Source organism: Blattabacterium sp. (Periplaneta americana) str. BPLAN, assembly GCF_000093165.1.
In the GTDB taxonomy this organism is placed as follows: domain Bacteria; phylum Bacteroidota; class Bacteroidia; order Flavobacteriales; family Blattabacteriaceae; genus Blattabacterium.
The window spans coordinates 346029-403699 of sequence record NC_013418.2; the positions used below are offsets into that span (position 1 = coordinate 346029).

Consider the following 57671-nt stretch of genomic DNA (forward strand, 5'->3'; position numbering starts at 1 on the left):
TTTGGATCTCCAGGACCATTAGAAAGGACCAAACCGTCATATTCTTCCTTCGTAAAATCATAATCCCATGGAACCCTGATGATAGTACAATCTCTCCGTAAAAGACAACGCAAAATATTATTCTTTAATCCAAAATCTACAAGTAATATTTTATATTTTCCTTTTCCATACAGAATTTTATTCTGTACAGATACTTTTTCAGAAAGATTTTCCTGGTTAGGATCATAAAAAGGAAGATCTTCTTTTTCCATTAAAATTTTACCTAACATGCTTCCCCCTTTTTTTCTAAGTTTTTGTGCAATAAATCTAGTATCTACTCCATATAATCCAGGTACACCATTTTCTTTCAACCAATCCGATAGAGAGAAACACATATTCCAATGATACGGACGATTGGAATAATAGGAAATAATAAGGCCGGATACTTGAACCTTATCGGATTCATAGAATTCATGGATCCCTTCCTTCCAAGAGGAAGAGGGAACTCCATAATTTCCTATTATAGGATAAGTATAAGTCAATATTTGACCTTTGTAAGAAGGATCAGTTAAACTTTCTGTGTAACCTACCATAGCTGTATTAAAAACTACTTCTCCAGAAGAAGATACTTTCGCCCCAAAATGATAAGCTGGATATTCTGTTCCATCTTCCAGTACGAGCATAGCCTTTTTTATATTATTTTTCATTTTTTAGATATGCTAAGGCATTTTTTAGTTTTGTTAGAAATAATTTAATATGATTTACGTTAATAATCAGTGGAGGGAGTAATCGTAAGACATATGAATTGTTAGATGTTCCTACAAATACTTTTTCTTTGTATATTAAAATATTTTTCAAATCCTGAATAGGAAAATCAAATTCTAACCCTAACATCAATCCTCTTCCTCTTATTTTTTTGATTTGAGGAATCATCCGCAATTCTTGCAACAGTATATTTCCCATTTTTTTAGCATTTTCAATTAAATTTTCTTTTTTCATAATCTCCAATACCGCAATACCAGCAGCACAAGCTAGATGATTTCCACCAAATGTGGTGCCTAACATTCCATAATAAGGGATAAATTTAGGATGTATAAGCAATCCTCCTATGGGAAATCCATTTCCCATTCCTTTAGCGATAGTAATTAAATCTGGCTTAACAGAATAAAACTGGTGAGAAAAAAAAGATCCAGTTCTTCCATATCCACTTTGAACTTCATCAATAATAAAAATTGTATCGTACTTTTTGCAAAGTTCCCAAACTTTACAAAAAAAATTTAAACCAGGATCTCTAATTCCAGATATTCCTTGTATTCCTTCCGTGATTAAAGCACAAATCTCTCCAGTTTTTAATTCCCTTTCTAAGAAATTAACATCCTTATAATCTATAAATATAGTTTCATGTTGGGCATTAAAAGGAGATACTATTTTGTAATTATCCGTCACGGATACACTTCCACTTGTTCTTCCATGAAAGGCTCCTTTAAAAGCAATAATTTTTTTCTTTCCTGTATGAAAAGAGGCTATTTTCAAAGCATTTTCATTGGATTCAGTTCCTGAATTGCAAAGAAATAACGAATAGTTTTCATATCCTGAAAGACGACCAAGTAAATTAGCCAATTTTTTCTTTTGAGAAATAAAAACACTATTCGAATAATAAGATATTTTATGAATTTGTTCTGTTAAGGCTCTCAAATAATATGGATGCGAATGACCAATGGAAATAACGGCATGTCCTCCATAAAAATCTAAATACATATGACCTTGTTTATCAAAAACATAAACTCCTTCTCCTTTGGTTAATTCTATATCTAAAATAGGATATACGTCAAATAGCTCCATTTTTTTTTCAATTAAAAACGAACGGATTTTAATTTCAAACCACAAGTTTCATCCAAATTAAACATAAGATTCATATTCTGGACAGCTTGACCGGAAGCTCCTTTTATAAGATTATCTATCACACTAAGAACAATCAATTGATTCTTTTCTTTCAAAAGATGTAAAATACACTTATTGGTATTTACTACTTGTTTTACATCTATATTTAGATCAGAAATTTCCACAAAAGGATGATTCTTATAATAATCTTTATAAATTTCCTTATTTTCTTCCAAAGAAAAACTAGAATGAGTATATAAAGTAGTTATAATTCCTCTAGAAAAATTTCCCCTATAAGGGATCAAATAGACTTCCGATGAAAAATTATTTTGTATTTGATGAATAGTTTGTTGGATTTCTTGTAAATGCTGATGATTAAATATTTTATAAGTAGAAATGTTATTGTTTCTCCAACTAAATTGGTTAGTCTCACTCATGGTCTTCCCCGAACCTGTAGAACCAGTTATAGCACTAATATGAATATTTCTTTTCAAGAGCTTTTTTTTAGCTAAGGGTAATACAGCTAAAAGAATAGCTGTAGCAAAACATCCTGGATTAGCAATATTACTAGATGTTTTTATAATCTCTTTTTGTAATTCTGGTAATCCATAGATAAATCTTCTTCCTAAAAAAATCGATTGATTGATTATTCTAAAATCTTGACTAAGATCAATAACTTTTATAGTTTCTAATAGATTTTTTAATTCTTTTCTAGATTGTCCATGTCCTGAACAAAGAAATACTGCATCAATATCCTTGTTTAAAGAATCGGTAAACTTCATATTATCTATTTCTCCTAATAGATCTTGATGAACTGAATGAATCAATTCTCCTGATTTACTCCTGCTTACCACACTCTTTATCCTGACTTTTGGATGATAAATCATCAATCTCATTAATTCTCCAGCAGTATATCCAGTTCCTCCTATAATGCCTATCTTAATCATTCTTCTTTTTTATTTAAATTATGATACATTTTCATTTGATTACTCAATATTTTTGTAAAACCTTTAACATCTTCTGCTGTCCAAGCATGATTTATTTCTCCATATTGAGCCATGTTAGAATCCATTAAATCAAATTTAGATTTAATTCCAACTAAATGAAATCTATAAGGATATAGAATGATATGCACTGTCCCAGTCAATCTTTCTTGTGTACTGCTTAAAAACATCTCTATATCACGCATGACAGGATCTAAATATTGTGCCTCATGAAGTAACATCCCATACCAATTAGATAATTGTTCTTTCCAATAAAGTTGCCATTTTGTAAGAATATGTTTTTCTAACAAATGATGAGCTTTAATAATAATAATAGCAGCTGAAGCTTCAAAAGCTACTCTTCCCTTAATACCTAAAATCGTATCCCCTATATGAATTCCCCTCCCTATAGCAAATTCTGAGGCAATTTTTTCAATTTTTATGATATTTTTTATGGCTTTTCCCTTTTCTCTGTTCACACTTACTAATTCTCCTTTTTCAAATTCCAATTCTAAATTTTCACTTTTTTTTCTCCTTAACTTTGTCGGATAAGCTTCATCTGGAAAATCGTTAGAAGAGGTAAGAGTTTCCTTTCCACCAATACTGGTTCCCCAAATTCCTTTATTAATAGAATATTTTGCTTGATCCCAACAAATATTATAAACTCCACTATTTCGCAAATACTCAATCTCTTCTTTTCTAGAAATTTTTAGATCTCTTATAGGAGATAAAGTTATTTTTTCTGGACAAATAATTTGAAAGGCTATATCGAATCTAATCTGATCATTTCCAGCACCTGTACTTCCATGAGCTATCGCTTTTGCCTTTATATTAGTTGCATATTGCGCAATTTTAATAGCTTGAAAAATTCTTTCTGAACTTACTGAAAGTGGATAAGTGTTATTTTTAAGAATGTTTCCAAATATAAGATATTTTATGCAATTTTGATAATATTCCTCTATGGCATCAATAGTTCTGTGTGATATAGCTCCAATATTTAAAGCTCTCTCTTGAATCTTTTTTAACTCCTCTTCTTTAAATCCTCCTGTGTTGATAATTACTGTATGAATTTCATATCCTTCTTGAAGGAGATATTTTAAACAATAAGATGTATCTAACCCTCCACTATAGGCCAAAACAATTTTATCTCCAGGAATTAAGTAATCTATATTTTTTTGTTTTTTAGAAATATTTTCCTTTTCATATGGATTATACAAAAGTCCTGTGCAAAGACACATTTTTCTTTTGTTCCTAGTTAATATATCGAAATTCGCACAACTTTGACATCCTTTCCAAAAATCTTCTGATTGGGTCAGTTCACTAAAAGCTACAGGTTTAAATCCCAATTCCGTATTAATTCTGATCACTGGATGACTTGTTGTAATACTAAATATTTTAGAATTTGGATACTTCTTTCTAGAAAGTTTAAATATTTCAATTTTTATAATTTTTGCCAATCCTTGTTTTCTAAATTCAGGAAAAACAATCAAACCAGAATTAACTACAAATTCTTTATTTTGATAAATATCTAGATAACTAAAACCTGCTAATTTTCCATCAAAAAATGCAATCACCGCATTACCACTAATCATTTTTGATTTAATATATTCTGGATCTTTTTTAGCAATACCAGTTCCTCTAATTTTTGCTGATTCTTGGATCTTTTGGCAAATTAAGGAAGCATATTTTGTATCCTGATCATGAGATACTCTAACTTTTATTTTCATCTTTGTAAAGAAACCAAAAACCTTAAAAATAAACGCGTTTTATTGAGATGTGATATGATGAATGATTCCTCATAATATTTCTTTAATGTACTGTCCTAATAAGTACAAAGTTAATCTTTTTAATAAATGTAAAGTTTTAATTTAAACAAAAATCCAAGCCTTTTATTTTTTCTAATTTTTTTAGAAAATCAGAGTTAATATTAATTCCATACTTTTTAGATTCTAAATTTAAAGAAATATGATCGTCCTTGTCATAAAGAAAAACATAAAGTTTTTTATTTCCTATTTGTTGAGAAAATAGCCGATCTATATTATCAATGATTACCTGGTCTAAATCATCTAGATCAATTTTTATTATCAATTTTTCGGATAATTTTTTTAGAACATTTTGTAAACTTTCCATATGAATAATATGGACTTTACAGCTATTATATTTCGATTTTTCAATCGAGATATATAAATGTAACAGGCTATTATTAAATAGTAAATGTTCATATTTTAAATATTGTTGTCCAGAAATACAAAATTCCTTAGAAGAATGATAATCTTCTAATAAAAAAATTCCATATTTTTTTCCACTTTTTATATAGATCTTTTTTTCTATTTTCGATAAAATACCACATATATAAATTTCTTTTCCTATAAGTTTTTGTTCATTCTTATTTAATTGATCTAAAGATAAATTAGTAAAATATTTTCTTTCATAAGAATAATCATCCAAAGGATGCGAAGAGGCATAAAGCCCCAATACTTCCTTTTCTTTGGATAATTTATATATATTATTCCATGGTTCACTTTTTATAATCATGGGTTTTTCTACTTCAATTTTTTTCTTCTTTTTTGGAAAATTCTTCTCTTGCATTTTCCTTTTTTGGAATTTCGATCCAAATCGAATGATTTTCTCTAGAGTACTTAATTTTTTTTCTTCTTCAAAATGAAAATATTGCTCTCTATGTATATGAAATTTATCCAAGGATCCGGATAAAACTAAACTTTCCAAAGTCTTCTTATTCACTATACGCAAATCAATCCGTTTTACCAAATCAAAAATAGATGTATATGGTCCGTGATTTTCTCTTTCCTGGATAATATTTTTTACTGCATTTTCTCCAACTCCTTTTATTCCCCTCATTCCAAATCTAATGCAATTAGAATCTGTGACTTTGAAAAATGCATCACTTTCATTGATATCCGGACCTATCACAGAAATTCCCATACGTTTGCACTCTTTTATAAAGTAAGTAAGCTGTTTAATATTATCCATATTGTGACTTAATACAGACGCCATATATTCAGAAGGAAAATGTGCCTTCAGATAAGCCGTTTGAAACGCTATATAGGCATAACAGGTTGCATGAGATTTGTTAAATGCATAACAAGAAAAATACTCCCAGTCCTTCCATATTTTTTCCAATATTTTTTTTGGATATCCTTTTCTAGAAGCTTGAATGATAAACTGATTTTTCATTTTATTTAATACCTCTTTTTGTTTTTTCCCCATAGCTTTTCTAAGAAAATCTGTTTCTCCTTTACTAAAACCAGCTATTTTTTGGGCTATTAACATGACTTGTTCTTGATAAATCGTTATCCCATAAGTCTCTTTTAAGAATTCTTCCATTTCTGGCAAATCATATGTGATGGCCTCTTTTCCATGTTTTCTGTATATAAAATTGGTAAGATATTGTAATGGGCCAGGTCTGTACAAGGCGTTCATGGCAATGAGATCATCAAATTTATCCGGTTTTAGCAACCGTAAATATTTCTGCATTCCTGGAGATTCATATTGAAAAACAGCTACAGTTTCTCCTTTCTGAAAAAGAGAATAAGTCTTTATATCTTCCAAAGGAAATGAAATTTTTTCAACATTAATACGTTTTTTGATAATATTTAAAACTTCCTTGATAATAGTAAGGGTTTTTAATCCTAGAAAGTCCATTTTTAACAATCCAGCTTGTTCCACTACATGGTTGTCAAATTGCGTTATCAATAAATCAGATTCTTTTGAAATAGAAACTGGAACATATTCTTTAATATCATATGAACTTATAATAATCCCACAGGCATGTATTCCTGTACTTCTTATAGAGCCTTCTAAAATTTTTGCCTGTTGTAAAACTTGTCCTTCCAGTGTATCTTTTTTCTCTGAAATACTTTTCAATTTTTTAACATTCTCCATATCTTCTTTACTCATCTTTTCTAGAAGATGATCTTTTTTTGACAAGAGAATTTTTAATGAAAGTAAATTGGGGACCATTTTTGCGAGATAATCTGTTTTCTTTAAAGATAAATCTAACACTCTTGCTGTATCACGAATAGCGGATTTTGCTCCCATAGTTGCATACGTGATAATTTGTGCAACTTGATTTTTTCCATATTTTTGAACTACCCATTCAATAATTTTTTCACGTCCTTTATCATCAAAATCAATGTCTATATCTGGTAGAGAAATCCTATCTGGATTGAGAAATCGTTCAAAAAGAAGATTGTATTTTATGGGATCTATATCGGTAATTCCTATACAATAAGCTACTACAGATCCAGCAACAGATCCTCTTCCTGGTCCTACGGATATATTCATTTTTTTAGCTTGAGAAATAAAATTTTGAACAATTAGAAAATAACCAGGATATCCAATTTTTTCAATTGTTTTTAATTCGAAATGAATTCTTTCTTGTATTTCAGGAGTCATATGTGGATAACGTTTTTTAGCCCCTTCATATGCGAGGCTTCTTAGAAAAGAATTTTCACCCCTGTGACCTCCATCTATTTTATCTAGAGAATTTTCAAAGGATTCTGGAATTTTGAATTTTGGAAGTAAGACTTTTTGTGAAAGATGATAAGATTCTACTTTATTAACTAATTCTTCTAAAAAATCAAAAGATTCCGGAAAATCAGAAAAAATTTCTTTCATCTCTTCTGGACTTTTAAAATAAAATTCATGATTTGGAAATCCGAATCTATAACCTCTTCCCCTACCTATAGGAGTGGATTTTTTTTCTCCATTTTTTACGCAAAGTAAAATATCATGAGCATAAGATTCTTTTGGATCTAAATAAAAAGTATTATTTTGCACAATATATTTTACATGATATTTTTCGGAAAACTTCAGTAAAACTTTGTTTACATAATCCTCTTCTTCCAATCCATGACGTAATAATTCTATATAAAAGTCTTCTTCAAAAAGTTCTTTCCACCACAAAAAAACTTTTTCTGCCTTTATTTTCCCTTTATTCAGGATCGTTTGTGGAATCTCTGCATATAAATCTCCCGTAAGAGCTATCAAATTTTTCTTATATTTTTCTATTAAATCTTTTCCCACTCTAGGAACACCCGCATAAAAACCTTCTATGAATCCATGAGAACATAGTTTTGACAAATTTTGATACCCCGCTTTATTTTTAGACAAAAAAACTTGATGATAACGTTTATCCGGCTGTTCTTTAGTAAACTTTTTCTGTGAATAAAAATCAGAAATAAACACTTCACATCCTACGATTCCTTTGATGTATTTTTTTAAGGAAGAATATTTTTTGTTGGCAGAATGAATAGCATTTAAAAAATGGAAAGCTCCCATCATATTTCCATAATCCGTTATTCCTACGGCAGGCATATCAAAATATATAGCTCTTTCAATCAAGGATTGAATATCTATGGTAGAATAAAGAATGGAAAAAGAAGTATGATTATGAATATGAGAATTATTTTTTTTTTTTAATTCTTCATGATTAATCTTCTTCTTTTTTTTTATTTTTTTTATAGATATATATGAGGAATAAGGTTTATTAAAAGAAACCATAGAAGAAGATATTGTAGACTGATGTAATTTTCTGAACTGTAAAATGAAATTTTCATCTATTTTAAGATTTTCGGATGAGATAATTCCTAAACGCAAAAGTTCTAAAAAACAACGAGCTGTTGCTTTTACATCATTTGCTGCATTATGTGAATGGGACAATTTTGTTCCAAATAACTTATAATATAATTCGGTTAATGTGGGCCATTTAAATTTTTTTCTTATTCCAGGTAATTGGCAATAAGAAACAGATACTTCTTTAGTATCTAAAATTTTCTTCCTCTTAAAAGAAATTTGTTCTTTTTTTCTAAAAAATTCACACTCAATAACTTTTATGTCAAATTCTAAATTGTGTCCAATTAAATATTTAGATTTTTCAAAAGATTTCTTAAATTCTTTAAGAACGAAAATTAAATCTTCTCCATTTTTTTCCGCTATTTCATTAGTTATTCCATGAATTTTAAAAGCATTGAATGGAATGTCATAATGATCCGGTTTTATAATAAAATTTTTAAATTCCACTAAATTCCCTGAAAAATCGTGTAGTTGCCATGCAATTTGAACAACTCTTGGCCAGTTCTCCGTATTGGATATAGGAAAATTATAATTTACAGGTAATCCCGTAGTTTCGGTATCAACAATAAGATACATGTTTTTTTAACGAATTACTTTTTATGAACACAATGATCAATTTACATCATCATGATGGATTTGCGGGAATTATTCACAATAAGTATGTGTAAAGATATTAGGAGATATAAAAACTTATGTGATGAAAAATTATTAGTTTTGTATTATCTGTTTTTTTATACAACTTATACAACAATAAACTTACTTCTAGTGGATAGATAGATACAATTCTTCTCTTCATTTCATATTTTGAATAAATAATTTAGATAGCAGTAGTAGCAAGTTTCGATATTCTTACAAAAATTAAAATATATGTCTAATCAAACCGAAGAAATTAAAAAAGATACCCCACATTCATCTGGAAATAATGAAAATATAGGATTAAAGGATCAAAGAAAAAGTTTCGATTGGACGAAATACGAAACTCATTTGAACAGTGAGCAACAAGAAGAAAGAAAGAAATTTGAAAAAATCTATGCAGAAACTTTGCCAAAAATACAAGAACTAGAAATATATCAGGGAACTATCACACATATCACGGAAAAAAATCTGATTGTAGATATAGGATTTAAAGCGGAAGGAGCTATTCCTATTAGTGAGTTTCGAGAGAATTTTAATTTTAAAGTAGGAGAAAAAATGGAAGTTATGGTGGTAAAAATGGATTATAAGGGACAATGTATTCTTTCATATCAAAAAGCAAAAATTATGAGAAATTGGGAAAGAATCAATGAAGCACATGAGAAAGGAGAAGTGATATTAGGTTATGTAGCGGCTAGAACTAAAGGAGGTTTAATCATAGAAATTTTTGATATTGAATGTTTTTTACCAGGATCTCATATTAATGTAAAACCTGTTAGAGATTATGACACATATGTCGGAAAAACAATGGAAGTAAAAGTGGTCAAAATAAATCAAAAAACTAAAAACGTTGTGGTATCTCATAAAATATTGATAGAGAGAGATATAGAAGAACAAAGAAAGGAAATGATCTCTAAACTTGATAAAGGTCAGGTTCTAGAGGGAAAAATTAAAAATATTCTTCCTTATGGGGCTTTCGTAGATTTAGGAGGAGTAGATGCTTTATTACATATTACTGATATGAGTTGGCCTCACATCAATCATCCCACAGAAGTGGTTCAATTAGAACAAGAATTAAAATTTGTAGTTTTAGGTGTAGATAAGGATAAAAATAGAGTTCAACTAGGATTAAAACAATTGCAACCTCATCCTTGGAACTCTTTAGACAATAATTTAAAAGTAGGAAACAAAGTAAAAGGAAAAGTAAGCGTTTTAGCTGATTATGGAGCTTTCGTGGAAATTATCCCTGGGGTGGAAGCTTTATTACATATTAGTGAAATGTCTTGGTCTTATGATTTATCTTCCACACAAGACTTTGTGCAAATAGGAGATGAAATAGAAGCCGTTATATTGACTATAGACAGACAAGAACGAAAAATGTCTTTGAGTGTTAAACAATTGACTCCAGATCCTTGGATAGATATTCAAAATAAATACCCTATAGGATCAAAACATGTGGGAATTGTTCGTAAGTTTACTAATTTTGGAATTTCTTTGGAATTAGAAAAAGGAATATCTGGAATCATTTATGCGAATGATCTTTCATGGGGAAAAAAAATAAAACATCCTTCTGAATTTTGCAATATCAATGATAAATTAGAAGTAATAATTTTAGCTTTAGATCCTCAAACTAGAAGATTAAATTTAGGTCACAAACAAATTACTGAAAATCCATGGGAAAAATATGAAAAAATCTATTATGTAGGAAGTATTCATAATGGATTTATTGTCAATTTATTTGATAAGGGAGCTTCTGTTAAATTATTAAATGATCAAATAGAAGATTTTCAAGAAATAGAAGCATTTTCTCCATTGCGTTTCTTAGAAAAAAAAGATGGAAGTACTCTGAAAAAGGAAGAAAAAAGCAATTTTAAAGTGATTGAATTTAATAAAGAAACAAAAAAAATTGTAGTTTCTCATACTTCTATTTATCGTGAAAAAGATCAAAAGAAAGAAAAAACACGTGTAAGAAACAGAAAATTCGAGAGATCTACGCTTGGAGATATTGCTGGATTAGCAAAATTGAAAGAAAAAATAGAAAAGGAAAAGAAATAAAAAAAATGGAAACACACCCTATTGCAGAAAAGAAAGGATGGAAAGTAGGAAAAGATTTTCCTATATGGGCAAATAATGAACTGTATCTGACTACAATTAAAGGTGGATATTTATTAGATGGAGAAACTCCTTTTGAAGCATATAAAAGATTGTCTGAAAATGCGGCAAAAATTCTTAAAAAACCAAAAATAGAAAAGAAATTTTTTAATATTTTATGGAAAGGATGGCTTATCCCCTCTACTCCAGTTATGGTGAATCTTGGAACGGAAAAAGGATTACCTATTAGCTGTTTTTCCGGTCGTGTTGGAGATAGTATGTATGAAATATATAGGAAAAATTTGGAAATGGCTATTTTGAGCAAACATGGAGGAGGAACCTCTTATGATTTTAGTCTTATCAGATCCGTGGGAAGTCCTATAAAAAATGGAACATTAGGAACTTCTGATGGAATTATTCCTTTTGTGAAATCATATGATAGTGCTATTATTGCTAGTAAACAAGGGAGTACACGAAGAGGCGCAGTAGCTATTTACTTAAATATAGAACATCAAGAATATCCAGAATTTTTAAAAATAAGAGAACCTAAAGGAGATATTAATCGTCAATGTCACAATGTTCATCAAGGGGTCATCCTTTCTAATTCTTTCATGGAAAAAGTATTGAAGAAAAATGGAAAAGAAAGAAGTTTGTGGATAAATACCCTCAAAGAACGTGTAAAAACGGGAGAACCTTATTTATTCTTTAAAGACAATGCAAATAGAAATCTTCCAGAAAATTGGAAAAAAAACGGATTGAAAATACATCACAGCAATCTTTGCTCAGAAATAATGTTACCAACAGATGAGAGCCATACACTTGTATGTTGTCTCTCTTCTTTAAATTTATATAAATATGTGGAATGGAAAGATACTCAAACTGTATTTTATGCCATTTTGTTTCTTGATGCAGTTTTGCAAGAATTCATTAATAAAGGAAAAAACATTAAAGGAATAGAAGATGCTGTTCGTTTTGCAGAGAAAAGTAGAGCTTTAGGTTTAGGAGCTTTGGGATGGCATTCTTATCTACAATCTGAAATGATTCCCTTTATTTCTGTAAAATCTGAAATATTAACTCATGACATCTTTGGAAAGATTCGATCAGAATCTCAAAAAGCAACTCAATATTTAGCTAAGGAATATGGAGAGTCAGAATGGAACATAGGCACAGGAAGAAGAAATTTAACCTTAATGGCTATGGCTCCCAATAGGAGTTCCGCAAAATTGGCTGGAGGTCTATCTCAAGGTGTTGAACCCTTAGCAGCTAATATATATGTAGATGATGACGCAAAAGGTATGCATATTCGAAAAAATCCTTACTTAGAAAAAATTCTTATAAAAAGTGGATATAATTTACCAGAAGTATGGGAACAGATAGCCAATGAAAAAGGATCTTGTCTAGGATTAACAGGTCTTAGTGAAAAAGAAAAAAATGTATTTCTATGTTTCAAAGAAATAAATCAATTGGAATTAATCAAACAAGCTAGTATACGACAAAAATATATTGATCAAGGCCAAAGTATTAATCTTGCATTTCACCAAAATACTCCAGCTAAATTTATCAACAAAGTTCATTTAGAAGCCTGGAAAATAGGATTAAAAAGTCTTTACTATTATAGAAGTGAAAGCATTCTCCGTGCAGAGAACACGAAAAGCAGAGATCTCTATTCAGAATGTCTGTTGTAAAATGTCTGTTGTAAAAAGAAAAAAGGGCGGCGACTTACTCTCCCGGAATAACCAGTACCATCAGCGCTAACGTGTTTAACTTCTCTGTTCGGAATGGAAAAGAGGTGGATCCACATTGCTATAACCGCCCAAATTAAAAAAAACATAACATACAACATACAACAAGGAAAAAAATAAAAGCCTATGGGTAATTAGTACTACTCAGCTATGACATTACTGTCTTTACACTTGTAGCCTATCTACGTTGTGATCTTCAACGACCCTTAAAAGAAGCCTCATCTTGTGGTGAGTTTCGCACTTATATGCTTTCAGTGCTTATCTCTTCCGAACGTAGCTACTCAGCGATGCATCTGGCGACACAACTGATACACCAGAGGTTCGTCCAATTCGGTCCTCTCGTACTAGAATCAGCTCCACTCAAGCTTCTAACGCTCGCAATAGATAGAGACCGAACTGTCTCACGACGTTCTGAACCCAGCTCGCGTGCCACTTTAATGGGCGAACAGCCCAACCCTTGGGACCTTCTCCAGCCCCAGGATGTGACGAGCCGACATCGAGGTGCCGAACCTCCCCGTCGATGTGAGCTCTTGGGGGAGACTAGCCTGTTATCCCCGGAGTACCTTTTATCCTTTGAGCGATGGCCCTTCCATGCGGAACCACCGGATCACTATGCCCTACTTTCGTACCTGATCGACTTGTATGTCTCACAGTCAAGCACCCTTATGCCATTACACTCTACACACGATTACCAAACGTGTTGAGGGTACCTTTGGGAGCCTCCGTTACTTTTTTGGAGGCGACCACCCCAGTCAAACTACCCACCACGCAATGTCCTCAATATATTTGATTGAGTTAGATTTCAAATAAAAAAAGGGTGGTATTTCAAGGTTGACTCCATATTGCCTGACGACAACATTTCTAAGTCTCCCACCTATCCTACACATTTTTTAATCAAAATCAATACGAAGCTATAGTAAAGGTTCACAGGGTCTTTTCGTCCCATTGCGAGTAATCGGCATCTTCACCGATATTACAATTTCACCGAGCTCACGGCTGAGACAGTTTCCAGATCGTTACACCATTCGTGCAGGTCGGAACTTACCCGACAAGGAATTTCGCTACCTTAGGACCGTTATAGTTACGGCCGCCGTTTACTGGGGCTTCAGTCAAAAGCTTTGCCTAAGCTAACCCTTTTCTTTAACCTTCCAGTACTGGGCAGGTGTCAGACCCTATACATCATTTTTCAATTTAGCAGAGTCCTATGTTTTTGATAAACAGTCGCCTGGATCTTTTCACTGCGGCCTTCTTTATTAGGAAGGCAACCTTTCTCCCGAAGTTACAGGTTCATTTTGCCTAGTTCCTTAGCCGTGAATCACTCGAGCACCTTAGGATTCTCTCCTTAACTACCTGTGTCGGTTTTGGTACGGATCACTTTTATCTGAAGCTTAGAGGCTTTTCTTGGAAGCTCTTACCTGTACTATCCACTCTCCCGAAGGTTTGTGGTACTATCATAGATCAGCAAAACATACGGATTTTCCTGTATATTTTAATACCTAACTATTTCAACGTACACTTCCGTCCGTACGCGACAGTTTCATTTCTCCGTCCCCCCTATCGCAATAAAAGCAAGTACCGGAATATTAACCGGTTTTCCATCGACTACACCTTTCGATTACGTCTTAGGATCCGACTAACCCTCAGTTGATTAACATAGCTGAGGAAACCTTAGTTTTTCGGTGTGCGGTTTTCTCTCCCGCATTATCGTTACTTATACCTACATTTTCTTTTGTAATCACTCCACTAAATCTTACGATTTAGCTTCATTGTCATTACAATGCTCCCCTACCGATTTTTCAATCCCATAGTTTCGGCGATATATTTATGCCCGATTATTATCCATGCTCAATTACTCGACTAGTGAGCTGTTACGCACTCTTTAAATGAATAGCTGCTTCCAAGCTAACATCCTAGCTGTCTGTGTAACTGAACTTCGTTTGTTCAACTTAATATATACTTTGGGGCCTTAACTGATGATCTGGGTTGTTTCCCTCTTGGACATGGACCTTAGCACCCACGCCCTCACTACCGTGAAACATAATGACAGCATTCGGAGTTTGTCAGGAATTAGTAGGTGATGAAACCCCTTCATCCAATCAGTAGCTCTACCTCTGTCTTATTTTTAACACGATGCTGCACCTAAATGCATTTCGGGGAGTACGAGCTATCTCCGAGTTTGATTAGCCTTTCACCCCTACCCACAAGTCATCCGAAGACTTTTCAACGTCAACCGGTTCGGTCCTCCACTATGTGTTACCACAGCTTCAACCTGCTCATGGGTAGATCACTCGGTTTCGCGTCTAATTCTTCCGACTAAATGCCCTATTTAAGACTCGCTTTCGCTACGGCTCCATAGCTGAACTACTTAACCTTGCCGGAAAAATTAACTCGTAGGTTCATTATGCAAAAGGCACGTCGTTACCTTACTGAAAGGCTCCGACAGCTTGTAAGCGTATGGTTTCAGGATCTATTTCACCCTTCTATTCGAAGTACTTTTCACCTTTCCCTCACGGTACTAGTTCACTATCGGTCTCTGAGTAGTATTTAGCCTTACCGGATGGTCCCGGTTGATTCAGACAAGATTTCCCGTGTCCCGTCCTAATCAGGTTACTACTAAGGTAATTCTTTTATTTCACATACAGGATTTTCACCTTCTATGATTGATTTTTCCAAACCATTCTGCTATAAAAAAATATTCCTAATATTATGTAGACCTACAACCCCACTATGGCCGTAACCATAATGGTTTGGGCTATTCCGATTTCGCTCGCCACTACTAACGGAATCACTTTTGTTTTCTTTTCCTCTAGATACTTAGATGTTTCAGTTCTCTAGGTTTGCCTTACTTTAAAAAAAGTAATATCATATGATTAATATGATAGGTTTCCCTATTCGGAAATCTGCGGATCAATTTGTATGTGCCAATTCCCGCAGCTTATCGCAGCTTATCACGTCCTTCATCGCCTCTCAGAGCCAAGGCATCCACCATACGCCCTTATTTAGCTTTTTTTTTCCTATCTATGTAGTATGTATGTTATGTTAAAGAACTTTAAATGGAGAATATCGGAGTCGAACCGATGACCTCCTGCGTGCAAAACAGGCGCTCTATCCAACTGAGCTAATCCCCCTCCCCTATATAGTCTCGCGCGGAATTGAACCGCGGACCTCTACATTATCAGTGTAGCGCTCTAACCATCTGAGCTACGAGACTGATATCAAAATCAATCTCTATATCAATATAAAAAACTTCTAGCCCAATTCTTCAAATTTTTTCAATAAACTCTAAAAAAAGAGATGTTCCAGCCGCACCTTCCGGTACGGCTACCTTGTTACGACTTAGCCCCAGTTATCGATTTTACCTTAAGCAGTTCCTTTTACGGTCACCGATTTCAGGTCCCCCCGACTTCCATGGCTTGACGGGCGGTGTGTACAAGGCCCGGGAACGTATTCACCGCATCATGGCTGATATGCGATTACTAGCGATTCCAACTTCATAGAGTCGAGTTGCAGACTCCAATCCGAACTGAGATCGGCTTTTAGAGATTAGCTTCTGATTACCCAGTAGCAAGACCCTTTGTACCGACCATTGTAGCACGTGTGTAGCCCAAGGCATAAGAGCCGTGATGATTTGACGTCATCCCCACCTTCCTCTCGACTTACGTCGGCAGTCTTGTTAGAGTCCCCGACTTTACTCGCTGGCAACTAACAACAAGGGTTGCGCTCGTTGAGGGACTTAACCCAACACCTCACGGCACGAGCTGACGACAACCATGCAGCATCTTGTACTCCGTCCGAAGACTAAACTATTTCTAGCTTATTCGCAGCACATTTAAACCTTGGTAAGGTTCCTCGCGTATCATCGAATTAAACCACATGCTCCACCGCTTGTGCGGGCCCCCGTCAATTCCTTTGAGTTTCAGCCTTGCGACCGTACTCCCCAGGTGGATCACTTATCACTTTCGCTTAGCCGCTGAATACAAAATCCAACAACTAGTGATCATCGTTTACGGCGTGGACTACCAGGGTATCTAATCCTGTTTGCTCCCCACGCTTTCGTGCCTCAGCGTCAGTATAGACTTAGTAACCTGCTTTCGCGATCGGTGTTCTGTGTGATATCTAAGCATTTCACCGCTACACCACACATTCCAGCTACTCCAATCTCACTCCAGCTTATCAGTATCAATAGCCATTTTAACAGTTAAGCTGCAACATTTCACTACTGACTTAATAAACCGCCTACGCACCCTTTAAACCCAATAAATCCGGATAACGCTTGTGTCCTCCGTATTACCGCGGCTGCTGGCACGGAGTTTGCCGACACTTATTCGTATAGTACCTTCATGATTCTTATCTCGTAAGAATTTTTATTCCTATACAAAAGCAGTTTACAACCCATAGGGCCTTCTTCCTGCACGCGGCGTGGCTGGTTCAGAGTTTCCTCCATTGACCAATATTCCTCACTGCTGCCTCCCGTAGGAGTCTGGTCCGTATCTCAGTACCAGTGTGGGGGATCACCCTCTCAGGCCCCCTACCGATCATTGTCTTTGTAGGCTTTTACCCTACCAACTAACTAATCAGACGCACGCCTATCTTTTGCCGCATATCTGCTTTAATAATATTATCATGCAATAATACTATGTTATAGAATATTAATCCAAGTTTCCTCAGGCTATTTTCTAGCAAAAGGTAAGTTACGTACGTGTTACGCACCCGTTCGCCGGTCGCCATCGAAATCTAAAAATATAGACCTCATGTTGCCCCTCGACTTGCATGTGTTAAGCCCGCCGCTAGCGTTCATCCTGAGCCAGGATCAAACTCTCCGTTGTAATAAAATAAATCAAAATACGCAAAAATTTCATTAAAAAATCCTTAGAATCAGGCTTAGAAGCTCCTTATTCTACATGACAAAGAACAACTTAAAAAGTTTATTAAAAAAACTTTTTAGTATACACAAATGTATATATATTTTTTTTGTTAAAAAAAAAATAATCTAACTTTTATCCAAAAAAATCTATAATATTAATTTTTCTAAACCAACTCTTTGCTAATCTAAATATATGAGAACTTCAGATTTCGATTTCGGTCTTCCATTAGACCTTTTAGCTAATCAACCTACTGAGGAAAGAGATGAATCTAGGTTAATGATTATAAATAGAAAAAGTAATGGTATTAAACATGAAATTTTTAAAGATTTGCATCAATATTTCGAAGAAGGTGATACTATCATTTTTAATAACACAAAAGTATTTCCTGCAAGACTATTCGGAAACAAAGAAAAAACAGAAGCAAAAATAGAAGTTTTTTTACTTAGAGAATTAGACCCAATAGATAGAACTTGGGACGTTTTAGTTGATCCAGCAAGAAAAGTTAGAGTAGGAAACAAATTAAACTTTGGATATGGATTGACAGGAGAAGTTATAGATAATACAACTTCTAGAGGAAGGATATTACAACTTCATTTCAGTGGAACACATAAAGAACTTATAAAAAAAATTAAAGAATTAGGAAAAACTCCTTTGCCGAAATACATTAAAAGATTGCCGGATAAAAATGATGAAGAAAGATATCAAACCATTTATGCAAAAGAAGAAGGATCCGTAGCCGCTCCTACAGCAGGATTGCATTTTTCAAAACATTTATTAAAAAAATTAGAAATAAAAGGAATAAACTTAGTAGAAATAACTTTACATCTTGGATTAGGAAGTTTCTTACCCGTGGAAGTAGAAGATATATCTAAACATAAAATGGATTCTGAAAAATGTTTCATAAAAAAAGAAACATGTGATATTGTTAATAAAAGTATTCAACAAAAAAAACGTATATGTGCTGTAGGAACTTCATCCATGCGTGCTATAGAAAGTTCTGTATCTCCCAACAAATATTTAAATCCTTTTTATGGATGGACCAATAAATTCATTTTTCCCCCTTACAATTTTAGCATAGCCAACTCTATGATTACAAATTTTCACATGCCAAAATCGACTTTATTAATGATGACAGTGGCATTTACTGGATATGATCTTCTTATGAAAGCATATAAGATAGCTACAAAAGAAAAATACAGATTTTATTCCTACGGAGATTCCATGTTGATTTTGTAAATATTATAATTTTTTACAAAAAAAGGTCAAAATATTATGAAGAAAATACTTGAGAAAGTTAAAGGATCTATAAATGAAGAAATGAAAATTTTTGAAAAACAATTTAATGCCATTATAAAAAGTGATGTACCTCTTATAAATAAAATAACACATTATATTGTTCATAGAAAAGGAAAACAAATTCGACCTATGTTTGTCTTTTTAATTGCAAAAATGCTAGGAACTATTCAAAAAAAAACCTATCATACAGCCTCTTTAATAGAATTGATACATACTGCTACTCTCGTTCATGATGATGTTATCGATAATAGTTATCTTCGTCGTGGTTCTTTTTCCATAAATGCTATATGGAAAAATAAAATAGCTGTTTTGGTAGGAGATTACCTACTTTCTAAAAGTCTTTTATTAGCTACAGAAAATAATTATCATGATCTTCTGAAAATTATTTGTAGAACAATTAAAGATATGAGTGAAGGGGAATTGTTACAAATGGAAAAATCTAAAAAACTTGATATCACTGAAAAAATTTATAATCAAATTATTTATCATAAGACTGCAAGTTTAATTGCAGCTTCTTGTGAAGGGGGAGCTCGTTCAGTAAATGCCAATGAAGATATCGCATTAAAAATGCGAAAATTTGGAGGATTAACGGGGATTGCTTTTCAAATAAAAGATGATTTATTTGATTATAATGAGTCTAATGAAAATTTAACAGGAAAACCTATTGGAATTGATTTTAGAGAAAAAAAAATGACCCTTCCACTTATTTATGCAATTCAAAAAGCATCCCAGAATGATCAAAAATGGATATTAAATTCTATAAAAAATTATGATGAAAAAAAAAGACATCAGATTATTGCTTATGTGAAAAAATATGGAGGCATAGAATATGCAATACAGAAAATGATAAGAATACGTAATAATGCATTAAAAATATTAGATTCTTATCCAGATAGTACAATCAAGAAGTCTTTAAAAACAATGGTAAATTTTATTGTTGAAAGAAATATCTAATAGAAAAAACATGAAAAAAAACTTAGTAATTGTTGAATCTCCTACTAAAGCTAATACCATACAACTATTTCTTGGAAAAGAATTTTATGTAGTTCCAAGTTACGGACACATAATAGATCTTCCAGAAAAAAAAATAGGAATCGATATAAATAAAGATTTTCAGCCAAATTATGCAATTCTTCCCAAGAAAAGAAAAATAGTTCAGAATTTAAAAACATTAATAAAAGATTTCAATCTAATTTGGTTAGCTTCCGATGAAGATCGTGAAGGAGAAGCCATTGCTTATCAAATCTATAGAATTCTAAACATTCCTTCTGAAAAATTTAGAAGAATAGTCTTTCATGAGATTACAAAAAAAGCTATTCTACATGCCATCAAAAATCCTAGATTAATTAATCATAATTTAGTTTATGCACAACAAGCAAGACGAATTTTAGATAGATTAGTGGGATTTCAATTATCTCCTATTTTATGGAAAAAAATTAACGCCGGACTTTCTGCGGGAAGGGTCCAATCCGCAGCACTTAGACTTATAGTAGAAAGAGAACAAAATATTCAAAATTTTATCCCAATTTCTGGGTATCAAATATTTGGAATTTTCACCAATAAAAATAAAATAACTCTGAATGCAAAGTTGGAAAAAAAAATAGAAGGGGAAAAAAAAATGAAAAACATTTTGCAAGCATGTGTTGATTCTTCTTTTTTCATTAAAAAAATTGTTACTAAACAAGAAAAAAAAACTCCACCACCTCCATTCACAACTTCTTCTTTGCAACAAGAAGCTTGTAAAAAATTAAATTTTTCTATATCAAAAACTATGTTTTTGGCACAGAAATTATATGAAAAAGGATACATTACATATATGCGTACAGATAGTACTAATTTATCTAAAGATGTTTTGTCAGAAATAAAAAACTATATTCTATCTTCATACGGAAAATCGTATTTATCTCCAAAAGAGTTTTCATCTAAAAAAAAATTTTCTCAAGAAGCTCATGAAGCTATTCACCCCACCAATATAGAAAAAAATTCTTTGGAAGATTTAGATACATCTCAAAAAATTCTTTATAAACTCATATGGGAAAGAACTCTAATAGGACAGATGACGGATGCAAATATTGAAAAAAAAATTTTTTATATTCAATCTTCAAACTTTGAGATTCCTTTTGTCTTTACCGAAAAAACTATCATATTTGATGGGTTTATGAAAATCCATGGAAAGGAGGATTTTAAAAAAAAAGAAACAAATTTATCAGAAATTAAAAAAGGAACTCTTTTACAAAAAAAAGTAATTACAGCAAAACAAGTTTTTACAAAACATTTACCTAGATACAATGAAGCTTCTTTAGTAAAAAATTTAGAAAAACTAGGAATAGGTAGGCCTTCTACTTATGTTCCCATCATTTCTACTATCCAAAAAAGAAACTATGTAAACCTGCAAAAATCTATTAATAAGAAAGAATATCGCGAGTCTTTCATTCTTAAAAAGAATATAATCATTGAAAAAAAAGATGAAATTACAGAGATAGAAAAAAATAAATTTATCCCAACCGAAATAGGTGTTTTAACTACTAATTTTTTGAAAAAGAATTTCCATGAAATTGTCGATTATGATTTCACAGCAAATTTAGAAAAAGAATTTGATAACATAGCTAAAGGAGAAGTTTCTTGGAAAAGAATTATAAAAAATTTTTATGATAGATTTCATGAAAAAATAGAACACGTTGAAAAAAACGTAAAAAAGTTCATAAAAAACGTTTTTTTGGGCATAGATCCAATATCTAAAAAAAAAATTTTTTCCCAAGTAGCCAGATTTGGACCTATTGTTCAAATGGGAGAATTTAAAGATAAAGAAAAACCTAAATTTTCTCCATTGCTCATCAATCAAAAAATTGATACAATCTCCTTAGAAACTGCATTAAAACTTCTAGAATTGCCCAAAATTTTAGGGATTTTCGAAGAAGAAGAAGTCTTATTAAAAGTAAATAAATATAATGTCTATATTAGACATAAAAATAAATCCATTCCAATTGAAGAAAAAATTTTTTTTAATTCCTTTCATTTAAAAGATGCTATTGATGTGATCAAAAAAAATAGAAAAAAATAAGAGTTTTTAACTATCAAAATATCTTTGATTTAAATATGTAGTAGGATATGCTTGATCATGTCCTGTTCTTTTCACGTGGTCTAAATACTTAGGAATATAGGACAAAGCTTTTATTCTATCAGATAAAGACATTCTATCCCACAAATTCTCCGCCATCTTTTTTTTTCCTACTTTATATTTATAATCTGTCCAAAAACGATTAAAAGATAAGTCTACAGGAATTTCTTCTATGGAAAACGCTGCTTTTGCATTTTTCATTTTATTTATAATAGATTCGTTATAAGGTAAATATTTTCCTATCCATACATAATGTGATAAAGAAAGTTTTTCTGGAAACACGACTTCTCTCAAAAAACCATTTAAATCATACTTAAATATGATCTCTCCAGATACCAAAGGACTTCTAAATATATATTGTTTACCTTTCATTCCTTTTTTTTATTTCACCATCATTGTATTAATTCTTAAAAATACCATGAACAACTATCATAAAAAAATTTTTATATACATAATGATAATGAAATATCAATCTGAAATATGCTTAAATACAATAATGATTTATTAAAAAAATATATAATAGAAAAACTATAAGGAAAGTTATAGATTTTTCCTAGATGAAAAATCTATCATTATAAGATCTTTTTTTCATATATTATGAAATAAAATGCTGTATATAATTCCTACTCCTATAGGAAATAGAGAAGATTTAACTTTTAGAAGTTTGCGTATATTAAATGAGGTAGATCTTATTTTAGCAGAAAATAAGAAAATTTCTAAAAGATTATTAAATTTTTATAACATTAAGACTCACATAAAAACTTATCATGCATATAACGAACATAAAATGATTCCTTCTATTTTGGAAAAAATAAAAAAAGGAAAAAAATTAGCATTAATTTCCAATGCAGGAACTCCAAGCATATCCGATCCAGGATTCCTACTTATTAAATCCTGTATTAAAGCTTCTATTTCCATAGAATGTTTACCTGGACCAACAGCCCTTATCCCAGCTGTAGTAATTTCTGGATTTCCTATTAATGAATTTACTTTTGTTGGTTTTTTACCCAAAAAAAAAAGGAAAATACAATTGAGTAATTTGTCAAAAGAAAATAGAACGATCATTTTATATGAATCTCCTCATAGATTATTACGAACATTAAACGACTTAAAAGATTTTTTTGGATTAAAAAGAAACATTGTTATCTGTAAAGAAATATCTAAGATGTTTCAGGAAACCTTAAGAGGAAATATTGAAGACCTAATTTTATATTATAAAAAGATAAAGAAAGTATTGGGAGAATATGTCATAATCATAGAGAGAGAGCTCTAAATATATTTTTTTTCAATTAAAGATTCCACTATTTGTATTGCATTTGTAGCTGCTCCTTTACGTAAATTATCTGCAACAATCCAAAAATTTAGAGAATTTGAACAAGAAAAATCTTTACGAATACGCCCAACAAATACTTCATCTTTTCCATGAGCCAACAATGGCATTGGATAAATATTTTTTTTCGGATTATCTTGAACTACAATTCCTTTTTTTTTAGAAAAAATTTCATAAATATGATTAATATTAGGCTCTCTTTTAAACGTTACATTTACACTTTCTGAATGTCCACCTATAACAGGAACACGTACGGCCGTAGCTGTTATAGCTATGTTCTGATCATTCATGATTTTTTTTGTTTCTCTCATTAGCTTGATTTCTTCTACGGTATAACCATTTTCTCCAAAGGAATCACAATGTGGTAATACATTTTGATAAATAGGATATGGATATATTTTTTCATAAGTCATTAATGATTTTTTTTCACTATTTAATTGATCTACAGCTTTTTTTCCTGTACCTGTCACGGATTGATAGGTAGAAACAATAACACGATTTATTCCATATTCCAAATGCAAAGGATGTAAAATCATAACTAGTTGTATTGTAGAACAATTTGGATTAGCTATGATCTTATCTTTTTTAGATAAAGAAGATATATTAATTTCAGGAACAATTAATTTTTTATCAGAATCCATTCTCCATGCAGAAGAATTATCTATTACGGTAGTGCCTATTTTGATAAACTTAGGAGCCCATTCTTTAGAAATAGAAGATCCAGCCGAAAATAAAACAACATCAGGATTCTTTAAAATCAAATCTTGAATTCCAATTATTTGATATTTTTTTTTTCGAAAAAAAAATTCTTTTCCTATTGATTTTTCGGAAGCGGATAGATACAATTCTTTTACTGGAAGATTTCTATTTTCTAAAACTTCCATCATTACACGTCCTACCATTCCTGTGACACCTACTATTCCTAATTTCATAACTTGTTAAATTTATTCTCCGAGTTTCTTTCTATACACTAATATTAATTTATTACTTAGGCCATATTAAGAAAAAATGATCAAAGTATGAACAAAGTTAGGAAATAATAACGAAGAAATGAAAATAAGTTATAATATTCTTATTTTTTAAATATCCTGATAGTTTATTAATGAAAAGATGAAAAAAGGAAAGATGATTATTTTATCAGGTCCTTCAGGATCTGGAAAAACGACTATTTCAAAGCATTTACTTTCAAAAATTACAGAATTAAAATTTTCTGTTTCATGCACTACGCGTCCTATAAGAAATAAAGAAAAACATGGAATAGACTATTATTTTATTTCTACGAAAAAATTTATTTCTAAAATAAAAAAATATCAGTTTGCAGAATGGGAAGAAGTTTATCCAAAACTATTTTATGGAACCTTAAAAAGCGAGATATCTAAAACATGGAACGAAAATAAACATATTTTATTTGATGTAGATGTGAAAGGAGGATTACATTTAAAAAAACTATATCCAGATAATTCTCTATCTATATTTGTTCTGGTTCATTCTATAGAAATCTTAAAAGAAAGATTATTGAAAAGAAATTACGAAAATTTTTCTAAGATAAAAACACGTTTAGAGAAAGCTAGCATAGAATGGAGATATGCAAATTTATTTGATGTAACATTACTAAACATAAATTTGTATCAAACAAAAAAAAAAGCTCTAAATCTAGTATCAGATTTTATTTATAATCGGGATGACTGGACTTGAACCAGAGATCACACGTCCCCTAGACGTGTACTCTATACCAAACGGAGTTAAATCCTTACACCCCAAAGAGCTCCTCAGGCTGGATTCGAACCAGCGACACCCTGATTAACAGTCAGGTGCTCTAACCAACTGAGCTACTGAGGATTTTCATTTTATTGGAATTTTTTCTATCCTTCTTTTATGTCTTCCACCTTCAAAGTCCGTTTTCAAAAACATTTCTACTATTTCCAAAACCTCTTTTTCATTTTTTACAAAACGCGCAGGCAAACTTAACACATTAGCATTATTGTGTTTCCTCGCTAAGAATGCTACTTCTTTATTCCACACTAATGCCGCACGTATTTTTTGATATTTATTAGCAGTCATAGCAGCTCCATTTCCGCTTCCACAAATAATAATTCCAAAATCCATCTCCCCTTTGTCTACTGATTCAACTGTAGGATGAATGAAATCTGGATAATCAACTTTTTTTCCATAGCTAGAAAAACCAAAATCCCTTATATGATAACCGTTTTTAACTAAAAACTTAATTATCAAATGTTTACAATCTATTCCTGTATGATCAGATCCTATTGCTATTTTCATTCATTTAATATGTAAGAAACATAAAAATACATTAAAATTTCATAATTAAAATCTATTTATTTTTGTATATTTCATAATTTTTAACATTTCAATGTTGTTATGATGGAGAATATAAAAACCGTAAGTGATTTCAATTTTAAAAATAAAATAGCTTTAGTAAGAGTAGATTTCAATGTTCCTGTTAATAATCAATCCTCTCAAATTATCGATGATACACGCATTCTATATAGTCTTCCTACTATTCAAAAAATAATTTCTGATTCCGGAAAAGTGGTTCTTATTTCTCATTTTGGAAGACCAAAAGGAAAATGTTCAAAAATTTATTCCTTAAGATTCATCATTTCTTATTTATCCAAAAAATTAAAAACCCCTATAAAATTTTCGGAGAATTGTATAGGAGAAGTAGTAGAAAAAAAAATTTCTGAATTAAAAAATGGAGAAGTTTTACTATTAGAAAATATTCGTTTCTACAAAGAGGAAGAGGAGGGAAATGAAAATTTTGCTTTTCAATTATCCAAACTTGGAGATATTTATGTAAACGATGCTTTTGGAGTTTCTCATCGTACACATGCTTCCATTACCATAGTTCCTAAATTTTTTAGAGGAAAAAAATGCATAGGATTTCTTATGAAAAAAGAAATTCAATTTTTAGAAAAAGTTTTAGGAAAAGGAATAGCCCCCATTACAATCTTATTAGGAGGAGCAAAAATTTCTTCTAAAATAGCTATCATAGAAAATCTAATTAACTTGGTAGATTATTTATTGATAGGAGGGGCAATGTCTTATCCTTTCATTAAAGCCCAAGGAGGAAAAGTGGGAGATTCCCTTGTAGATGAATATAAAGATCTTAAAGTATTGCAAAAAATTATTGAACAATATCAAAAACAAAAGAAAACAAAAATTTTCTTTCCAAAAGATGTGATTATCGCCGATTCTTTTAAAAACTCTGCCAAGACTAAAATCGTTTCTATTCATTCTATCCCTAATGGTTGGATGGGATTGGATATAGGTCCTGCATCCATAAAACATTTTTGCAAAATCATAAATACTTCTCGTACAATTCTTTGGAATGGACCATTAGGAGTTTTTGAATTTAAAAATTTTTCTTCAGGAACTACTTCCATAGCAAAAGCCATCGTGATAGCTACTGAAAATGGAGCTTTTTCTTTAGTGGGAGGTGGAGATTCTATTGCTGCATTAAAAATGAAAAAATATGAAACTAAAATTAGTTATTTATCTACTGGTGGGGGGGCAATGTTAGAAAGTCTAAAAAGTAAAATACTTCCTGGAATAAAAGCAATAATTTCATAGTTTTTCTTGTATTTTTAATTTTAATTATATTTGTTCATTACACATTATATTAAACAATAATGAATATGTCATTCAAACTTCCAAAATTATCTTATTCTTATAAGGACCTAGAACCTTATATAGATCAAAAAACTATGGAAATCCATTATACAAAACATCATGCAGGGTATACTAATAATTTAAATAAAGCTATTGAAGGAACAGATCTTACACATCTTTCTATAGAAGAAATCCTACGAAGATCTAATATTGAAAAGCCAATAATACGTAATAATGGTGGAGGTTTTTATAATCATAATTTGTTTTGGGAAATATTAATTCCTCATTTAGATTATACTCATCCAAGCAAATATCTAAAAAACGCCATTGAAAAAAATTTTAAGTCTTTTGACGCTTTTAAAGAAAAATTTACCTCTATTGCTATGAATCGTTTTGGTTCTGGATGGACTTGGTTATGTGTAAAAGAAAAAAGGTTAACTATTTGTTCTACAGCTAATCAAGATAATCCTGTTATGCTAGGAATAGGTTGCGAAGGAGTTCCAATATTAGGATTAGATGTTTGGGAACATGCCTATTATCTTCAATATCAAAACCGTCGTGCTGATTATATCTCTTCTTTTTGGAATATTATTAACTGGAAAAAAGTAGAAGAAAATTACAAAAAATCCATAGAAGAATAGAATGGAGAATGGGGAAAATTCTTGTTGAAAATATCAGATTATTTGGATTTCACGGATGCATGCCAGAAGAAGCCACTTTAGGGTCATATTATACGGTAAATATAGAAATTGAATTAGATCTTTATAAAGCTTCAATCAGTGATGATCTATCAAAAACTATTGACTATGTACATTTATATCGCATTGTAAAAGAAGAAATGGCTATTAATTCAAAATTATTAGAACATTTAGCTCAAAGAATTATTCAAAGAATCAAAAAATATAGAATAGATTTGGTAAAATCAACAAGAATAAAAATTTGCAAAGAAAACCCTCCTCTACAAAGCCGTGTGGATAGAGTTTGCATTGTTTTAGATGGATGATCAATTAAGGCACTGTGGCCGATTGGAAAGGCAGAGGTCTGCAAAACCTTTTATAGCGGTTCGATTCCGCTCTGTGCCTCTTTAATAGATTCTCTCGCACTTTCCTTAAAATATTAATATGATTTTCTATTTTCTTTGTATAAAAAAAATAATTGTACAAAAAATCCTTCTCTGTAATATTATATTTTTTATATATTTTCCTCTCTCTCTCTTTACAAAACGGACCATCCCAAGGAGAAAATAAATTATTCAAAAGAAGTTCCGTTATCAGACTTACCATCTTTTTATGAGGAATAATAAGACTAATGGGAATACTTTTTTCTGAAAAAATAAAAAAAAACAGTAATAGAATTATTTTTTTCATTTGCAATGATATTTTCTATTTGTTCATTATCAACTATTATGTTAACTTATCCTAACTTTTTTGTACATTTGCAAATTTGAATCTTTATTCTTGTGATTTTTCAATAATAAATGATATAATGAAGATCAATAATATTCTCGTTTCACAAGCATTTACAAGTTCAAATTCTCCCTATATGGAGCTCAGCAAAAATGAAAATGTAAAAATAGATTTTAGATCTTTCATAGAAGTAAAAGGAGCATCATCTTCTGATGTAAGAAAACAGAAAATAAACTTTTCTGATTTTACTGTAGTTCTTTTTATAAGTAAAAAATCCATAGATCATTATTTTAGATTGGCAGAATCAATGCGTTTCAAAGTTCCTATTTCTATGAAGTATGTTTGTCAAACAGCAGCCATAGCCTACTACTTACAAAAATATATAGTGTACAGAAAAAGAAAAATACACATTGGGAAAAAATCCTTTCAAGACATTCTTCCTTACATTAAAAAACATTCAAAAGAAAAATTTCTCTTACCCTCTTCAGATATATTAAAACCAGAAATCCCAAAAATGCTGAAAAAACTCAATATTTTTTGGAAAAGAGCTATTTTATACAAAACTACTTCTAGCGATTTATCTGATTTGAAAAATGCTTATTATGATATTTTAGTTTTCTTTAGCCCAGCATGTATAAAATCTTTATTTGAAAACTTTCCTAATTTTGATCAAAACAACATAAAAATCGCAACCTTTGGTAAAAACACTTTAGATGCAGCTTACAAAGCCGGATTAAAAATAGAAATAAAAGTTCCAACTCCAAAATATCCTTCCATGGCTAAAGCTTTAGAAAAATACATACAGGAACATCGTTATAAAAATTATTCCACTGTGACAGATTTAGCCAAATTTCTTGGCTGATCTACATTTTCTCCACGTATAAAAGCTATCTGATAAGCCAATAATTGAAGAGGAATCACCGTGACTAATGGACTAAGTTCTTCAGATATTTCTGGAACATGTATTACATGATCTGCTAACATACTTACTTGGATATCGCCTTCATTAACTATTGCTATTATTTTTCCTTTCCTTGCTTTAATTTCCTCAATATTTCCTATAATCTTATCATAACATCCTTTTTTTGTAGCTATAATTATAACAGGCATCTTTTCATCTATTAAAGCAATAGGTCCATGTTTCATCTCTGCAGCAGGATAACCTTCAGCATGAATATAGGAAATTTCTTTCAATTTTAAAGCTCCTTCTAAAGCTACTGGAAAATTAATTCCTCTACCTAAATAAAGAAAGTTATTTACATCATAAAATATTTTAGATATTTTTTTTATAGTTTCATCCATTTTTAATGTCCTGCTCACTTTGTCTGGAATAGATCCCAGTTCTTGACATAAATTTTTGTAACGAGTATCTGTAATCGCTGATCTATGTTTTCCTATTTTCAAAGCTAGCAAAACAAGAACAGTGATTTGTGCTGTAAAAGCTTTTGTAGAAGCCACTCCTATTTCAGGTCCTGCATGTGTATAAGCTCCTGCGTCTACATTTCTTGCTATAGATGATCCAACTACATTACAAATTCCAAAAACAAAAGCTCCTTTTTTCTTAGCTAATTTTAAAGCAGCTATAGTATCTGCGGTTTCTCCAGATTGGGAAATAACGATAACAATATCCCTTTTTTTTATAATAGGATTCCTATATCTAAATTCAGAAGCATATTCTACTTCTACTGGAACATGAGCTAATTCTTCTAATAAGTACTCTCCAATTAAACTAGCATGCCATGAAGTTCCACAAGCTACTATAGTTATACATCTAGCATTAATAAATACGTCCTTATTAGATTCAATTCCATCAATACAAATAACTCCCCCATCTGCAATTAACAATCTACCACGTAAAGTATCTAAAATCGTTTTTGGTTGTTCATAAATTTCTTTTAACATAAAATATTTGTATTCCCCTTTTTCAATCTCTTGAAGATTAATTTGAAGTTCTTTAATAATTGGATTAAGTTTATGATTATCTATAATCTTACGAAGATCTAATTCTTTATCTTTTCTAAGAATAGCCATTTCACCATCTTTCAAATAAAGAGCATTTTTAGTATAATCAATAAATGGAATAGGATCAGAAGCAATAAAAAACTCCCTTTCATTTATTCCCAATGCTAGAGGACTTCCTAATTTCGCAATAACAATCCTTTCTGGATTAGATTTTTCTACTATAGCTATAGAATATGCTCCAATCACCTCATTCAGAGAAACTCGTACAGCCTCTTCCAAAGATAATTTATTTTTTTTTTGAATATATTCAATCAAGTTTACTAAAACTTCTGTATCTGTTTTACTTTTAAAAGTAAAACCATTTTTCAATAAAATTATTTTAATTGCATGATAATTTTCTATAATTCCATTGTGAATTAAAATAAGTTCATTAGAATTGGAAACATGAGGATGAGCGTTAATATCATCCGGAATTCCATGTGTTGCCCATCTAGTATGTCCTATTCCAGTTGTTCCTTTTATTTGAATTTTACAAGAAGAAATTTTTTTCTCTAATTCATCAACTTTTCCTTTAGTTTTGTATAGATTATATCCATTTTCATAAAAAATAGCTATTCCAGAACTATCGTACCCACGATATTCCAATTTTTTTAACCCATTAATAAGAATCGGATATGCTTCTCTATATCCCAAATAACCAATTATACCACACATTCTAACTGATAAAATTAGAATTTTTTTTTAAAATTAATCTGTTTCTAAAACAGTTTCTTTATAAAATTGTTGATAAACGGTTTCTATTTTTTCTACAGGATAATATTTTAATACTAATAATTTATTTTCATCTATGTAGTCTTCTATTTCTTTAGGAAAAGAAAGATCTCCTTTAATTATGGCATCGGAAAAAAACATACATAATTTTATCAGATTAAAATAATTTGGATTTTCTAACAATTTTAATTTTTTAGATTTAATTCCATCAAATTTTACTTTTTTAATAATATCCTTGTTAATAGTTCCTTTAAAAGGATTATTATAAATAGAAGCCACTATTTTCGTATTCTGGTAGACAGGATCATTTTTGTAAAAATTCTTAATATATAGAGGAATAAAAGAACTAATCCAACCATATATATGAATAATATCTGGTTTCCAATTCAATTTTTTAACAGCTTCCAAAACTCCTTTTGTAAAAAAAAGGGCTCTTTCATCATTGTCATGAAAAAATATTCCATTTTCATCTTCATATATAGCTTTTCTTTTAAAATATTCTTCATTATCTATAAAATAAACTTGCAGCCTTGCATCAGGAATAGATGCTACCTTAATTAATAAAGGTTGATCCATTTCATTAATAATTAAATTCATTCCTGACAAACGAATGACTTCATGCAATTGATGTCTTCGTTCATTTATGACTCCAAAACGGGGCATAAATATACGTACATCGTTTCCTATAGACTGCATAAACTTGGTAGCCTTTAAAACTGACAAAGAAATAGGATTCTCTGAAGAGAAAGGAAATAAATCTGAAGAAACATATAATAGACGTTTACCTGTCATCTTAGTAGAGCAATTTTTTTATGTTTTGATATATGTATAGTAAAAAAACGGATCATTGCAAAGATAATAAATAATATCCAATGCATAACTGAAAATGAAAAATGTATAATATTTATTTTTTCCAAATTACTTGTAGATTGTAGATTTTTAAATGTTAATTGACATGTTTTTTTTATCATGAAATTAGAAAAGAAAATCAAGAAATTTGCAGGATTATCTAATAATAGTTTAGCTATTGGATTTATTAATATTACTAGTTATGGATATGCTTTTGTAAATATAAAAGGATTTCCTAAAGACATTTTTATTCCTAAAAAGAAAACGAATAGAGCTATAGAAGGAGACTTGGTCCAAGTAAGATTTAAAAATCGTAAATCAGGAAAAAAAATAGAAGGAGAAGTCATAAAAATTCTGAAAAGAAAAAGAAAGAATTTTATTGGAATATTAAAAATGAAATCTCAATATGGATTAGTTATAGTACACAACAATACTATTCACGTGGATATATTGATTCCAATAAACGAATTCAAGGGATATCAACATAATGAAAAAGTATTGGTAGAAATCGTAAAATGGCCAAAAAATTCCAAAAATCCTTTAGGAAAAATAATTAAAGGATTTGGAGTATCTGGAGAATATAAAACAGAAATTTTTTCTCTATTGTCTGAATATGGAATATCCTATGAATTTCCTAAAGAAGTAGAGAAAGAAGCGAAAGAAATAGTACTGAAAAAAAATTCTGATCTAAATATGAGAAGAGATATGCGGAATATTAATACTTTCACTATAGATCCTCTTGATGCAAAAGATATAGATGACGCACTTTCCATTAGAAAATTAAATTCTAATACTTGGGAAATTGGAATTCATATAGCCGATGTCTCTCATTATGTAAAAGAAGGAAGTTTCTTGGATAAAGAAGCATATACACGTGCTAATTCTATTTATTTTGTAGGAAAAGTTATTCCTATGCTTCCAAAAATATTATCCAATGATCTTTGTTCTTTACACCCTGAAAAAGATAAACTAAGTTTTTCTTCCATTTTTAATATGAATAATCAAGGAAAAATTTTAAAAAGTTGGTTTGGAAAAACTATTATACGATCAAATAGAAGATTTACATATGAAGAAGTGCAAAAAATCATAGAAAGAAAAAAAGGAGATTATCACGAAGATATTTCTACACTACTCTTTTTTTCTAAAATTTTAACCAAAAATAGACTAAAAAATGGAGCAATTTCTATAGAAAAAGTAGAAATAAAGTTTCATTTAGATAAAAAAAATAATCCTACTAGATTATACTTAGAAAAAAGTAATGAAGCTCATCGTTTAATAGAAGAATTTATGCTATTAGCTAATAGAAAAATTTCAGAATTTTTCAGCTTAAATTTAGATGGAAAACCTTCTAATAGAACCTATATTTACAGAGTCCATGATGAACCAGATTTTCAAAAAATTTTCGTTTTAAAAAAAATCATAGAACCTTTAGGTTATTTTTTAGATCTAAAAAATATAAAAACATCTATTAATCATTTATTAAAAAGTATTCAAGGAAAATCAGAACAAAATATGATCGAAAATTTAATTCTTCGAACCATGAGCAAGGCTAAATATTCTACAAAAAATATAGGACACTATGGATTATCTTTTATTTATTACACCCATTTTACTTCTCCTATTAGGAGATACTCAGATATCATAGCGCATCGTTTATTAAATTACTATTTAACAAAAAAGAATAATAAATTGAAATCCATAGAATTTTATGAAGAACAATCTAAGCATTGCAGTGAAAAAGAACGTTTAGCAATAGATGCAGAAAGAGAATTTTTAAAATATTTACAGGTTAAATATATAAAAAAATACCTAGGAAAAGAATTTGAGGGAATTATTACAGGATTTACCGAATGGAGTGTTTATATTGATTTGCTCGTATTCCAAACAGAAGGAATGATCCGATTGCGTGATATTCAAGAAGATTTCTACACTTTACATTCCAATAATTACAGTATAATTGGTAGAAAAAAAAGAAGAGTTTACTATTTAGGAGATAGAATTAAAGTAAAATTGATTGACGCGAATATAGAAAAAAAACAAATCACTCTTGGTTGGATAAAGAAAGAGTGATAGATCCATATCCATTAATTAAATTCTTACATAAGGAGGAACAAAAATAGTGTAATCCCCGCCATTTTTCATAATTTCTCTTACAATTCTAGAACTTATATAAGATTTTCCGTAAGAAGAAAGAATAAAAACGGTTTCGATACAATTTCTTTTCTCTAATTCTTTATTAGCATAAAAAACTTTTCTTTCAAATTCAAAATCTAATTGGTCTCTTAGACCTCTCAATATAAATTGAGCCTTCTTTTTTCTACAAAAAGAGATAGTCATTCCTTGAAATAAATCTATTTCTATTTTAGAAAATCCTAAAAAGGTTTTTTGGATCCATTCCTTTCTCCTGTTAATAGAAAACATATTGTTTTTTTCTGAATTTTTCCCAATAGCTATAACAATTTTATCAAACAAATTTAAAGATCTCACAATAACATCATAGTGTCCTAAAGTTATTGGATCAAAAGAACCAGGAAATACTGCTATTCTCTTATTCATATTTATAAATATAAATTTTTATCAAAAAATAAGAAGCAGAATAAAAGTTTTATTTTTGTTTTTTAAATCATTAAAATAATGGAAAAATTATGTTCAGGTTGCTTAAAAAATGAATGTACTAATAATAGAAATAATATGTTTCAAAAAAAACAATGTGTCAAAAAACTGCATGTAGTAGATTGGTTATCTAATATTAAACCTCCTTTTTTATTAGATAATTGTGATCTTGTAGAAGTCCAATTTAAAAATGATAGAAAAGAATTTTTCCGTAATACAGAAAAAATAAACCTTTGTAAAGGTGATTTTGTAACTGTAGAATCGAAATCTATTGGATATGACATCGGAACAGTAACTCTAACTGGAGAATTGGTAAAGTTACAAATACGTAACAAAAACAGCCCGTTGAATTTATCAAGGATAAGAAAAATATACAAAAAATCCACAGAAAAAGAGATAAAAATATGGAATTTTTATAAAAAAAAAGAATTGAAAGGTCTTTTAAAAGCTAAAAAAATTGCAAAGCATTTAAATCTATCCATGAAAATTTGTGATGTGGAATATCAAGGAGATGGAGAGAAAGCTACTTTTTATTATACTGCTGAAGATAGAATTGATTTTAGAAAGTTGATTAAAGAATTAGCTTTAACTTTTCGCATACGTATAGAAATGCGTCAGATAGGATACAGACAAGAAGCCGCAAAAATTGGAGGAATAGGTTCTTGCGGTCGTGAACTTTGTTGTTCCACATGGTTAAAAAATTTTAAAAGTGTCACGACTAATTCGGCTAGATATCAACAATTATCTATAAATATAGAAAAATTAACTGGACAATGTAGTAAATTAAAATGTTGTCTAAATTATGAATTAGATGCTTATTTATCAGCTATAAAAAATTTTCCAGATTTTAACTGTAAAATACACACAGAAAAAGGGATAGCACAATGTATGAAAATTGATGTGTTTAAACAAACAATGTGGTTCTCTTACATTAAAAATCCAAATACTTGGTTTAGAATAGAAATAAAAAAAATCAAAGAAATTCTGGAAAATAATAAAATTTCTCCTCCTCTAGAGAAATTATCAACAATTGACGTGATTCAAAAAACAGAATTAACATTCAAATAACAGATGTTTAGAATATTAATTAAAAAAAATAAGTGTCTAATAAAAAAAATAGAAAAATAAGTTTTTACTTTCGTTTGCTTCTTTTTTACTTTTGGTTTTTCTTTTTTCTAGGTATAGGAGCTATTTTTATAATTTTTTATGCAGCTTCTAAAGGTTATCTAGGGCCTCTTCCCAGTACAAAAGATATTGAAAATCCTATAATGGAAGTTGGATCAGAAGTCTATGATTCCAATGGAATTTTATTAGGAAAATTTTTCTCAGAAAATAGAACTTTGATTACTTATCAAAAACTTCCAAAAGATCTTGTTAATGCTCTCATCGCAAAGGAAGATATTCGTTTCAAACATCATTCCGGAATAGATGCAAAATCTCTCCTTAGAGCTATTTTTTCTTTAGGAAAAAAAGGAGGAGGAAGCACAATTTCTCAACAATTAGCCAAACTTTTATTTACAGGTCCATCTGCAAAAAATAAGTTACAAAGAATGCATCAAAAACTTTTAGAATGGGTAATGGCTATCGAATTAGAGAAACGTTACACAAAAGAAGAAATCATTACAATGTATTATAATAAATTTGATTTTTTATATAATGCAAAAGGAATAGAAACGGCGGCACATACTTATTTTAATAAAAAAGCTTCCGAACTTAATTTAGGAGAATGTGCAACATTAGTAGGAATGTTAGAAAATCCATCTTTGTATAATCCAAAATTATATCCTAATAGAGCTAAAAAACAGCGAAACCTAGTTTTATATCAGATGAAAAAGTATGATTTTATAAACAATAGGAGATATAAAGATGAGTTAGAAAAACCCGTTAAAATAAATTTTAAAATACAAAAAAAAGATTTTGAATTATTAACTTATTATGGTGAATTTTTAAAAAAAGAAATTCAAGAAGCATTAGATGATTACGAAAAAAACCGGACAAAACTTAACCTTTATTCTAGCGGATTAAAAATATATACATCTATTGATGCAAAAATGCAAGATTATGCCGAAAAAGCAGTAAAAAAACATCTTAGTCAATTGCAAATTTTATTTAATAATTCTCAAAAGAAAAATAAAAACGCTCCATTTTTAAATATTACTCTAGAAAAAACGAAGAGAATTCTTCTATCAGCTATGCATAGAACTCAACTTTATCATGATTTACGACAAAAAGGGATTTCAGAAGAAAAAATTATAGAAATGTTTAAAAAACCACAAAATACAAAATTATTCACATGGAATGGATATAAAAAAGTATTCATATCTCCATGGGAATTCATCCGATATCAAAAAAGCATAATACAAGCTGGGTTGATTTCTATAGAAGCTTCTACTGGATATATAAAAGCATGGGTGGGGGGAGTAGATTTCAATTATTTTCAATATGATCATGTAGCAAAAACACAACGTCAAGTAGGTTCTATTTTCAAACCTATTTTATATGCAGCCGCAATCAATGAATTGCATTACACTCCTTGTACGAAAATATCAAATGAAAAATTTCATTTAGGGAAATGGAGCCCAAGAAATTCCAATGGAAAATATGGAGGTTTTTTAACCTTAAAAGATGGTCTAGCTCTATCTGTCAATACTATTTCCGCTCGTCTTATTTCTCAAATAACTCCAGGTCCAGTGATTAATTTAGCAAGAAAAATGGGAATAGACTCCTTAATCCCTCAACATCCATCTATAGCTCTTGGATCTGCGGATTTAACTTTATATGAAATGACAGGGGCATTTAATACATTTACTAATTATGGAATTTATGCAAAACCCAGTATTTTAGTAAAAATAGAAGATGAATACGGAAAATTAATTAAAGAACATATAGATCTTAGTAGGAGGCAAGTATTTAGTGAAGAAGTAGCATATATTATGTTAAAATTAATGCAAGGAGTAGTACAATACGGAACTGCCAAAAGATTACATAAATATAATTTTTTTGTAGGAGATATAGCAGGAAAAACAGGTACTACTAATGAAAATTCTGATGGGTGGTTTATAGGAATGACCCCTAATTTAACTACTGGAATTTGGGTAGGTTGGGAGGATAGATTTGCTCATTTTGAAAGCATAAAATTAGGACAAGGAGCAAATATGGCATTGCCTATATGGGCCTATTATATGAGAAGTCTCTATAAAGATTCCAGTTTAATTTATCATGAAAAATTATTATTTCACAAACCAGAAAATTATCATTGGGATAATTGTGAAGAAGATAACAATAGTGATAAAGAAAAAAATAAAAATATATTAAAGAATGCTATAGATTTCGATGAAAATTTAAATCCTGAGAATAGGATGAAAACTGATGAAAGTTTAAATCTTGAAAACGGTAGTAAAAATGATGATCAATAATCAATTGATATGATAAAAAGAATATTAATTTTAGATAAAGATCATCCTTATATCATATATAAATTAAGGAAAGAGGGATTTATTTGCGACGAAAATTATTCTGATTCTATAGAAAAAATTATAAAAATTATCTCTCTATATGATGGAATTATTTTAAGAAGTAGATTGAAATTAAATAAAAACTTGCTGAAAGAAGCAAAAAAATTAAGATTTATAGCTCGTATCGGATCTGGAGTAGAAAATATAGATAAAGACTACGCTTATAAAAATAAGATCACCTTAATTTCTACTCCAGAAGGAAATAGAGATTCCGTGGCAGAACATGCAATAGCTATGCTTTTATCTATAATGAACCATCTATTTATTTCCAACCAAGAAATCAGAAAAGGTAAATGGAATAGAGAATCTAATAGAGGAAGAGAAATTAAGGGAAAAATTATAGGAATTATTGGATATGGAAACACAGGAAAAGCTTTCGCTAAAAAACTTTCAGGATTCGAAGCTACAATATTATGTTATGACATTTTACCTAAAGTAGGAGATATTTATGCACAACAAGTAGACATGAAGACGATTTTTATGAAATCAGATATAATTAGTTTACATGTTCCTTATACAAGAAAAACTAAAGGAATGATTAACGAACATTTTATAAAAAATTTCAGTAAACCTTTTTATTTTATTAACACCTCTCGTGGAGGATGTGTACTTACCGATCATTTAGTAAAAGCATTAAAAAATGGAAAAATATGTGGAGCATGCTTAGATGTGATAGAATACGAAAAATATTCTTTTGAAAATTTTTTTTATCATCGAAAACTTCCTAAAAATTTTTTTTATCTTATTCATTCTAAAAAAGTTATTCTTACACCACACATAGCTGGATGGACCAAAGAATCAAAATATAAAATGGCTCAAATAATTGTAAAAAAGATTCTTTCTTTCAAAGAAAAAAACTCTATATTTAGATATTAAAAAAACAATTATGTAAAACTCTAATACTCCAAATTTTAACTAAAATTCCTATAGAAAAACACATGATTTTTAAAGGAATTTTTCCTGATATTTTTGCAGCTAAAGGTGCTGCAAAAAAACCCCCGAAAACTAATCCGAAAACGATTTTCCAATAATGAATTCCTAATAAAGAAAAAAAAGTCAATGTACTAGAAAGAGTTACAAAAAATTCAGATAAACTTACCGATCCTATTACATATTTTGGAGTTTTTCCCTTAGATATTAAGGTACTGGTCACAAAAGGTCCCCATCCACCGCCTACAAAAGAATCCAAAAACCCTCCAATTCCAGCTAAAAATCCTATTTTCTTCGCTTTACTATGTTGTTTTCTCCATGCAGTTAGCAATATTCTAATTCCTAAAAAAAAAGTGTAAAAAGCTAACATATTTATAATGACTCAATCCAGAGATTCCACTAGAAAATATTTCTGCGGTATGTATACTAGCACTAATTGAGGAAAGAGGAATCCCTAAGGGAAGTAGTACAAGTAAGACCATATCCCATTCATTCCTATAGCCCCGTCTACAAGTTGAGCAAAAAATCCAGTAAAAACCAAATAAAAAAAACTTCTATCTAAATGATAAATCAATTTTTGATAGAAAAATTTTATATCTATATGTGATAAAAAAAAGAAAACCATTGTTACTAATGGGACAATTAAAAAAAATTTTAAAAGATTTTTTTTGAATTTTTTCCTCTATAGTTGTCATCTTTTTTTTGTAATCACAATCTTTTCTCATTCTATTTTCAAATTTTTTTGGAAAAAATTAATAGACATCTTTCAAATAGCGTCCACTTTCTTTCATTTTCCTTATAAAAAACTCTGGAGAAGTACCGCCAATTTCTTCTATTACACGAAATAGAGTATTTTCAACATCGATACTCATTGGCTTTTTTTGACCACAAATGTATACATACGCTCCATTCTCTATCCATGCAAAAAATTCTTTACGATTTTCCCATATTTTATTTTGTACATATATTTTTTCTTCTTGATCTCTAGAAAAAGCAAGACTAACACGATGAAGTACACCGTTTTTTTTCCAATTTTGAATTTCTGTTTGGTATAAAAAATCAGAAGAAAAATGCTGATCTCCAAAAAAAAGCCAATTTCTTCCAGAAGCCCCTATTGCTTCTCTTTCATATAAAAAGGAACGAAATGGAGCTATTCCTGTTCCAGGTCCAATAAGAATAATATCTTTGTCTGATTCTGGTAACTTAAATAAGTAATTTTTATGAATAAAAAAAGATAAAATATCGCCTTCCTTTAATTTAGAAATAAAATCAGAACAATAACCATATCTAATGTTTCCATTTATTTGAAACTTATGACGTGATACTGTAATATGTATCTCAGAATCATGAACTCTTGGAGAAGAAGAAATGGAATATAATCTAGGTTTTATAGGATCCAAAATTTCAACTAAATCTTTCGATTGATTTCTATTTTTCATAGGAAAATTATTTAAAAGATCAAGAAGATTCCATTCTCTATCATGAGGAATGTCTTTTTTTACCAACGTAGAATATTTTTTTAAAACATCTTTAGATAAATTAAATATGTTTGTTTTTTTTAAAAAATTTGAATATCCTGAAATGTCATCCTTTTTTCCTTGAAAATAATTCATAATTTTTTTTACTTCTTCTAAAGGATTTTCCGCTACAACTCCTATCGAATCCCCTGGTTTATAATCTACATCTTCAGGATTTTTTATTAAAATTTCAACATGATGAATTTCTTTGTTAGAACCTCTTTTTTTATCGCTTAAAAGTATATTAGTTAGAATAGTTCCATAAATTTTTTTTTTTTTCACATTTTTTTTGAGAATTTCTTTCTGAAATTTATCTTTTTCAAAAAGATTTACAATTTTTCTGAACCATTCTTCTGCTTTATCTTCGTAATCTACATCACATTTTTGTAACGGAATTAGTCTAATAGCTCCCACTTCATGTAAACGTTTATCCACTTCTTCTCCTGCTTTGCAAAAGAAAGGATAAGAACGATCTCCTAATGCTAATACACTATATTTCATATTATCTAAATGAAGGTCTTTCTCTTGATGAAGAAAATCAAAAAAAGATTTAGCAGATGATGGGGGGTCGCCTTCTCCATGGGTACTAACAATTATGAAAAAATAATTTTCTTTTTTCAAATCAATCAAACGGTATTGATCTAAACTTATCAATCTCATTTGTAAATTTTTATTTTTAGCTTTTTTAACAATAGAAAAAGCTAAATTTTTTGCATTTCCTGTTTCTGTTCCATAAACAAGTGTAATTTTTTCTTTGAATTTCCTCAATTTTTTAAAATTTCCATAGGAAGAAATCATTCCAGATAAAAATCCAGACATCCAAATAATTTCTTCTTCAGAAGAATTTTTTATGAATTCAATGAATGCTTTATTTTTTGATTCAGATAACATTTTTTTCAAGTTTAAAACAGATATGAATTACAAAAAAAAACAGAATATTAAGACGCAAAATAATTTTTTTTAGGAAAAAAATAGGAATCAGAAGTCCATTTAAATCTTCTATGAAAATTGACAGTTTTTCCTATAATTACTAAAGAGGGAGACAAAAATTTTTTTTCTTTTTTTATTAACTCTTTACAATTATAAAGAGAACTTGTATACACTTTTTGCATAGGTGTAGTAGCTTGTTCTACTATCGCTACCAATTTATCCGTATAAATATTTCTTTTATTCATTATCAATCTATCAAAAATATAATTCAATTTTTGAATACACATATAAAATACTAAAGTATCTGAAGTCTTCAGAAATTCAATCCATTGATGTTTATGAATTGAATTTGGATTATGAAGTGTTATAAAACGAACTGAAGAAGCGTATCCCCTCGCTGTAAGAGAAATTCCTGTATAAGCAGCAGCACCTACAGCAGCAGTAACTCCTGAAATAATTTCATAAGAAATATGATATTTTTTTAATTCAATTAATTCATCCATAATATTAGAAAAAATAGAAACATCTCCTCCTTTTAGTCTAATTACATATTTTCCTTGCAAAGCATGATAAATCATGATCTCATTGATTCTCTTTTGAGTCAAATATAATAGACTTTTGTTTTTCCTACACGTAGAGGATTTTCCTACATAAATAATTTTTCTTTTAGATTTAGAATTTGAGTACTTTTTTAGTATTTCAGGACTGACAAGACGATCCACTAATACTACTTCTGATTTTCTTAAATGATAGACGGCTTTAAGAGTTATCAAATCAGGATCTCCTGGACCTTCGGAAATAAAAATTACTTTCCTCATTTTTTTTATTATGAATCGAAAAGATCATCCACAGAAAAATACCTTTCTCCAGTATCATAATTGAATGTCAATACTGTCGAATTTTCAGAAAAATTTGATAATTCTTTTGCAATAGCAGACAATACGGCTCCTGTGGAAATGCCTACCAAAATTCCTTCTTTTTTTGCAACTTTGCGAACATAACTAAATGCTTCTTCTTTAGAAACTAAAAAAGTTCCATCTAATATTTTAATATTTAAAATAGAGGGAATAAAACCTGCACCTAATCCTTGTAAGGCATGAGGATTAGGTTTTCCTCCAAATATGACCGGAGATTCTACAGGTTCTACAGAAAATATTTTTACAGTTGGAAATTTTTTCTTTAGAACTTCTCCTATTCCAGTAATATGTCCTCCAGTTCCTACTCCTGTAATAAAATAATCAATTCCCTCAGGAAATGATTCTAAAATTTCCCTAGCCGTAGTATATTTATGTATATTAGAATTAGAAATATTGTCGAATTGTTTTGGGATCCAGGAATTAGGAATTTTTTTTACCAATTTTTCCGCTTTTTCAATAGCACCCTTCATTCCTTCTTCTCTAGGAGTAAGAACAAATTTTGCTCCATAAACTGAAAAAATCTTTCTTCTTTCAAGACTCATAGATTCAGGCATTACTAAAATAAGACGATATCCTTTCACCGCAGATACCATAGCTAGTCCAATTCCAGTATTTCCAGAAGTAGGCTCAATAATAGTATATCCCTTCTTAAGAATTCCTTTTTTTTCTGCATCTTCGATCATGGATAATGCTATTCTATCCTTAATGCTTCCTCCTGGATTATTTTTTTCCAGTTTCATCCAAATTTTATGATTTGGATATAAACGAAGGAGACGTACATGAGGGGTATTTCCAATAGTATGCAAGATACTTTCTGCTTTCATCTTTTTATTTTTTTATATTATATCATATAATTAATAGGATCGGGAAAAGGACTGTTATTTCGCATTCTTATTTCATTTTTTTGATAAACTATAGAATATGGAGGAATACTATGGGTCACCCATACATTTCCGCCAATAACACTATCATGTCCAACTATAGTCTCTCCTCCCAATATAGTTGCTCCAGCATAAATAGTGACTTTATCTTCTATAGTAGGATGACGTTTTTTATTTGCTAATTTTTTATCTACATAAACAGCTCCTAAAGTTACTCCTTGATATATTTTGACTTTATTTCCTATTTTCGTACTAGATCCTATCACTATTCCTGTTCCATGATCTATTACAAAAGCTTTTCCTATCTCTGCAGAAGCATGAATGTCTACTCCAGTTTTACTATGAGCATATTCTGTGATCAGTCTAGGGAGTATTGGAACTTTTAGAATCCATAATTGATGAGCCATTCTATATAATGCAGTAGCAAAAAATCCTGGATAGGACAAATAAATTTCTTCTATTCCGGTTGCGGCTGGATCAAAATCTAAAATAGCATTAGCATCTGTGATCAGTGTTTGATAAATATTAGGAATCTTTTCAAAGAAATTTTCGGTAAATATTTTTGACGGGGCTTCTTCAAAATTTAATTCTAGAAGAATGTTATACAACTCCTGTTGTAATTTTTGATAATTTTTCTTTAAAGATTTTCTGTTTTCTAGAATATTCCGATCAGGAGTAAAAAGAAGATGAAATAAACCTTCACCAAATTTTTCAGACATTTTTTTGTGAGGAAAAGGATAAAATCCTTTTTTTTTATTTTCAAACAAATTATTTAAAAAATCTGGATTAGACATAATAAAAAATTTTTCAAAATCTATTCAATCATACAAGCGGCTACTGTAGCATAACTTGTCTCATCTATCAAAATGGAAGCTCCGTTATCTCTTATCTTTTTATAAGAATCAAAAGGAATAGGTTTGGATGTTTTTATCCTCACTTTTACTAAATCATTTAATCCTATATACATAATCTGGATTTATCTTTTTTTAAAAAGTATTCACATTTATGCGATAAATAATATCTATAATAAAAATTTGAATTTGAAAGCTTTGAATTTGAAATAGATATCTATTTTTTCGTTTTAAACGACTATTTTCCATCCAACAAAGAACAGCATAAAAATCTTGAGAAACCTTTGGTTGATCATCGTATTTCTTTACAAGGAGATCTCCACGAGAGATATCTATTTCATCTTCTAAATACATAATTACACTCTGAGGAGCAAATGCTTTTTGAATTCTTTTTCCTCCCATTTCCATATACTTTATTCTTGTATGAAAACTATCGGGGTAAACAATTATCTCATCTCCTTCTCTATAAATTCCACTAATAATTTTACCTGCATATCCACGTAAATGATCCCTATTAGGTGATTTTGTAGGTAATTTTGATCGAATAATATACTGAACTGGAAATCTAGATGGCTCTAAATGAGTCATTTGTTGAATTTCAATTTTTTCTAATAAAGAAAGAAGACTTGGCCCTCTATACCATTCCATATTAGAAGATTTATCTACTACATTATCTCCATTTTTTGCACTAATTGGAATTTTTTCTATATGTTTCAAACCCACTCTATGAGCAGTAATTTTATATTTACGAATTATCTCTTTGTATATTTGATAATCATAATTAATCAAATCCATTTTATTAACAGCTAGAATAATTTTTGGAATATTCAACAATCCAAGAATTTGTCTTTGTATTTGTTCTACTACTCCATAACGAGCATCTATCAATATAATAGATAAATCCGCGTGAAAAGCTCCCGTTACCATATTTCTATGAAAATGTCCTGGAGGATCTGCTATAAGAAATTTTCTTTTTGTATGTAATTCCATACATCTAATTCTGTCCAATTGCTAATGGGAAAAACACGTATATTTTCTCCACCTCTGATTTTTCCATTGTAAATATTCCACAATTCGGGTCTTTGTAATCTTGGGTTCCAAGATACAAATTCGTTTCGAATAGAAAAAACCCTTTCTTTAGATCTCGCTTTTTCTTCATCTCTTCTTCATCCCCCAATACATGATGCATCAAATTGAAATTCTTCAATTGTATCTACAAGTGTATAAGATTGCAAAATATTTCTGTTAGGAAATCTTCCTTTAGGTTCAGATAGATTCTTTTGTATTATAGTGTCTTCTACTTTTCGTACAAGAATTTTTTCTCCAATCTTTTTCACTAAAAAATCTCTGAAATCTAATGTTTCAGGAAAATTATATCCCGTATCAATATGTACCAAAGGAAATGGAAATTTTCCCGGTCTAAAAGCTTTTAAAGCTAAATGAACTAACAAAATAGAATCTTTCCCTCCTGAAAATAATAAAGAAGATCTGTCAAATTGTCCTGCTACTTCCCTATAAATATGAATAGTTTCTGATTCTAATTGTTTCAAATAGTTTAAATAATAAGTTTTCATATATCCTTTCCTTTATCCTTATTCTTATTTGATGCATTTTGTATCATTGATATCTTAATTACTTATTTTTTAAATGGAGGCCACACTCTTTTTTTACAGAATTTTCTTCCCACCACCATCGTCCACTACGATAACTTTCTCCATTTTTAACAGAACGTGTACATGGTGCGCATCCTATACTTAAATATCCCTTATTATATAAATGATTATAAGGAATGTTGTATTTTTTTATAAGTTTTCTTATTTTATCTGACTTCCAATTAAAAAGAGGATGGTATTTTATTAATTGATAATTAGAATCCCATTCTAAGAAATTTAAATTTTTTCTTTCAAGAGAATGTTCTGAACGTAAACCAGTAATCCAAATAGCATTTCCTTGCAATGCCCTTCTCAATGGTTCTACTTTTCGTAAAAAACAACATTTCATTCTATTTTGAACGTTTTCATAGAAGGAATTAGGTCCTTTTTCGGATAAAAAATTTTCTAATCTTTTAGTATTTGGATAATATGCAGAAATGGAATAATTATAAAATTTATTTGTATCTGACCATACTTGATAAGTTTCTTTAAAAATTCTTCCCGTATCCAGGGTGAATATTTTTATAAGAATTTTCTCATTTAGGATAAAATGAGAAATCAATTGATCTTCAATGTTAAAACTGGTAGAGAAAACTATTCTTCCAGGAAATATCTCTGATAGAATTTTTAATTTTTCTTCTATAGAATAAGATTCAATTTTTTTAGCAATATCAGACAAACATTTTTCGGATGGATTTTTCATTTCAGATTTTTATTCATTCCCATTTCTTCTTTGAATAAGAAGACTAATACAAAAAAAACAAAAAACCCTTCGAATTCTATCAAATCAAAGGGAAGGCATATTATGTGATATGATCCATAATTTACAAATATATAAAGAAATATTTTACCTTCATAAAATATAACAGAGATTTTACCAATTGAAAAAACTCTAAAAAAATATTCTTAATAAATTAAGAATATTTTTTATTACAAAATTTCTTATTTCTTTTCTTTTCAACTTTCCAAAAGAATTTTCTATAAAATTTTTTACAAAAAAAATTCCTTTCGGTTTATAAAATTTTTTTTCCCCCAGGAAAATAGATTGAGGAATTTTCACAGAAAAAAAATTACCTTCAATAATTAATACTATTTTTTCTCCAAAAATTTTATCAGGAATTGAAGAAATTAAAAATCTTTTATGAGAAGGAATAAATGGAGATATTTCCTTTTCTATTAATTCAGGAAGTATTTTAATTCCTCCACTATTAATAAATTTATCAAATCTTCCTATCCAATTAAATTTATGTATAGAAATCAAATGAACTATATCATTGGTTTGAATAAAGGTTCCCATATCAGATATCCCTAAACAATTTCTTTTATCCACACTTAGATATACATCATCGAATGATTGAAAATATGGAGTTTTATCTAATCCATTAATTTTTTTAAAGGCTATATGACCTAATGTTTCTGTCATTCCATAAGTAACATAACATATAGTTGAGATTTTTTGCAATCTTTCTTCCAATTCAACAGAAATAGAACTTCCTCCTATCAAAACAATTCGAATTTTATCCAAATGATTTAAACTTGAAAAAACTTGCATGGGAACCATGGAAACAATATCAAAATATCCTTCAACATTTTCTAATGGAGTAGATGAAGGTGGAATGCAATAGATATCCCACTGAAATATCATTGCACGTATTAAAAACATTTTACTCGCTATAGAATTTGGAGATAGACATAATAGACCTCTAGTTCCTCTTTTTTTTAGATTTAAAAAATTTACGGTTCTTTTTGCAGATTTATACATACATTCTTTTTTCAGAAAAATTTTTTTAGGATAACCAGTGGTTCCAGAAGTAAAACTCATTAATACTGTTTGATTTTTATCATTCCAATTCTTTAAGAAAGAAAGAATGGATTCTTGCCACTGGTATAAGGGATGTCCTTTTAAAACTAAATTAGTAATAGATCTTTTCTTTGAAGAAAAATGAATCCACATTCCTAGAGAAGATTTTTTATGTTCCATTGATGTAAAGGATTGTACCAAATAGAACCTTTTTTTATCTGAAGAGGAGAAAAAAAATCATTACAAAAGTATCCTATATTTAATCCATGCACCCCTCTACTATTTTTGTATTCTCGTTCCATTTTAAAGGTCCATTGAGCCAGAGCATTAATTCCTATATGACTCTCCAAAGAAGAACTAATCCACCATCCAATTTTTCTTTTATTGGCCTCTAATATCCATTCTTTACATCCGGAAAACCCTCCACATATACTTGGTTTTAATACTATATATTGAGGTTTTATAATATCCAACAGTTTTTTCTTCAACTTTAAATCATTAATACCTATTAATTCTTCATCTAATGCTATAGGAACTTTTGAGACTTGACATATTGTAGATATTTCTTTCCAATTTCCGGATTCTATAGGTTGTTCTACGGAATGAATAATATTTATATCACAAAACTTATTTATACAAGAAATAGTATCTTCTTTTCTTTTAAAAGAACCATTTGCATCCATTGATATTTTTATATATGGATATTTCTTTTGAATTTTTTTTAACAAAAAATATAAATATTGATTATAAAAAAGAATTGGACTTATTTTCATTTTGATAAATGAAAAACCTTTAAATATTTCCTTTTCTATTTTTTTTATTTCATATTCTGTATTTTTTATAGAAGAATACCATATTAAACTATTTATAGAAAGCCCTATTTTCCCATTAATAAATTTAGAATCATATAAAATTGGAAACTTTTTCTTTAAACTCAAAAAAGCCTGCTCCAATCCAAATAAAATCGAAGAATAAGAAATATAAGGACGATAATAATCAATTTCCGTTTTCTTGATCGCGTTTATTTTTCTAGAAATAAACAATAATTCTTTCTCGTAAAAATTTAAATTGTTCAATTTTTCCAATAAGGGATTACATTCTCCAACCCCTATTTTTTCTTCTTTTTTTATAATGAAAAACCAAATTACACTATATTCAAATGTTTTATTGGCATTTTTCACTTCTTTTTTGAAGAAAAATTGATGCTTCTTTAGTTTGGATTTGATTATCATATATACATAATAATAGCCTCATATCCTTATGGATTCTCCCATTTTCAATAAAAATAATTCTTTTCCATTTTCAGAAAACTTTTTTTTTGCCTGTTCTTTATCAATTTTTATAGATTCAAAAGTATCATAATGGACTCCCAATATTTTATTGCATTGTAGTAAATTCGAAGCTATAATAGCCTCTTCAACATCCATAGTATAACTCCCACCTATGGGAAGAATAGATATTTTTAACTTTCCAAAAATAGGAATAAAACTCATTTCATTGGTTAAAGAAGTATCCCCGGATATATAGATATTTCCTCTTTTTGTATGTAAAAGAAAACCTCCAGGATTTCCTCCATAAGTTCCATCATCGAAAACACTAGAATGAACGGCCCAAACGTACTTTAATTTTCCAAATGGAAAAGATATAAAAGATCCATAATTTATTCCATAAGTTTTTAATCCTTTTTTTTCAAAAAAATTGGATATCTCATAATTTGAGATGATCATAGAATTTAACTTTCTTGCAAAGAATTCTACATCACATACATGATCATGATGTGCGTGAGTTATCAAGATGTAATCAACTTTATTAAATTGACAAATCGTTTTATTTAGCAATGAGGTATTTTTTTTAAATGTAGGATTTTCAGAAAAAAATGGATCTATTAACAAACATATTTTTTCTATTTCTAATAGACATGTACTATGCGTAAAAAAAGTTATTTTCATTTTCAAATCACGAATATAAGTATTACAATAAAATTATTCTATGAAATAGGAATTTTTCGCATTTTAAGAAAAAAAACTCCCAACCCCTATACACATAGAATAAAAAAAAGTGATTAAAACTAATTTTTTCAATTCTGAAGTAAAATCCTTAGAATTTTCCATAAAAAAAATTTTCTTTAAATGTTGTGCAAAAAAAGGAATACTTAATATAAAAAAAAACCATTGATAAATACTTTTATGAGTTAAATAAATAAACCATCCTCCTAAAAATAGAGAAATTAATATAGAAAAAATATGATATAATTTTGCATATTTGAGACCCAATATTCCGGCTATTGTATATTTTCCATTTTTATAATCATTTTTAATGTCTCTCATGTTATTAACATTTAAAACAGAAAGACTCAAAAATCCTACTGATAATGATAAAAAAATCATTTCCAATGAAAACACATGAGTATACAAAAAATAACTTCCTTCTACAGAAACTAAACCAAAAAAAATGAAAACAAATAAATCCCCCATTCCCATATATCCATATGGATAAGGACCAATGGTGTATTTGATTGAACTATATATGCAAATCAGAAGACCTATAAAATAGAGTAGAAAAATAAAAAAACCTTTCGTATTTAAAGATTTATAAATTAAAAATATACCGGAAAAAAAAGATAATATAGAAAATATATTTATAGCTCTTTTCATAGCTAATAAAGAAATCCATCCTCTTTGAATAATTCTTTTTGGACCCATACGATAATCATTGTCTACTCCTTGAATACTATCTCCATAATCATTTGAAAAATTAGCCAATATTTGCAATAATATAGCAGTAAAAAGACACAGAAAATAAGTTATAAAATCTCCAACACCTCTAGATTTAGAAATTAAAAAACTTAAAGTGATTCCAGAAAAGGAAAGGAGTAAAGTTTGAAAACGAATGGCATAAAACCAATATTTTAATTTCATAAAAATCTTGGAAATTTTTTAAAATTTGGATTTCTTTTTTCTAAAAAAGCATCTTTTCCTTCTTTAGATTCTTCCGTCAAATAAAACATTAAAGTAGCGTCTCCAGCTAATTGCATCAATCCATGTTGTCCGTCTAATTCTGCATTTAAACAACGTTTAATCATTCTTAAAGACATAGGACTTCTTTTTTGTATAGTTTGACACCATTCTATAGTTATTTTTTCTAAATCTCCCAAAGGAACTACTTTATTAATTAAACCCATTTTGAAGGCTTCTTCTGCAGAATATTTTTTACATAAGAACCACATTTCTCGTGTTCTTTTTTGACCAATATGACGTGCTAAATAAGAAGAACCAAAACCACCGTCAAAAGATCCTACTTTAGGTCCTACTTGACTAAAAATAGCGTTATCAGAAGCTATGGTTAAATCACAAACCACATGTAAAACATGTCCTCCTCCTACAGCAAAACCATTGACCATAGCAATAACTGGTTTAGGGATCTCTCTTATTTTCTTATAAAAATCTAAAATATTTAATCTAGGAATTCCATCTTTTCCTAAATAGCCTCCCTCTCCCCTAGTTTTTTGATCTCCTCCAGAACAAAAAGATTTATTTCCAGATCCAGTAATAATCAATACATCAATATCTTTTCTTTCATTACATATATCTATAGCATCGATCATTTCTTTTACAGTTTCTACACGAAAAGCATTATGACGTTCAGGTCTATTTATTTCTATTTTAGAAATTCCTTTCCAAAAAAGAAATAAAATATCTTCATATTTTTTTATCGAAATCCAATTTACTGTAGAATGCATATTAAAATTGATGTTTATTTTTATATACAAAATAACAAAAAAAATCATTTTTTTAATGATGTTATTATGTACCGTAATATTTTTGCCGTAATAATAGGATTATCAGTAAGTCTTGCTGAAATATTTTATGCTATAAAATGGATAAAAAAGTGGTTTGCAAAAATACAATTTATTCCACTGAAAAAATTACAATATGTATTTATTTATGCTCCTCCTGAATTTTTTATAACTTTATTTTTTCTCTATATTTTCAGCGCTTTAACAGGAGGGTTAACTACTGCTTTTTTCGTACAAAACGCTAAAAAAGCTTATGCCTTATTAACTGGTTTTATTTTATTTATTATTGCTTTCATTCATATATTGTTATACACTTTACCATTATGGTTTGAAATAATTATCCTTCCTATTTTTTTTCCATTTTCATATTTTGGAGGAGAATTTATAGAATTTTTACAAAAAAAGAAACGGATAAACTAATAAATATAAAAATCCAGATAAATAGCCTATCATAGCTAGCCAACTAATTTTTTTTAAATACCAAAAAAAATCTATTTTTTCCATTCCCATAGCTGCTACACCAGCAGCAGATCCTATAAGGAAAATGCTTCCTCCTGTTCCGGATACATAAGCTATAAAATGCCAAAATTCATGATCTGTAGGATAAGAAAACATGGCATTAGTAGCTGCTACTAATGGAACATTATCTATAAAAGAAGACATGAATCCAAATAAAAATGTAGTTAGTTTCCATGTAGAAACTATATTATTAATCCAATGAGATAAATTATATAGTATCCCTAAAGATTCCAAAGATGAAACAGAAAGCAAGATTCCGAAAAAAAATAAGATACTAGAAAAATCTATATTTCGAAATACTTCTTCCATAGAAAAATCTCTTTTTTGCATATTAGTGATCAGTCCTAGTATTCCAAGAGAAAAAGTCATTCCCATATATGGAGGGATCCCAGTGACGGTTTTAAAAATAGGAACAAATAACAAAAGACCCAGTCCGATGTTCAACATCCAAAAACCTTTTTTACGATCAAATTTTGACAATTTGCTTTTTTTTATTTGAATGACTCCATCAAAAATAGGCATTAATGAACCGACTAACGTAGAAAAAAACATACATAAAGTAGATGGAATAAATATCCTTTTAATAAGATTAACAGTAGTTACTTTATTAGATATCCATAGCATAGTAGTGGTAATATCACCTATAGGAGACCATACTCCACCCGCATTTGCGGATATAATTACCAAGCCTAAATAATATAAACGTTCTTTATAATCAGAAATTACTTTTTTTAAAATGGTTGCTACAACTATGGTTGCTGTTAGATTATCTATAATAGCAGATAAAACAAAAGATAATAAACTTATTATCCATAAAAATTTTCGCTTTGTATTAGTAGGAAATAAATCCCTTAATATTTCAAAACCAGAATATCTGTCAATAATAGAAATAATAGACATGGCTCCAATAAGAAAAAAGACTATTTCAGATGCTTTTCCCAAATGAAATAACAATAAAACTTTAGGAGTTTTATCAAAAACAGGGAGATCCAAAAACATAATTAAAGACCAACAAATAGAAGCCATGAGAAGAGATGGAATAACCTTATTCAAGGATATAATATTCTCAATAGTAATAAAAAAATATCCAATGATAAAAACCAATATTATCATTGATTCCATAGTCTCAATCTCTTTATTGGAGATAAAAATTAACAATTTATTTCCATCCTCATCCTGTCCATTCTGGATAATGAGAATTTTTACCTAGCATATCTTCGATACGTAATAATTGATTATATTTCGAAGTTCTTTCGGAACGGCAGATAGAACCTGTTTTAATTCTTCCAATATTTAATGCTACAGATAGATCAGCTATAAAAGAATCTTCTGTATCTCCAGAACGATGAGAAATAATGTTACAATATCCATTTTCTTTTCCAGTATTTATGGTTGCTATTGTTTCTGTCAATGTTCCCACCTGATTCACTTTGATAAGAATAGAATTGGCTATTCCTTCTTTTATTCCCTCATTCAATTTTTCTACTTTCGTTACAAATAAATCATCTCCTACTAACAAAACTTCTTTTCCTAACTCTCTAGTTAACATTTTCCATCCCTCCCAATCATTTTGATCCATTCCATCTTCAATAGATATAATAGGATAACGTCTTGTCAAATAAGACAAATAATTAACATGTTCTTCTTTAGATCTTTCTACCTTTTCTTTATTTTCCTTTTCAAATTTTGAATAATTATATTTTTCATCTTGATAGAATTCAGATGCTGCACAATCTAAAGCTAGACCTATTTGTTCATAAGGTTCATAATTGGCTTGGTGAATAGCTTCCAAAATATTATCTAATACATCTTCAATTCCATTAAAATTAGAAGAAAAACCACCTTCATCTCCAACATTTGTTGATAAACCTTTTTTAGATAAAATATTTTTTAGTTTATAAAAAACTTTATATCCCATTTGAATAGCATCAAGAAATGTATTAGCCCTCATAGGAACTATCATAAATTCTTGAAAAGCTATAGGAGCATCTGAATGTCTCCCTCCGTTAACAATATTCATTAAAGGAATTGGAAGTATATGTGCATGTACTCCTCCTATGTATTTATAAAGAGGGAGATTTAACTCTTTAGAAGCTGCTTTTACTACAGCCAAAGAAACTCCTAAAATAGCATTTGCTCCTAATCTTTTTTTGTTTTTTGTTCCGTCTAAATCTAATATTAATTTATCAATAGATATTTGATCCATTACAGAAAAACCTATTAATTCAGGAGCTATAATATTATTCACATTATGAACTGCTTTCATTACTCCATTTCCTAAAAATTTCTCTCCACCATCCCGCAATTCAAAAGCCTCATTTTCTCCTTTCGATGCTCCAGATGGAACAGAAGCACGTCCTAATACATTTTTTTCTGTTACTACATCTACTTCTACAGTAGGATTCCCTCTAGAATCTAATATTTGTCTAGCTTTAATAGTTTTAATTTTACTCATAGTTCTTTACCTATTTGATCCTTCCTCTTCCTTTTATTACTACGCCTTATAGATTTCTTATTTTTTTTGGAATTATAAATATCATTAAAATCAACTAATTCAATCATAGATAACTTAGCCATATCGCCAAAACGAGATTGCATTTTTATAATTCTTGTATAACCACCAGGACGTTCACGTACTTTTTGAAAAGATTCTTTAAAAAGTTCTGATACTGCAATTTTATCTCTTAATAATGAAAATATATTCCTTTTAGAATGAAGAGTTTTTATTTTAGATTTAGTAATAATAGGTTCTACATATTGTTTCAGAGCTTTTGCTTTAGCTAAAGTAGTAAAGATTCTTTTTTCTTTAATTAAAGATGAAGACATATTAGAAAGAATAGATTTTCTGTGTCCGAATTTTCGTCCTAAATGATTATTTTTTTTCCTATGATTCATAAATCAAAAATCTATTTCTGGTTTAACTTATATTCGGAAATATCCATTCCAAAATACAAACCTTTTTCTTTCATTTGACTTTCTAATTCCTCCAAGGATTTTCTTCCGAAATTTCTCATTTTTAACATATTAGATCTATTGCAATTCACCAAATCTGCTACAGACTGTATAGATGCAGATTTTAAACAATTTTTGGTTCGTACAGATAAATCCATATCAGTCAATTTGGATTTTAATAATGTACGCATACGCAAAAATTCTTCATCATATTTTCTTTCTTTGCTAATTTCTTCATGTTCTTTTTTTCCTATTTTTTCATGAGAAAAAATAGAAAAATATTTTATTAAAATTTGAGAAGCTTCCATTAAAGCTGTTTTTGGAGACATAGATCCATCTGTTATTATTTCTAATGAAAGACTTTCAAAATCTGTTTTTTGACCCACACGACAATTTTCTATTGTATATTTCACATTTTTAATAGGTGTATAAATAGAATCTATAGGAATATTTCCTATTAAATCATTATTGTTTTTCTTATTCTCTTCTGCTGGAACATAACCTCTTCCTTCTTCAATAGTAAAACTCATTTCTAGGGGAATAGATTTTTCTTTATGGCAAATAACTACATCCGTATTTAAAACTTGAAAACTAGAAATAAATTCATTTAAAATTTTTCCAGTAACTTTTTCTTTATTTTTGATTAATACATTGATGGTTTCTTTTGTTACCCCTTTAATTTTTCGATGAAAACGAATTTTTTTGAAATTTAATATAATTTCAGTGACATCTTCTACTACTCCTTCTATAGTAGAAAACTCATATTTCACTCCTTTAATTTTTATGGAAGTTACCGCAAAACCTTTTAAAGAACCTAAAAGAACTCTTCTTAAAGCATTTCCCAATGTCAGACCATATCCAGGTTCTAAAGGTTTCAAATGAAAAATCCCCTTTTGATCTGTAAATTCCGATATTGTGATTCTATCAGGTTTAACAAAATCTAAAATAGCCATAATATGATTTCTCCTTATTTTGAATATAATTCAACAATGAGTTGTTCTTTAATATTTTCAGGTATTTGTTTCCTTTTTGGCATAATTCTAAATACTCCAAACATATTCTTCTCATCTAAAATTAACCATTCTACTAATGAACCTACTTTATTACTTATAGATTCCAATATAACTGGATGTTTTTTAGATTTTTCTCTTATTCCTATCTTATCACCAGGCCTTAATCTGAAAGATGGAACATTGACTATACGATCATTTACTGTAATATGCCTATGAGAAACTATTTGACGAGCAGAAGATCTGGATGGAGAAAATTTCAATCTAAATACAATATTGTCCAAACGAGATTCACATGCTTGTAATAATAATTCTCCGGTAACTCCCTTTTTTCTTGCAGCTTCAAGAAATAACTTTTCAAATTGACGTTCTAATATTCCGTAAGTATATTTTGCTTTTTGTTTTTCTGTTAGTTGTATAAAATACTCCGAGCGTTTCCCTCTACGACGATTATTTCCATGTTGACCGGAAGGATATTTTCTTCTTTCAAAATACTTGTCTTCTCCGTATATACATTCTCCAAACTTTCGAGAGATTTTTGTTTTTGGTCCTATATATTTTGCCATACAAAAAAATATTAAACTCTTCTTCTTTTAGGAGGACGACAACCATTATGTGGTAAAGGAGTAATATCTTTTATTAAAGTAACTACGATTCCAGAATTACTTAATGCTCGTATAGCCGCATCTCTACCAGCACCAGGACCTTTTACTTTTACTTCTACTTTTTTTATTCCTGCATTTAATCCTTCTTTTGCTACATTTTCCGCAGCCATCTGAGCTGCATAAGGAGTATTTTTTTTAGATCCCTTAAAATTCATCTTTCCAGCAGAGGACCAAGCTATTACTTCTCCTTTTTTATTTGTCAGTGTAATAATAATATTATTAAATGTGGATTGAATATGGGCGACCCCCAATGAATCTACTACAATAGATTTTTTTTTCCCCAATGATGATTTTGCCATATATTATTATATGAAATAATTTTATTTTGCTGCTTTTTTCTTGTTTGCTACAGTTTTTTTTCTTCCTTTTCTAGTTCTGCAATTATTTTTAGTTTTCTGACCTCTTAAAGGTAAACGTTTTCTATGCCTAGTTCCTCTATAACAACCAATATCCATTAATCTTTTAATACTTAATTGTATTTCCGATCTTAATTCTCCCTCTATTTTCACATGATTTGAAATATATTTCCTGATATTGCTGATTTTTTCATCAGACCAATCCATCACCTTCATATTTTCATCTATTCCAACAGATGATAAAATCTTCTTAGACAAACTCTTACTTATTCCATATAAATACGTAAGTCCAATGATCCCCCTTTTAGATTTAGGTAAATCCACTCCTGATATTCTGACTGACATATAAAATCAACGATTAACCTTGTTTTTGTTTAAATCTAGGATTTTTTTTATTGATAATCCGTAAACGTCCTTTTCTTCTAATTATTTTACAATTATCAGTTCTTTTTTTTAAAGAAGTTCTTACTTTCATAATATAAAATTAATATCTATATGTTATTCTTCCTCTTTTTAAATCATAAGATGACATTTCTAATCTCACTTTATCTCCAGGCAATATTTTTATATAATGCATTCTCATTTTTCCAGAAATATGTGCTTTAACAATACATCCATTTTCCAATTCAACACGG

Annotated in this window: 49 protein-coding genes, 4 tRNA genes, 3 rRNA genes and 2 pseudogenes (2 of these 58 cut by a window edge); 17 read left to right on the forward strand and 41 right to left on the reverse strand. The window is 29.5% G+C overall.

The window, feature by feature from the left end; genetic code table 11:
- The 5 genes from carA to dnaE all read right to left on the reverse strand — a co-directional run.
- Positions 1-686, reverse strand: partial view of a glutamine-hydrolyzing carbamoyl-phosphate synthase small subunit gene (gene carA, locus BPLAN_RS01640; protein ID WP_012821475.1) — the 5' portion only. The gene continues 397 nt to the left of window position 1, outside the view; 686 of the gene's 1083 nt are visible here — the first part of the coding sequence; it begins with the start codon at positions 684-686; its stop codon lies beyond the left edge, outside the window.
- A complete protein-coding gene (locus tag BPLAN_RS01645; protein ID WP_012821476.1) occupies positions 676-1821 on the reverse strand; it encodes an aspartate aminotransferase family protein in 1146 nt (381 codons plus the stop codon). The genes carA and BPLAN_RS01645 overlap by 11 nt, the downstream gene beginning before the upstream one ends.
- 11 nt (positions 1822-1832) lie before the next feature.
- Entirely contained in the window at positions 1833-2807 is a 975-nt protein-coding gene (gene argC, locus BPLAN_RS01650; RefSeq protein WP_012821477.1) for an N-acetyl-gamma-glutamyl-phosphate reductase, read from the reverse strand.
- A complete protein-coding gene (locus tag BPLAN_RS01655) occupies positions 2804-4570 on the reverse strand; it encodes an argininosuccinate synthase domain-containing protein (RefSeq protein ID WP_012821478.1) in 1767 nt (588 codons plus the stop codon). The genes argC and BPLAN_RS01655 overlap by 4 nt, the downstream gene beginning before the upstream one ends.
- 136 nt (positions 4571-4706) lie before the next feature.
- A complete protein-coding gene (gene dnaE, locus BPLAN_RS01660) occupies positions 4707-9014 on the reverse strand; it encodes a DNA polymerase III subunit alpha (RefSeq protein ID WP_012821479.1) in 4308 nt (1435 codons plus the stop codon).
- A gap of 291 nt (positions 9015-9305) precedes the next feature.
- Between dnaE and rpsA the strand changes: the two genes are divergently transcribed.
- On the forward strand, positions 9306-11126 hold the full coding sequence (gene rpsA / locus BPLAN_RS01665) for a 30S ribosomal protein S1 (protein ID WP_012821480.1): 1821 nt from the start codon (positions 9306-9308) through the stop codon (positions 11124-11126).
- A 5-nt stretch (positions 11127-11131) separates the two neighbouring features.
- Positions 11132-12847 (forward strand): ribonucleoside-diphosphate reductase subunit alpha, encoded by a 1716-nt coding sequence (locus tag BPLAN_RS01670; RefSeq protein ID WP_012821481.1) that lies wholly within the window; start codon positions 11132-11134, stop codon positions 12845-12847.
- Between the two features lie 21 nt (positions 12848-12868).
- Here BPLAN_RS01670 and rrf read toward each other — a convergent pair.
- The 5 genes from rrf to BPLAN_RS01695 all read right to left on the reverse strand — a co-directional run bounded on the left by rrf (position 12869) and on the right by BPLAN_RS01695 (position 17730).
- Positions 12869-12979: ribosomal RNA gene (gene rrf / locus BPLAN_RS01675) — 5S ribosomal RNA — on the reverse strand.
- A gap of 39 nt (positions 12980-13018) precedes the next feature.
- Positions 13019-15914 (reverse strand): 23S ribosomal RNA (locus tag BPLAN_RS01680).
- Between the two features lie 44 nt (positions 15915-15958).
- Positions 15959-16032, reverse strand: a tRNA-Ala gene (locus tag BPLAN_RS01685).
- Between the two features lie 9 nt (positions 16033-16041).
- Positions 16042-16115: transfer RNA gene (locus BPLAN_RS01690), tRNA-Ile, on the reverse strand.
- Between the two features lie 76 nt (positions 16116-16191).
- Positions 16192-17730, reverse strand: a 16S ribosomal RNA gene (locus BPLAN_RS01695).
- The 16S, 23S and 5S rRNA genes sit together here with 2 tRNA genes alongside, the layout of an rRNA operon.
- A 231-nt stretch (positions 17731-17961) precedes the next feature.
- Between BPLAN_RS01695 and queA the strand changes: the two genes are divergently transcribed.
- The 3 genes from queA to topA are packed head-to-tail and all read left to right on the forward strand — an operon-like array spanning position 17962 to position 22126.
- Positions 17962-19005 (forward strand): tRNA preQ1(34) S-adenosylmethionine ribosyltransferase-isomerase QueA, encoded by a 1044-nt coding sequence (gene queA / locus BPLAN_RS01700; RefSeq protein ID WP_012821482.1) that lies wholly within the window; start codon positions 17962-17964, stop codon positions 19003-19005.
- Between the two features lie 36 nt (positions 19006-19041).
- The gene (locus BPLAN_RS01705) at positions 19042-20019 is read left to right on the forward strand and encodes a polyprenyl synthetase family protein (RefSeq protein ID WP_012821483.1); all 978 of its coding nucleotides are present in this window, start codon (positions 19042-19044) and stop codon (positions 20017-20019) included.
- Between the two features lie 10 nt (positions 20020-20029).
- Positions 20030-22126 carry a type I DNA topoisomerase gene (gene topA / locus BPLAN_RS01710; protein WP_012821484.1) on the forward strand — a complete coding sequence of 699 codons (2097 nt, stop codon included), beginning with the start codon at positions 20030-20032 and terminating at the stop codon, positions 22124-22126.
- A 6-nt stretch (positions 22127-22132) separates the two neighbouring features.
- Here topA and BPLAN_RS01715 read toward each other — a convergent pair whose 3' ends face one another.
- Positions 22133-22555: a hypothetical protein gene (locus tag BPLAN_RS01715; protein ID WP_012821485.1), complete on the reverse strand. Its 423-nt coding sequence runs from the start codon at positions 22553-22555 to the stop codon at positions 22133-22135.
- Between the two features lie 235 nt (positions 22556-22790).
- Here BPLAN_RS01715 and rsmI point away from each other — a divergent pair, with 235 nt between their 5' ends.
- A complete protein-coding gene (gene rsmI / locus BPLAN_RS01720; RefSeq protein ID WP_012821486.1) occupies positions 22791-23456 on the forward strand; it encodes a 16S rRNA (cytidine(1402)-2'-O)-methyltransferase in 666 nt (221 codons plus the stop codon).
- On the opposite strand, the gene BPLAN_RS01725 is transcribed toward rsmI, so the two are convergent.
- On the reverse strand, positions 23453-24445 hold the full coding sequence (locus tag BPLAN_RS01725) for an aspartate-semialdehyde dehydrogenase (protein ID WP_012821487.1): 993 nt from the start codon (positions 24443-24445) through the stop codon (positions 23453-23455). The two genes, rsmI and BPLAN_RS01725, sit on opposite strands and share 4 nt — an antisense overlap.
- A gap of 178 nt (positions 24446-24623) precedes the next feature.
- Here BPLAN_RS01725 and gmk point away from each other — a divergent pair, with 178 nt between their 5' ends.
- The gene (gene gmk / locus BPLAN_RS03200; RefSeq protein ID WP_012821488.1) at positions 24624-25208 is read left to right on the forward strand and encodes a guanylate kinase; all 585 of its coding nucleotides are present in this window, start codon (positions 24624-24626) and stop codon (positions 25206-25208) included.
- A gap of 70 nt (positions 25209-25278) precedes the next feature.
- Here gmk and BPLAN_RS01735 read toward each other — a convergent pair.
- Positions 25279-25352: transfer RNA gene (locus BPLAN_RS01735), tRNA-Asn, on the reverse strand.
- Positions 25353-25355: 3 nt separating this feature from the next.
- On the reverse strand, positions 25356-25793 hold the full coding sequence (locus BPLAN_RS01740; RefSeq protein WP_012821489.1) for an RpiB/LacA/LacB family sugar-phosphate isomerase: 438 nt from the start codon (positions 25791-25793) through the stop codon (positions 25356-25358).
- Between the two features lie 102 nt (positions 25794-25895).
- On the opposite strand from BPLAN_RS01740, the gene pgk reads away from it, so the two are divergent.
- The 4 genes from pgk (at position 25896) to BPLAN_RS01760 (ending at position 28225) form a co-directional block, all read left to right on the forward strand.
- Positions 25896-27104, forward strand: a complete 1209-nt coding sequence (pgk, locus tag BPLAN_RS01745) for a phosphoglycerate kinase (RefSeq protein ID WP_012821490.1) — start codon at positions 25896-25898, stop codon at positions 27102-27104.
- A 65-nt stretch (positions 27105-27169) separates the two neighbouring features.
- Entirely contained in the window at positions 27170-27784 is a 615-nt protein-coding gene (locus BPLAN_RS01750; RefSeq protein WP_012821491.1) for a superoxide dismutase, read from the forward strand.
- Between the two features lie 8 nt (positions 27785-27792).
- The gene (gene folB, locus BPLAN_RS01755; RefSeq protein ID WP_012821492.1) at positions 27793-28146 is read left to right on the forward strand and encodes a dihydroneopterin aldolase; all 354 of its coding nucleotides are present in this window, start codon (positions 27793-27795) and stop codon (positions 28144-28146) included.
- Positions 28147-28154: 8 nt separating this feature from the next.
- Positions 28155-28225 (forward strand) — tRNA-Cys (locus tag BPLAN_RS01760).
- A 54-nt stretch (positions 28226-28279) separates the two neighbouring features.
- Here BPLAN_RS01760 and BPLAN_RS03265 read toward each other — a convergent pair.
- A pseudogene (locus BPLAN_RS03265) lies at positions 28280-28510 on the reverse strand (hypothetical protein); the annotation flags it as partial.
- Between the two features lie 118 nt (positions 28511-28628).
- Between BPLAN_RS03265 and BPLAN_RS01765 the strand changes: the two are divergent.
- The gene (locus tag BPLAN_RS01765; protein ID WP_012821493.1) at positions 28629-29411 is read left to right on the forward strand and encodes a uroporphyrinogen-III synthase; all 783 of its coding nucleotides are present in this window, start codon (positions 28629-28631) and stop codon (positions 29409-29411) included.
- On the opposite strand, the gene glmS is transcribed toward BPLAN_RS01765, so the two are convergent.
- On the reverse strand, positions 29372-31225 hold the full coding sequence (gene glmS, locus BPLAN_RS01770; protein ID WP_012821494.1) for a glutamine--fructose-6-phosphate transaminase (isomerizing): 1854 nt from the start codon (positions 31223-31225) through the stop codon (positions 29372-29374). The genes BPLAN_RS01765 and glmS overlap by 40 nt on opposite strands.
- Positions 31226-31258: 33 nt before the next feature.
- Complete coding sequence (locus BPLAN_RS01775; RefSeq protein ID WP_012821495.1) at positions 31259-32074, reverse strand: glycogen/starch synthase; 816 nt, start codon at positions 32072-32074, stop codon at positions 31259-31261.
- A gap of 177 nt (positions 32075-32251) precedes the next feature.
- Here BPLAN_RS01775 and rnr point away from each other — a divergent pair, with 177 nt between their 5' ends.
- A complete protein-coding gene (rnr, locus tag BPLAN_RS01785; RefSeq protein ID WP_012821496.1) occupies positions 32252-34201 on the forward strand; it encodes a ribonuclease R in 1950 nt (649 codons plus the stop codon).
- An 18-nt stretch (positions 34202-34219) separates the two neighbouring features.
- On the opposite strand, the gene coaD is transcribed toward rnr, so the two are convergent.
- Positions 34220-34687: a pantetheine-phosphate adenylyltransferase gene (gene coaD, locus BPLAN_RS01790; protein ID WP_012821497.1), complete on the reverse strand. Its 468-nt coding sequence runs from the start codon at positions 34685-34687 to the stop codon at positions 34220-34222.
- Between the two features lie 78 nt (positions 34688-34765).
- Here coaD and BPLAN_RS01795 point away from each other — a divergent pair, with 78 nt between their 5' ends.
- The 3 genes from BPLAN_RS01795 to BPLAN_RS01805 are packed head-to-tail and all read left to right on the forward strand — an operon-like array spanning position 34766 to position 39135.
- Positions 34766-35812, forward strand: coding sequence for a regulatory iron-sulfur-containing complex subunit RicT (locus BPLAN_RS01795; protein ID WP_012821498.1), 1047 nt, complete (start codon positions 34766-34768; stop codon positions 35810-35812).
- A gap of 32 nt (positions 35813-35844) precedes the next feature.
- Positions 35845-38160, forward strand: coding sequence for a transglycosylase domain-containing protein (locus BPLAN_RS01800; protein WP_012821499.1), 2316 nt, complete (start codon positions 35845-35847; stop codon positions 38158-38160).
- Between the two features lie 9 nt (positions 38161-38169).
- Positions 38170-39135, forward strand: a complete 966-nt coding sequence (locus tag BPLAN_RS01805) for an NAD(P)-dependent oxidoreductase (RefSeq protein ID WP_012821500.1) — start codon at positions 38170-38172, stop codon at positions 39133-39135.
- On the opposite strand, the gene BPLAN_RS03225 is transcribed toward BPLAN_RS01805, so the two are convergent.
- The 14 genes and pseudogenes from BPLAN_RS03225 to menB all read right to left on the reverse strand — a co-directional run bounded on the left by BPLAN_RS03225 (position 39125) and on the right by menB (position 51477).
- Complete coding sequence (locus BPLAN_RS03225; protein ID WP_049756780.1) at positions 39125-39559, reverse strand: sulfite exporter TauE/SafE family protein; 435 nt, start codon at positions 39557-39559, stop codon at positions 39125-39127. The genes BPLAN_RS01805 and BPLAN_RS03225 overlap by 11 nt on opposite strands.
- A 382-nt stretch (positions 39560-39941) precedes the next feature.
- Entirely contained in the window at positions 39942-41597 is a 1656-nt protein-coding gene (locus tag BPLAN_RS01815; protein WP_012821501.1) for a sulfite reductase flavoprotein subunit alpha, read from the reverse strand.
- A gap of 47 nt (positions 41598-41644) precedes the next feature.
- A complete protein-coding gene (cobA, locus tag BPLAN_RS01820; RefSeq protein WP_012821502.1) occupies positions 41645-42454 on the reverse strand; it encodes a uroporphyrinogen-III C-methyltransferase in 810 nt (269 codons plus the stop codon).
- Positions 42455-42462: 8 nt separating this feature from the next.
- On the reverse strand, positions 42463-43377 hold the full coding sequence (gene cysK, locus BPLAN_RS01825) for a cysteine synthase A (protein ID WP_012821503.1): 915 nt from the start codon (positions 43375-43377) through the stop codon (positions 42463-42465).
- 17 nt (positions 43378-43394) lie between these two features.
- Positions 43395-44228, reverse strand: coding sequence for a serine O-acetyltransferase (locus BPLAN_RS01830; RefSeq protein ID WP_012821504.1), 834 nt, complete (start codon positions 44226-44228; stop codon positions 43395-43397).
- Positions 44229-44248: 20 nt separating this feature from the next.
- Positions 44249-44401 carry a hypothetical protein gene (locus BPLAN_RS03245; protein WP_238523105.1) on the reverse strand — a complete coding sequence of 51 codons (153 nt, stop codon included), beginning with the start codon at positions 44399-44401 and terminating at the stop codon, positions 44249-44251.
- Positions 44402-44420: 19 nt separating this feature from the next.
- Positions 44421-45275 carry a GTP-binding protein gene (locus BPLAN_RS01835; RefSeq protein ID WP_049756781.1) on the reverse strand — a complete coding sequence of 285 codons (855 nt, stop codon included), beginning with the start codon at positions 45273-45275 and terminating at the stop codon, positions 44421-44423.
- Positions 45254-45859 (reverse strand): annotated as a pseudogene (gene cysD / locus BPLAN_RS01840) (sulfate adenylyltransferase subunit CysD); the annotation flags it as partial. The gene BPLAN_RS01835 and the pseudogene cysD, both read right to left, overlap by 22 nt.
- 58 nt (positions 45860-45917) lie before the next feature.
- Positions 45918-46640, reverse strand: coding sequence for a phosphoadenylyl-sulfate reductase (locus BPLAN_RS01845; RefSeq protein WP_012821505.1), 723 nt, complete (start codon positions 46638-46640; stop codon positions 45918-45920).
- Positions 46641-46829: 189 nt separating this feature from the next.
- Complete coding sequence (locus BPLAN_RS01850; RefSeq protein ID WP_012821506.1) at positions 46830-47918, reverse strand: AMP-binding protein; 1089 nt, start codon at positions 47916-47918, stop codon at positions 46830-46832.
- A complete protein-coding gene (locus BPLAN_RS01855) occupies positions 47894-48970 on the reverse strand; it encodes an enolase C-terminal domain-like protein (RefSeq protein ID WP_012821507.1) in 1077 nt (358 codons plus the stop codon). Before BPLAN_RS01855 ends, BPLAN_RS01850 begins: the two co-directional genes overlap by 25 nt.
- Positions 48971-48988: 18 nt before the next feature.
- Entirely contained in the window at positions 48989-49687 is a 699-nt protein-coding gene (locus tag BPLAN_RS01860) for a metal-dependent hydrolase (protein WP_012821508.1), read from the reverse strand.
- Between the two features lie 63 nt (positions 49688-49750).
- Positions 49751-50656, reverse strand: coding sequence for a 1,4-dihydroxy-2-naphthoate octaprenyltransferase (menA, locus tag BPLAN_RS01865; protein WP_012821509.1), 906 nt, complete (start codon positions 50654-50656; stop codon positions 49751-49753).
- Complete coding sequence (gene menB / locus BPLAN_RS01870; RefSeq protein ID WP_012821510.1) at positions 50653-51477, reverse strand: 1,4-dihydroxy-2-naphthoyl-CoA synthase; 825 nt, start codon at positions 51475-51477, stop codon at positions 50653-50655. The genes menA and menB overlap by 4 nt, the downstream gene beginning before the upstream one ends.
- Here menB and BPLAN_RS01875 point away from each other — a divergent pair.
- Positions 51472-51954: a hypothetical protein gene (locus tag BPLAN_RS01875; RefSeq protein WP_148213675.1), complete on the forward strand. Its 483-nt coding sequence runs from the start codon at positions 51472-51474 to the stop codon at positions 51952-51954. The two genes, menB and BPLAN_RS01875, sit on opposite strands and share 6 nt — an antisense overlap.
- Here the strand turns inward: BPLAN_RS01875 and BPLAN_RS01880 are convergent.
- The 9 genes in view from BPLAN_RS01880 to infA are tightly spaced (at most 49 nt apart) and all read right to left on the reverse strand, a layout consistent with a single transcriptional unit that may run on beyond the window.
- Positions 51928-53175, reverse strand: coding sequence for an SLC13 family permease (locus tag BPLAN_RS01880; RefSeq protein WP_012821512.1), 1248 nt, complete (start codon positions 53173-53175; stop codon positions 51928-51930). The genes BPLAN_RS01875 and BPLAN_RS01880 overlap by 27 nt on opposite strands.
- A 49-nt stretch (positions 53176-53224) precedes the next feature.
- A complete protein-coding gene (gene eno, locus BPLAN_RS01885) occupies positions 53225-54508 on the reverse strand; it encodes a phosphopyruvate hydratase (protein WP_012821513.1) in 1284 nt (427 codons plus the stop codon).
- Entirely contained in the window at positions 54505-54948 is a 444-nt protein-coding gene (rplQ, locus tag BPLAN_RS01890; RefSeq protein WP_012821514.1) for a 50S ribosomal protein L17, read from the reverse strand. Before rplQ ends, eno begins: the two co-directional genes overlap by 4 nt.
- An 11-nt stretch (positions 54949-54959) precedes the next feature.
- Complete coding sequence (locus BPLAN_RS01895) at positions 54960-55958, reverse strand: DNA-directed RNA polymerase subunit alpha (RefSeq protein WP_012821515.1); 999 nt, start codon at positions 55956-55958, stop codon at positions 54960-54962.
- Between the two features lie 14 nt (positions 55959-55972).
- Positions 55973-56581, reverse strand: a complete 609-nt coding sequence (gene rpsD, locus BPLAN_RS01900) for a 30S ribosomal protein S4 (RefSeq protein WP_012821516.1) — start codon at positions 56579-56581, stop codon at positions 55973-55975.
- A gap of 11 nt (positions 56582-56592) precedes the next feature.
- Complete coding sequence (gene rpsK, locus BPLAN_RS01905; RefSeq protein WP_012821517.1) at positions 56593-56979, reverse strand: 30S ribosomal protein S11; 387 nt, start codon at positions 56977-56979, stop codon at positions 56593-56595.
- A gap of 21 nt (positions 56980-57000) precedes the next feature.
- Entirely contained in the window at positions 57001-57381 is a 381-nt protein-coding gene (gene rpsM / locus BPLAN_RS01910; RefSeq protein ID WP_012821518.1) for a 30S ribosomal protein S13, read from the reverse strand.
- A gap of 13 nt (positions 57382-57394) precedes the next feature.
- On the reverse strand, positions 57395-57511 hold the full coding sequence (rpmJ, locus tag BPLAN_RS01915) for a 50S ribosomal protein L36 (RefSeq protein ID WP_012821519.1): 117 nt from the start codon (positions 57509-57511) through the stop codon (positions 57395-57397).
- Between the two features lie 9 nt (positions 57512-57520).
- Positions 57521-57671, reverse strand: partial view of a translation initiation factor IF-1 gene (gene infA / locus BPLAN_RS01920; RefSeq protein ID WP_012821520.1) — the 3' portion only. Its footprint extends 65 nt past the window's final position; 151 of the gene's 216 nt are visible here — the last part of the coding sequence; the start codon falls outside the window, past its right edge; the stop codon is at positions 57521-57523.

Bases quoted from the DNA above. Each gene is read 5' to 3' on its own strand.
- BPLAN_RS01645 (WP_012821476.1), bottom strand. From the start codon at position 1,821: ATGGAGCTATTTGACGTATATCCTATTTTAGATATAGAATTAACCAAA.
- argC (WP_012821477.1), bottom strand. From the start codon at position 2,807: ATGATTAAGATAGGCATTATAGGAGGAACTGGATATACTGCTGGAGAA.
- BPLAN_RS01655 (WP_012821478.1), bottom strand. From the start codon at position 4,570: ATGAAAATAAAAGTTAGAGTATCTCATGATCAGGATACAAAATATGCT.
- dnaE (WP_012821479.1), bottom strand. From the start codon at position 9,014: ATGTATCTTATTGTTGATACCGAAACTACGGGATTACCTGTAAATTAT.
- rpsA (WP_012821480.1), top strand. From the start codon at position 9,306: ATGTCTAATCAAACCGAAGAAATTAAAAAAGATACCCCACATTCATCT.
- BPLAN_RS01670 (WP_012821481.1), top strand. From the start codon at position 11,132: ATGGAAACACACCCTATTGCAGAAAAGAAAGGATGGAAAGTAGGAAAA.
- queA (WP_012821482.1), top strand. From the start codon at position 17,962: ATGAGAACTTCAGATTTCGATTTCGGTCTTCCATTAGACCTTTTAGCT.
- BPLAN_RS01705 (WP_012821483.1), top strand. From the start codon at position 19,042: ATGAAGAAAATACTTGAGAAAGTTAAAGGATCTATAAATGAAGAAATG.
- topA (WP_012821484.1), top strand. From the start codon at position 20,030: ATGAAAAAAAACTTAGTAATTGTTGAATCTCCTACTAAAGCTAATACC.
- BPLAN_RS01715 (WP_012821485.1), bottom strand. From the start codon at position 22,555: ATGAAAGGTAAACAATATATATTTAGAAGTCCTTTGGTATCTGGAGAG.
- rsmI (WP_012821486.1), top strand. From the start codon at position 22,791: ATGCTGTATATAATTCCTACTCCTATAGGAAATAGAGAAGATTTAACT.
- BPLAN_RS01725 (WP_012821487.1), bottom strand. From the start codon at position 24,445: ATGAAATTAGGAATAGTAGGTGTCACAGGAATGGTAGGACGTGTAATG.
- gmk (WP_012821488.1), top strand. From the start codon at position 24,624: ATGAAAAAAGGAAAGATGATTATTTTATCAGGTCCTTCAGGATCTGGA.
- BPLAN_RS01740 (WP_012821489.1), bottom strand. From the start codon at position 25,793: ATGAAAATAGCAATAGGATCTGATCATACAGGAATAGATTGTAAACAT.
- pgk (WP_012821490.1), top strand. From the start codon at position 25,896: ATGGAGAATATAAAAACCGTAAGTGATTTCAATTTTAAAAATAAAATA.
- BPLAN_RS01750 (WP_012821491.1), top strand. From the start codon at position 27,170: ATGTCATTCAAACTTCCAAAATTATCTTATTCTTATAAGGACCTAGAA.
- folB (WP_012821492.1), top strand. From the start codon at position 27,793: ATGGGGAAAATTCTTGTTGAAAATATCAGATTATTTGGATTTCACGGA.
- BPLAN_RS01765 (WP_012821493.1), top strand. From the start codon at position 28,629: ATGAAGATCAATAATATTCTCGTTTCACAAGCATTTACAAGTTCAAAT.
- glmS (WP_012821494.1), bottom strand. From the start codon at position 31,225: ATGTGTGGTATAATTGGTTATTTGGGATATAGAGAAGCATATCCGATT.
- BPLAN_RS01775 (WP_012821495.1), bottom strand. From the start codon at position 32,074: ATGACAGGTAAACGTCTATTATATGTTTCTTCAGATTTATTTCCTTTC.
- rnr (WP_012821496.1), top strand. From the start codon at position 32,252: ATGAAATTAGAAAAGAAAATCAAGAAATTTGCAGGATTATCTAATAAT.
- coaD (WP_012821497.1), bottom strand. From the start codon at position 34,687: ATGAATAAGAGAATAGCAGTATTTCCTGGTTCTTTTGATCCAATAACT.
- BPLAN_RS01795 (WP_012821498.1), top strand. From the start codon at position 34,766: ATGGAAAAATTATGTTCAGGTTGCTTAAAAAATGAATGTACTAATAAT.
- BPLAN_RS01805 (WP_012821500.1), top strand. From the start codon at position 38,170: ATGATAAAAAGAATATTAATTTTAGATAAAGATCATCCTTATATCATA.
- BPLAN_RS03225 (WP_049756780.1), bottom strand. From the start codon at position 39,559: ATGTTAGCTTTTTACACTTTTTTTTTAGGAATTAGAATATTGCTAACT.
- BPLAN_RS01815 (WP_012821501.1), bottom strand. From the start codon at position 41,597: ATGTTATCTGAATCAAAAAATAAAGCATTCATTGAATTCATAAAAAAT.
- cobA (WP_012821502.1), bottom strand. From the start codon at position 42,454: ATGAGGAAAGTAATTTTTATTTCCGAAGGTCCAGGAGATCCTGATTTG.
- cysK (WP_012821503.1), bottom strand. From the start codon at position 43,377: ATGAAAGCAGAAAGTATCTTGCATACTATTGGAAATACCCCTCATGTA.
- BPLAN_RS01830 (WP_012821504.1), bottom strand. From the start codon at position 44,228: ATGTCTAATCCAGATTTTTTAAATAATTTGTTTGAAAATAAAAAAAAA.
- BPLAN_RS03245 (WP_238523105.1), bottom strand. From the start codon at position 44,401: ATGTATATAGGATTAAATGATTTAGTAAAAGTGAGGATAAAAACATCC.
- BPLAN_RS01835 (WP_049756781.1), bottom strand. From the start codon at position 45,275: ATGGAATTACATACAAAAAGAAAATTTCTTATAGCAGATCCTCCAGGA.
- BPLAN_RS01845 (WP_012821505.1), bottom strand. From the start codon at position 46,640: ATGAAAAATCCATCCGAAAAATGTTTGTCTGATATTGCTAAAAAAATT.
- BPLAN_RS01850 (WP_012821506.1), bottom strand. From the start codon at position 47,918: ATGGAACATAAAAAATCTTCTCTAGGAATGTGGATTCATTTTTCTTCA.
- BPLAN_RS01855 (WP_012821507.1), bottom strand. From the start codon at position 48,970: ATGATAATCAAATCCAAACTAAAGAAGCATCAATTTTTCTTCAAAAAA.
- BPLAN_RS01860 (WP_012821508.1), bottom strand. From the start codon at position 49,687: ATGAAAATAACTTTTTTTACGCATAGTACATGTCTATTAGAAATAGAA.
- menA (WP_012821509.1), bottom strand. From the start codon at position 50,656: ATGAAATTAAAATATTGGTTTTATGCCATTCGTTTTCAAACTTTACTC.
- BPLAN_RS01875 (WP_148213675.1), top strand. From the start codon at position 51,472: ATGCATATTAAAATTGATGTTTATTTTTATATACAAAATAACAAAAAA.
- menB (WP_012821510.1), bottom strand. From the start codon at position 51,477: ATGCATTCTACAGTAAATTGGATTTCGATAAAAAAATATGAAGATATT.
- BPLAN_RS01880 (WP_012821512.1), bottom strand. From the start codon at position 53,175: ATGGAATCAATGATAATATTGGTTTTTATCATTGGATATTTTTTTATT.
- eno (WP_012821513.1), bottom strand. From the start codon at position 54,508: ATGAGTAAAATTAAAACTATTAAAGCTAGACAAATATTAGATTCTAGA.
- rplQ (WP_012821514.1), bottom strand. From the start codon at position 54,948: ATGAATCATAGGAAAAAAAATAATCATTTAGGACGAAAATTCGGACAC.
- BPLAN_RS01895 (WP_012821515.1), bottom strand. From the start codon at position 55,958: ATGGCTATTTTAGATTTTGTTAAACCTGATAGAATCACAATATCGGAA.
- rpsD (WP_012821516.1), bottom strand. From the start codon at position 56,581: ATGGCAAAATATATAGGACCAAAAACAAAAATCTCTCGAAAGTTTGGA.
- rpsK (WP_012821517.1), bottom strand. From the start codon at position 56,979: ATGGCAAAATCATCATTGGGGAAAAAAAAATCTATTGTAGTAGATTCA.
- rpsM (WP_012821518.1), bottom strand. From the start codon at position 57,381: ATGTCAGTCAGAATATCAGGAGTGGATTTACCTAAATCTAAAAGGGGG.
- rpmJ (WP_012821519.1), bottom strand. From the start codon at position 57,511: ATGAAAGTAAGAACTTCTTTAAAAAAAAGAACTGATAATTGTAAAATA.